The following is a 57,671-nucleotide window of genomic DNA, read 5'->3' on the forward strand; positions in this document are numbered from 1 at the left end:
TCACATTATTGAATAGATTGGCGGACTGGATCGTCGCATGTTCTGCTTCATATCGGCTAATCGTTGACTGCTCTTCTGGTGTAATGACCAGTCGGTAAGCGTAGGATTCTCTGAGCTTGCTTACAGGCACAGAGATTTGTCCATTCTCTATTGTAAAATTGCCTTCAAATTCAGTTGTTGCTTGATCTACTGCGGTATCGACTCCATACCAAGGCGTACTTTCGAATGTAACATGAGCATTACGAGAGAAATAGGGGAGCACTTCAAATCCTTTGACAACGATATTGCGATTGCCACTCCCTCCACCAAACACAACATTCACTTCTTGCTTGGACTCATCTACACTAGCAATACCATCCAGATCCAAAGCGGCTACATTGGCTGGTGTGGTCATCGCCATCTGACCAGACATATCACCATACCATTTATACATCCACCATGCTCCATTAGGTGATCCCGTATCTGTAACCAGATTACTTAACCGTCCTGGTCGGAACCAAAATGCTATATTCGCTGTATCTACATCCGAACGCTCAAATTCAGCAATATATCGCATCATATTTCCTGGAACGGCCTGCTCATCAACAACACCATATTCATTAATACTGATCGGCAAATGAGCAATCCCTAATTCAGTTTCTATAGCACGGTAAGCCTCTATATGGTTAGAAATATATTGTGGTGCTGGACCATCAATATAATTCCCTTCCGGTGCTCCTAATTCATGCCAAGAGATGATATCAGGTAACACATCATTGTCTCTGGCATACGTCAAGAAGTCTCTAAGCCAGCTTTCATTATATTGGGTGATACTAGGACCTATTATGTTGGTGTTTTTATCTTTTTCTTTAATCCGTAGATATGTTTTTTTCCAACCTTCATTAAATGATCCCGCTGCTTGGGTGTTCCATGTTCCATCTGGTTCATTCCATAACTCATAACCGTAAATGTTCTGGGCTCCTGAGTTTAATCTTGCATCAACGATACGATCTACTTTTTCAAACCAATCCTCCCAGCCCACCCACTGATATGGAAAATTAGGATAAATATCAGGCATACGAATGGTCACTGTTGCGCCATTACGTTCAGCAATCGGTGCTACTTCTAACGCATCACCTATAGGTGTCGTTTCTCCATTAGGCAATTGCCCCCCATTTGGAGCCATTTGCGTAAACATTTTTGGCTTCGTAGGACCAATCAATTGATCCGAGGGTCTGCCTTCTTCGGCTAATCCATACAACGAACCTGAAGCAACATGCGTTACAGGTCTATATTGCGTCGCAAGATCGACTGTAAACTGTGCAGGTACCGCAGCCGAAACAGAAGCAGAGGTAGCTGGAAAAGAAGTAAGTAATAGGGCTGCACTTAATAAAACCGCCAATTTTTTCACTCGTTATCACCTTTTCTTGTTGTATTGGTTAGCATAAATGTCTACAGCTACAAAGAAAGCGTTATCAATAGAATCGGTGGCCACCGGAATTACTTTTAAATAAAAGTTATAACTTATATGATAAGGTTATTAGTTTTCTGTTTATGAGTAAACTTAAGAAAACGTAGGAATAGTGGAAATTACCGACTTATTGAATTCAACTATGTAAATCAAAGAGCTCCCCTGTACATCATGAGCATGACGTACGGGAGAGCTCCTTTTAGATTTTATCCTTGATTGTTCGTATTCACAGGAAGCTCTCTATAATACGGACACCCCGGTTCATGAATAATACGCGGATCAACCCAAGTGCCCCAGTACGGAAGCCGGTTCACGTAAGGTTGCATGTTTGGTTGGTTGTTGGGCTGCATGTTTGGTTGTACATTGGGTTGTGTGTTTGGTTGCATGTTTGGCTGTACATTGGGTTGTACATTAGGCATTACGTAAGGCTGATGATTCACATTTGGAGCACTGTTAGAGGCGGGGGCAGTTGAAGTCTGGCAATCTGCCGGCGGGCCAATAATCACTGTTTTTTGAATGGGAGCAAGCGCTTCTTGAACTTTATTCTCATCCAGACAGTACGTATAAGCCAAAAGTTTTGCAGGTGTAAGACGCAAGGTGTCTGAGCCAAATATTGCCTCAGGAATAGGAGCATCAAAGATTGCGAGTAAGTGCGTATGATCAGCAGTAGCCACTTCATAGTGCCACCAGCCTTGAGGAACGTTAGCCACCTGCCCCGGAGTAATCGGGAAATGAAGCAGCTCGTTGGTAAATGGATTAATGAGGGAAACAACTGCCGAACCGCTGATACAGTATACCAACTCGGTAGCATTCTGATGCGTATGTGGTTCAACCACATTGCCAGTGTTGAGGAAAATATCCAGTAAAGAAGTATTGCCTAGTGTGTTTAACTGGTTGATGGAAAGCGAGTTAATATAGTTGTTCTCATCTTTCTTGAATAACGGGTTATTGCTCAAATCGTAAGTAAATTGGGTGGTTGGTAAAGTGTAATCCATGTATGAGGTTGCCAAAATAAAACGCCTGCCCTTCGCTCTCGGTTTAGGTCATAACCTATATGCCAGCTTATGCCCAGCGCCCAGATACGTGAGCCCATTTCCGCCAAGTTATTAACGATTAGCCAATGAGCCCTGACTCAGACATCCCGAGCAGGGCTCTATTTATTTTATTACATGTTCTTTTTCATTTCCCAGACTTCTTCCCAGTGGGTATGGAATATTCATTAAGTCTACATACCTCAGCCAATGCATTCTTGTGACAACATCCGGAGTTCCCTCAATCAGTGCATTTGTCACCAGTAAAGCACGCAGATTCTTCAGTTTTTCCAACTCCGGAGGGAGTTCACGTATACCAGAATATACGATCTCCAGATACTTCAGCTCACTTAATTCACCAATCTCAGGCGGGATACAATTTAATCCCAACTCAGTTTGTGGTTTGGGCCTCCAACCAGGTACAGATTCAAAAGGGCTGCCACAATAAATTCTTAACTCTTGAAGTTGCTTCAGTTTCCCGATCTCTGCCGGAAGACGCTCCAGATCCAGCGTTGTAATGACCAATCTTTCCAATGAATTCAGTTCGAAAAGACTTGCAGGGAGCGAGTACAGATTCTGCTCAAAAATCGTCAGCTCCTTCAAGTGCTTCAACTCCCGAATTCGTTCGGGAAGCTCACTTAAACCGTGTAAGCTGATATCCAGCTTATCGGTCTGATGCCTGATCGCATCGTCCAGAAGATGATCAATTTCCTTATGACGGTCCAATTCAAAGAACAACCCCGGAATCCGCTCCATAAGTTCACTCGCTTCTTTGTATGTAATCCTCATGCCGTACATATGTTCATGGGCAACAGAGAAAAAATAATCATTTCCGTCTTCTGTTATAAAACAAAGATCGTCCGGCAATGCCGGGTAACACCAATCATGAAAACGATTAGCTTCTTCTTTGAGCACTTGACCCGATTCCAGCGTACAGCGATATGTATAATAGGTGCCTTCGGAATAATAGGCTCCGCTTTTCAGCATCATCTCTTCCATCGTAGCACGTTCCACAAGATAGGGTTTCAATCTCTCTAACACACGAAACACTTCCGGTATCTCGTTCTCTTCGTACCTTTGTCTGTCAACCAGCATAAACCGGTCTGTCTTCTCGATCAATTCGTCAATCAACAGTTCATAGGCAGTTCCTTTTGGATCCGTGTGAAAAGCTACGGCTACCATATGTTTCCCCCTCATGGCTCTATATTCATTAATCTTCAATCTGCTGTATCATCTGAAACCACTGTGGCATAGGCTGATATCATCAATCCAGTTATTGGAGGCTTGTTACATGGCATACGGCCCTGGTTCAGTATCATCCCCGCAACCTGCGGGTTATCCTTACCCTTATTATCCGCCACCCCCACCGTATCCTTACCCTTATCCCTATCCATACCCGCCCATCGTTCCTGTTCCACTACCATATCCAATTGGCGGTCCTTGGTGGCATGGTGGATACCCCGGTGGACACCCTGGTCATTTCCCAGGAGGTGGCTATCCCGGTGGACCTCACGGAGGTGGACCTGGCGGTCCGGGTGGTCCAGGTGGACACGGAGGACCTCCAGGCGGCGGATTTCACGGACATCGTTTCTTCCACTGGTAATCCGTAATCATTAGACTTCTTCAAAGTACTGGTTCAGATCAGATAAAGGAGCTGCTTCGGCAGCTTCTTTATTATTGAAAGAATTGTCTAATCGTGTGGGATTTAATACGTGATCTCATCCATCATCTTCAGATTACGGTTCGACATGCTGAGAAGATCCGTAAAGGTAGGTGTAAGGTAATAAACAAAGTCTGGATCGTGCACGTACATAATAATCTGCCCATACGTGCCTTCCGCCGTTGGATCAAAATCGAGCATCAGATACAGTGAACCTCCCGCAATTGTTGCAAAAGGAATCCATGCTTTATGGAACAGGTATGGCTTGATCTCCGGGTCCAGCTGGCTGATCTCTTCGGCAGAATAATATTCTTCCAGCTTCTCATCTACTTCACAGAAGTATTGTTTGGTCTCTCGAATCTCTTCCAATGACATCAGATAAAATGGGGTGCATCGGCCCTTCTCGGCATCACCTGGGTACAGCACATGCAACCCGTAGCCACTGCCGTCTTTGCCTTGGTAAAAGGTACGAAAATCGCCAGGCAGCCGGACGCCATAATCCTTTTCGAATAGATCCAGACTTTCCTCGGATGCACCTTCCCGATGTTGATATTCTTCAAACAATTGCCGAATCTCGTGATCCTGTATTTTCTCATCTAACAAGTGATTCAGCTCGTCCATTAGCACGTTTAACGATACATTCGGCTCCAATCTCACCACACCTCCCTATCTCAGCCCTTCTCTTCTTGTAGATATTGATGATATTCCCAAAACGCTTCTTCCTCTCCGCCACCTTCAATCAGAATCATGACTGCGTAAGATAACAAATTAAGCCATTGTTCCATCAACGCCACCTGTTCGTCCGAGATGAGGTTGTTGCTGCGAAGCATACCCTCAGGTTCAACGGCCCAGGCACGTGCCATATGAGTAATTCCCCATAGACATGCCATGACTTCCCGATCCAGTGAAGGCCGTGCAAGTTCTGGTGCCAGAACCCGCAGTATCTCCATCAACTCATGAAAATTCTCCTCAATTAAATGTCCTCGAAAGGGCCGCAGACTGCCAATAAAACCGTTCTCCATCTTGGGATGACTCAGATCATCATAGGAAAAGGAATGACATTTTAATAACATTACTGCCTCTTCACGTTCCATTCCTTCACCCCTAACTAGGTCAAAATGCTAACTCACCAGCGCAGAGGCTCTTCTCCACGCCACAACACATATCGCTCCAGCTCACGAAGAGTGCCTGTACCGATCCCGTACTCGTCCATCTCTTTGGAACGAAGATCGAGCACATGCAGCATGCCACCATACGTGCCAACTGCAAGTTTGGACTGTTCCGGCGATACGGCGAGAGAATAGATGGTACTTCCTACAAAATGACGCCATACTTCCTCACCCTCGCCATTCACACAATACAGATAACCATATGCATCCCCAAGCACCATGCCTGCCTCTATTTCCACCGCTGCATACACTCGTGCATTCTCATCCATGACCGGCCAATCTTCCTTCGTTTCGTTACCTGCGATTGATTCCAGCGGAACCTGTATCGTGACTCCGTTATAGAAATGACATGCGTTAAACCAGACGGTCTGGTTATTACTGGTGAATGCCGCATAATGAGGGTAGCTCGATTCTGGATAGAGAGAGTATGTTTTGTTCAGCTGGCGGTCCATCACCATATGATTGCTCCCTTGGCTACCAAATGCAATCCATCGACCATCCCGAGATACCGCTGCATGTCCCATGTCTAACTGTGTATCCTCTAGCTCATATTCTTCGATCTCTGCCAGATCGGGATGAAGCAAGGTCACCTGAGCTTGCGTTACAAGATATATCCCGTATCGTGAATGGATGAGTAGTGCTCTGCCTTCATCCATAGGTATAAGTCCTTCAAGTGTCCGTTCGGGATGCTCACAGTCCGCAAGTGATTCAATCCGAGGTAAGGACGACTGTACCCGGGCTTGAATATCTTCCCAACGATATGTCGCTATCTCTTGTCCTTCCAACCTGCGATCTGGCTGACGAATAACACGAATCCCATCCGGTCCTGCAAGCGCATAGTCCAAACCGTCTGATGAGCAACCAGCAAAAGTATACGGAGAAATCAACTGCCACCCCTGCTGATCCATCGTATATATCTGACTATTCTCCGTGAAAATCCCCGTATGACATACAACCGTTTCCTCGTTCAGATAACCTACAACTTTGACAGCCTGCATGGAAGCCTGAAATGCCTCGCTCAATGGCCACGTCGCTGCTGGCAACTCACGTCGGAGCATCTCCAAGTCACCGTGGAGATTGGCCTGTCTCACCATATGGAATACTTCAGTACTCATACCGCTTCTGGAATCTTCCTTCAGCTCGGATTCATCTGGTTGCTCTCCCTCCATGCCTTTCCGTACAAATGCATTGACATCCCTTGCATAACGCCTGCCTTCATTGCGCCATTGTTCCGCGATGTCTTCCTTTAACCAACTCATCTGTTCCCCTCCACTCTGCCTCTATTCATATGCCGTACAATGATGTGCCTGCAAGAACAAACTGATTTCGTTATCCGTCGCCTCCTCTGCACCATTCTTTTCTTCATAGAAAAGGGCAACTTCTCTCCCGGTTGCATAGTTAAATCGTAAATATCCTCCCATCGACACCATGAACATCTTGCACATGTACTCATTCTCCAACACAGCATCCCACTTAAATTCTGTTTTGCATGTATCGGCGAGTTCCTTCATGGAGCTTCCCTGTTCTGTTCCTGAAAAATGGTAAAACGTATGTTTCCGCAACTCATTCCACGGCTCAAAGTAAAGTGGCGTTATTGGTTTATCCTGATGGTAATACCCACAATAGATCCGGTCCAGCGTTTCGCCAAATTCAGTCTCCGTGCATGTCCATAAGGTGATATTCTCATCATGACGCGGTAGCCACAACAGCCCCTCAACTTCCGGATGAACAGCAAGGAAATCTCCATCTACAGAACTGCCGATGGAGATGCACTGCTCAAGTTGCTGCTGACTTATAGGCGAATCGTCCGTATGTATCCAAAAATCATATTCCACAAAAGGCTTCAACACTTCCGGGTCCGGTCTCTGAACATTCATCCAGCCCGTGTATGTACCCTCTCCGTATTGTTCAATCCAGGTCCGGTATGACAAAGGTAGCGAGATGGCGTGCTGTTGTTCAAAGTGATCCAGTTCCTCTGCTGGAACCGGCTTAAGTACACGGGATACAATATACATTTTTCGACATCTCCCATCTCAGTTTGGTTCATTCGTATACAGATCTAAGCCAGTTCTTCCTGTACAATTTCAGTCCATACTCCTTTACGATTCAGAATGCGAATGGCAAAGGCATCATATCCATCACGCTTGACCTGATCAAAATGCATGCGCTCTCCCGTAATCAGTTCATACGTACCATGCTCATTTACATCTTCGCCAAACTCATCATCCCAAGGCACATTGTAGTAGGCCGTCAACTCTACCTCAAAGATATCCTCTCCTTCAACATCCAGATAAGGGCGAAGTGGTCTGTTATGTAGGGCTTCTTCCGAATAGGTCTCACATAACATGGCATCATATCCGTGCTTGGCGGCATCAATGAGCAGGTAGCGTTCACCCGTGACGGTATGCTCCGCATATACAAGAAGCGGTGTCGAATCATGCCAGGTAATCAGATCATCTTCCGTCAAGTCACCATAATAAAAAATATGGAATTTATCATGTCCGTCACTCGATTGAAGTTTGCCTTTCCACTCTACTTCATCGGGTTTAATGTCCTCTTCCTTCCTAATTAATCCTTCCAGATAAGCAGGTCCGTGCTGTACACCATACGCATTCATCATCTCGCCTCCGATTTGTTCATTCGAATGGTAACCACTTTGTGTTCCTCATCCACCGTCAGTTTCACATCAATGTTAAGCTTGTCGCGAAATAACGCCGTAATATTGATATACGGATCGCGGGCAGCTTCGCTACTACCGCCACTATTACGGCTCATTCCCTGATGAATGATGGACTTCACCAATTCGTTATCCGCTTTGCCGGTATTATCGTAGGTGTAGATCACCTGCCCATCCTGATCATACAGATTTAAGACCGTTGTAAAATCATTGGCGTTCTCATACTTTCTTTCAGTCTGCACATAGTTGTGATCCGTATGTTGATAGTTTACAGTACCAGCCAGATACGGATTGTCCCCGCCGGGCTTCACTTCATACTCCCGATAGGCCAGATTAAACAGGTATTGGAGATGACTCATGTCAATCCGGTAATAAAACTGACGGTTCTCCTCTTGTTTATCCATCGCTGCAAAACTGTTAATAAGCGGCCAGGCTTCATAGGACTTCCCATTCACATCAACGGCGAGAGCATAGTCAGATAAGACTGTCTGTTTTTGAAATATGCCATAAGTCTGTAAAATAAAATAAGCTGGAATCATCAACATACCCAGAATGATTGCAAAAATACTAAGTTTAACTCGTAGTTTCATGTCTTCTCTCCCTTGCAGCTTTAATGCGTCATCTTCGCTTTCAGTCTCATCCAGTCTTGTGCTGAAGCTTCGACAGTGTACGCACAACCATATCCCTGTTCTTCGCATTCTTAATATAAGCCGGAATACTATGTGAAGCTGTTTTTAAAGGCATATTCCCAGGTTTCTCACGCAGATCTGCGGAAACATAAGCAATGAGATAATTCAGGTGCTCCCGATTCACAGCCCATATGATTTTTGATCTGAACTCATCCAGGAAGTATAGCTCCAACCCGAATACAGGATCTTTCCCTGCACGAATCTCGGAAAAACACCTTCCGTATGTCGATTTGGCATGTAATTCAACCTGATTAACAGCACCACAATGCGGACATTCCACATGCGTTGATCGGTGAGACGTCTTCTTCTCGTCTGTGACTTCCACGTTAAACCAACGTTCACATACAGCGCAATTCCCCTTGGCTTTATATTGATATACTGGTTCTTCAAAAGCTTGAGCGTAACATTCGTAACACTTCCAACCCAGTTGACCATTCCGTTGATCAATCGAAGCATGCCCACTGCATTTGGGACATTTCACATCAATCCGCTCTCCCCGTCGAAGAACCGAATAGAAACTATACTTATACGCACCTTCATCTTCGAAACGTTTCATCCTGTATCCACCTTTCTTCTGAAACTACGACACACCCCGCGTCAAAATACTCAACATTTACCAATCCATCTCTCTAAAATTATATGAAACTCCGTTCCTCAGCACAACAATTGAAGACAGATTGTTGGAAATGCCTCTAATACGACATACCCAAGTGTGTGCCTCATCACACCCGTTCCTGCCTCTATAACGTAATCTATACCTAAATAACTACTGAAATGAAAGAAAACCTGCTTTTTAGATTGTGAAAAACATCACTTGAGTAAAGGTTGTGCAACTATGTTCTCCTTACTGAATGTATATAAATGGTCAATCGTATTCGTTATATTCACAGCAACTCTCTCTCACTGTAGTTCAACCGATACGGTTAAACCTGTTCACCACGATGAAGTCTCCCTCTCTGCGGTCAGTCAACCCCCGGTGGACCCAATCATTCGCAGAGAAGGTACCACGGTATATATTGAAATGACGGCCCAGGTTACAGATGTTGAAATCTCCGAAGGTGTAATCTACAATGCTTGGACATTTAATGGTACCGTTCCCGGACCCGTCCTACGAGTAACCGAGGGAGATACCTTGGTGTTCACGTTAAAAAATAAAGATTCCAGCCTGTCTCACTCCATGGATTTTCACGCCGTACATGCTGCTCCCAGCAGCAAATTTATTGATGTTATGCCAGGCGAGGAAGGCAAATTCACCTATCCAACCTCCTCCCCCGGTGTATTTATGTATCACTGTGGAACCAAACCGGTTCTTGCCCATATCGCAAACGGGATGTACGGCATGATTATTGTGGAACCCAAGGCAGGATACCCTTCCGATCACTTGGTTGATCGTGAGTATACCCTTGTTCAGAGTGAATGGTACAAAGAACATGATTATGAAGCTTTTTTGAACGGGGAACCGGATTATGTCGTATTTAACGGTAATGATTATGGATTAGTAAAACATCCCCTGTTAGCCAAAGTAGGAGATACGGTGCGGATCTATGTCAGTAATGCCGGCCCCAATGAAGTCTCATCCTTCCACGTTGTGGGTACCATTATGGACCGTGTGTATACCGATGGGAATCCACGCAACATTCAGTATGGAATACAGACGGTTATGCTTCCCGCAAGTGGTGGCGCTGTCGTAGAGTTCACCGTGACCGAAGAAGGTGATTATGCGATTGTAACGCATCAGTTCAACCATGTAGCCAAAGGCGCTGCCGCTGTTCTGCGTGTGACCAAGGATGGTACGGATCATGGTGGAACTGCCATGTCTCACTGACACATGACAATAGATAACGGTTATATCCATTCCGAACAATTTCGAGGTGATGAAACGATGATTTGTGAGCACGAAGCGAAGGATGCCTGTTTCTCCAAAGTATCTCTGTTCCAGCATCTAGATCCATCCGAAGCTGCATTACTGACCTCCCTTTTGCATACCCGCAAATATAACAAAGGTGAAGTTGTCGTCCAGGAGGGCGAACGCTCAGATACGCTTTACGTGGTTCATCAGGGATGTGTGAAGTTATCCAAATACAATGAAAGTGGCAAGGAACATATTATGCGGTTTCTGTTTCCCGGAGACTTCTTCGGACAAGATTCTCTGTTACACCAAAAACCACATGCTGCAAACGCTGAAGTTCTGGAGCCTTCGGCCATCTGCTCCATCAACAAACATGACTTTGACCAGTTACTTGAACATGATCCAAAGCTTGCTTATCATTTCCTGCTTGCCATTTCCAATCTTCTCCGTGAAACCGATGAATGGAACAGCTCGCTTAGTGCGATGACAACGGAACAGAAGATTGCCAAGCTGCTTTTGTTCTTCCATACGCGGAATCATGCAAAACATGAGATCCGCTTGCCTGTTTTCAAAAAAGATATGGCTCTATTGCTTGGTATCACACCAGAGACGCTTAGTCGTAAACTCGCCATGATGCAAACTCAGGGACTTCTTCAGGTTACAGGGAACTGCATTCTTATTCTTCAATTGGAACAGCTTAGGGAAAGAATGGAACCGCCTGTCCGAAGCCAATGAATTAGGTAAGAAAACTTGCGAATGCTGAGGAAGCTGTTTTGGCAAAAAAAGAGTATCCGATCAGAAACCACTCTGTTCGGATACTTTTTTATATAAATTCAACTCAGCGATCGGAAGCTTATTCTGTCATAGTCGCTACAGATCCAACAACAGCGACACAAGCAATCCCATGGATGCAATCAAACCCACTACAGGTCCACCTTCTTCAAATGCCTCCGGCATCATCGTTGAGCAGATCATCGCAATGATTCCACCACCTGCAAATGCACCAATCGCTGCACCCATCTCCTCTGGAAGCTGTTCCAGAAACAGATATCCACCCAGTGCTGCAAGCGCGGAGATCAACAGTACACTCAGCCACATTAATATGATTTTGCCACGACTGTACTTGCCCTGTAGTCCAACCGTACTGGACAGACCTTCAGGAATGTTACTGACAAAGATCGATACTACCAGAACCACACTGACACCGTTTCCGGCCAGCAAGCTGGCTCCAAGCATGATAGATTCCGGGATAGCATCCATTACCGTGCCTGCAAAGATCCCAAGCCCGCTTTGATTCGAGTCTCCCGACTTTGCCGAACGTTTACGCCCCGCTCCTCCCTTTGCAGAAACGAGCAGGTCAAACAGGGTATACACGACGGCACCCGCCGTAAATCCAATAGCTGTAGGTATAATTCCTCCATCATTCAGCGCATCTCCGAGAAGTTCAAAGGTCGCTGCACCAATTAATGTTCCTGTCCCAAAAGCCATAATCCAACCAATGACTCGTTTGGGAATCTTCAGAAACAATGCTGCGAGTGCGCCAATGACTACCGCTGAGGCAGAGATGCCGCCCCACATGAATGCAGTCCACATCCGGGCCGACCCCTCTCTTGTTCAATCATATTCTATCATTCCATTAACCCTGGTTGAGCAATCAAAAACAGTGATGTGGCTTTACGGTGATCTATATCACCTGATGTGTTCAAAAATCACGCTATGATACAATGATGTCGTCGTTCAGAACTATGAACACAGAGAGGAGAGATTCTCATGAGTAGGGTAAACAAAGATACAACAGCGGAGTTTCTACAACAGTTCCCCATCTTCCAGGACCTTAGCCCCGAGGAATTAAAGCAAGTCGAAGATATCGCCATTTCCAGAAGCATTCAGAAGAAATCAGTTATTTTCAGCGAAGGAAGCGAAAAAGAAGCTGTTTTTTTCATCCGTACCGGCATAGTAAAGGCCTATAAAACCGATGAGAACGGGCATGAACAGATTGTCTCTTTCCTCAAAACAGGAGATATGTTCCCACACACCGGCTTTTTTAACGCGCACCCTTACCCGGCTACGGCAGAAGCCATTACCCCTACCGAACTACTAGCCATACCTGTCCGACTTTTCGAACGATTAATGCTGAGCACACCTTCCATTGCGATCAAAATTATGCGTGTACTCGGTGACAAAATAAGAGAATTACAGGATAAATTGCAGGTGCTTTCTGGTCAGGATGTACGCAATCGTGTGCTTTCCTTCCTTCTTATGCTCGCAGAGCAGCACGGACAAATGCATGGAGACCAGATTATCATCAACCTGCCCATGACACACCAGGAGTTTGCCAACTCCATTGGAACTACAAGGGAAACAGCGAATCGGCTTTTAAACCAGCTTACAAAAGAGAATTTGCTCGAAGTGGATCGCAGCCGGATCATTATTCATGATTTGCAAGCTTTGAAACAACAAAGGGATGCGTGACCACCCTGCACCCAGATACACTGTTTTCTCCCACGCTATTACATTAAACCGTGTGTCCACAAAGAGACCTTAACGCTCGTAATCGATGTTAAGGTCTCTTTCGCATGCACAATTAGCATTATACGTATCAGGATATTGTTAGCTTTGGCTTGCCCATGGCACTCTTTCCACACAGGATTCTGACTTAAATAAGGCGAGTCTATGACATTAAAAAAGGTGTGAGCAGGCTCACACAGCCCCCTCCTCACGTTTTCTATAATCAAATTGTACCACCACACTATCCCTATTTGGAGGAATGACACATGAACACATACACAGCAACCATTAATGCCACGGAGTATCCACCGCATTTGAAACATAAAGTTATTTTCGAAACGTTTGATCAGTTGCAACCACAGGAATCCATGCTGCTCATTAATGATCACGATCCTAAGCCACTTCGATTCCAATTTCAGTCCACACATCCCGATGGCTTCAACTGGGAGTATATTAAGCAAGGCCCTACAACCTTCCAGGTCAAAATCAGCAAATTATAGATTGGAGCTGAACCGCTATGGCGCACGTTGAAATCATTGACGATACTACACTTCGCATCACGCTGCGGCTGGAAGACGCCACAACCATGGTTCAAATGGCACAGCGCGAGCAAGCGGAATATGCGCAAGAGATTATCACCATTTACGAAAAAATGCCTGTATTCGAATATACTCATTTCTGTTTTTACGCCTATGACAGCGCAAGACTTTTTGAGCGTGTGCTCGGGATGGACCCGAAAGCCTATCTGTCTTTCTCCCTCGATGCGCCGGAGTCATTCTTTTATGCGCTGCACGGTGGTATGGCCGCCCTGTATGAATCCTCTCTACAGTTGGTACAGCAGGCGGATGCAGCTGGTGCAGGATCGGATGTGACCGTACATGTTCCCATCTGATGTTCATATTGTTGAATTGGATGTGCGTCCTCATCTGAGTAAAAAGCTGGAGCCGTTTCAGCTAATCATGGACACGGTCAGAGGCCTTCAACATGAAGATGTGTTTGTACTACATGCTCCATTCAAACCAACACCTCTGCTCGGTATTCTCAAGCTGAAGGGGTATTCCAGTACATCTGAACGTAGAAGTTCAGATCACTGGGTTACCACGTTTGTGCACAAAAAAAATAAAACCGGTGCAAAAGCATTATCTGCAATGGTTTTATCTGGATCGGAATTTCGCTCTGAGCCCGATTCCGACGAAGAATCAGCTTCATGCAAAGGACATCCGGAGGAGCAAGCTGTTGCGTTTGGAAACCTTAAATCTCTACAGGCGCCCACCGTTATACTGGACAATCGAGGATTGGAACCGCCACAACCCATGATGCGAACACTTGCCGCACTGGAACGTTGCAAACCTGGGGAAGTTGTACTGATTCATAATGACCGTGTGCCAGTCTTCTTGATTGAAGAGTTAAATAATCTCGGTTGCCCCTTCACGGTTGAGGATCAAGCCGATGGTACGGCCAAAGTGAGAATTGAAAAAGGGTAAGGAGGCAAAAGCCATGTCCAGGTTGCCGTTTCTTTTTATTATCACGGGCATCTTTGGATTTGTAATGTATCACGCATTCTCCCTGCTCTCGCTGACAGGCTGGCTTGGTGATGAACTCAGAGGACCCGAAGGCTGGTTTCATGCCCATCTGTTTGTGCTCGGGTGGGCAACCATGCTGGCTATGGGTGCCGTTTATCAGTTGATACATGTTATTTTGCAATCCAATATCTACAGTCTGTTTCTCGGTTATTGTCATTATTTCTTGTTCAGTATCGGAATTGTGGGCATGTTATATGGCTTCATTCGTACAGATGTCACCTGGATTGCCGGTTCTGCTACACTCGCGCTCTCTGGCATTCTGTTGTTCGGATGGAATATGGCCGTCACCCTTTTCCGAGCTTCACAATGGAACCCTGTGACGATTAGCGCCGCCTGCGCCTGTCTTTATCTTGTGTTAACCGGGTTGTCCGGCATGCTGATGGGGTTGAATTTTGCCTTTGGTGATTGGAACGGTCTACATGAACGCTTATTCGGCGCACATATCTGGATGGGTACACTCGGCTGGTTTGGCATGTTGATTACCGGATTCAGTTACAAAATGCTTCCGATGTTCTACCTGTCCCATAATTACTCCATTCGATTGCAGAAAGTGGTCCTGGTTCTGTGGAATGCAGCTGTAATCACAGGCGTTGTCGCATTTCTGACTGGGTTCAAGGGAGGATTGCTCTGGCTTGCGCTCTTACTTCTAACCGCCGCCCTTCTCTTCTATGTGTATCACTTGGAGCAAATTCAGGAGAAACGGCACAAAAGTAACCCAGGTCCGGGTATCCGCTGGTCTGTGTATGTAAGTCGTGCGTTTGCTGTATATGCTGTTGCCCTATTGATCTATTCCTCGCAAGGGACTGAACTGTTGCTCCATCCACGTGTTGTTCTATTGTCTGGATGGGTGTATCTCGGGGGGTGGGTGTCTCTCACCATACTTGGCTATGCCTCCAAAATCGTGCCTTTTCTATGGTGGACCCACAAATATGGCAAGCAGGCAGGCCGACCCGGAACTCCGCTGATGGCAGGTATGCTGAGTGAACGGTATGTCAATTGGGGTATGCTCGCCATGGTCGCTGGAAGCCTTTTGCTTGTCAGTGGAATTCTGATTAATCTGGCTGAGGTCATGATGGTTGGAGGGACGATCTTCTCTCTTGTCTCCATCGTTTATATAACAAATATTGCTCTGGTATTCAGACGTTAACATAAATAAGGTGGACTGGAGAGTGAACATGATGGAACAAACCACGCATTTGCTAGAATGTCTCAAGGAAGTATATGATCCTGAATTAGGTGTTAATATCGTTGACCTGGGTCTCGTATATGAAGTAAGGGAAGAACCTGAACGGGTACATGTACGGATGACGCTGACGACACCAGGTTGTCCGTTGCATGATACGATTGTTGGTGCGGTGAAATGGGTTTTGCAGGAGAATACAAATAAGACCGATATTGATGTACAAGTGGTGTGGGAGCCACAATGGTCTCCACAGCTGATGTCGAATGAAGCCAAAGAAATGTTGGGATACTTCTAGGCAAAGTGACTATAGACCGGATGAATGAACAAATTGCTGTCGGAATACGAAAAAGCGTACTTAAGATCTGATACTCTCAGACCCAGGTATGCTTTTTGTTTTGCGATGGGAATACACACTTGATCTACACCCCGGAGATTGCTAGAAGAACGAATGTTGGAGACGAGTATTCTTGAATAAAAATAAATAAGGAAACTCCAGAATAGAGTTTCCCTTATATTAGTGCCGATCAGTGAATCATTATATCGATTCCTTGATATTAGATGTTAGATGTCCTTTGCATAGGATGCTGCTGGCACTTTGTTTAACACCACGAACAAACGAACTTCCTGATCTCCTGAATTATGGAATGCGAACTCCACCTCACCGCCGCAATGGATCACATCCTCTTGTTTCACCGCTTGTTCTTTTCCATCCAGAATAAGTGTGCCTGTGCCTTCGACTACCAGTAAAATAACGTCCGTGCCCGGATGTTTATGAACGGGAAGCTGCTGCCCTGGCAGAAAATGAAGGACAAAGGTCACCCCACAACCCTGTTGGAATAAAACACGTTTCGTAAACCGGTCCTCACTGAATGTTTTGACTTCTTGCAATGACGTGATACTCATCATAATCGTCCTCCTCGATAATATCATCTGTTGATGCATTCATCTTAACGCTAGAAAGCCCGCGTTTCCTTGATCTGAATCAAGAGAATGCGGGCAATGAACAAATCATGGTCGGTCCTTATGACCGTTTGTTTCTAAGATGGTTACACCATCATTTTGCGCAGAGAAGCGATATATCTCGAACGTATAATGATGAAATAAAACGTCTGTGCAAGTACAAAGGCACCAAATACAGTCAACACCGGCATCGTATAATTGGTAATACCGAATTCAATAAGAAATGGCTTAACCACGACCAAAGTTTCAATGATAGCTACCCCGATCGGTAAAAAGAACAAGATGGCAATCTGAACGGTGGATGATCGTTTCATCTCCTGGAAACTGAGACCCATTTTCGATAGAGAATGCACCATCTTTCCATCCGCTTCAAGATCGGTATGCAGTCTGAAATACAAAAAGCTTGCGGAAGAGATGGAGAAGATTAATCCGATAAATATGCCCAGAAAGGTAAAGAGTGCTGTACCTTGTCTGTATCTCTCAAAATCTCCATATCGAGTGCTCAGGTATCCGGAGTAATTATCATCCGAAGCATTATCGCTTCGAATGGTATCTGCGGAAGACAGAATCTGATCGCTAACCATGGCTTCCGAGGAGTGCCGGTCAGGTACAGCATGACCCCAGGCAGGAATCTGATACAGAACTTTGCCAGATAACCTGTATCCTTTGATCTGTTGTGTGATCTCTTCAAACTTCTCATCCGGGAGGACAACCACAGCTGTTGAATAGATCAAGGTTGCAAACCGTGTCTCAACATCCGTAGCTGTAACTGTTGCTTGCATTGAGCCAGCTTCCAGATTCAAGGTCAATGTGTCTCCTTCCGCATAATTGCGAAATCTGTTGCGATCGATCTGAGCCTGATCCTTCACATTACGGGAATCTACAAACAATGCTGAGTCTGAATCCAATTGGAATATCTTTTTTCCCAGGATTGTATTGAATCGGTTGTAATGACTGAGCGGCATGACCGAGACAGCACTCAGATCCGCATCAGACCAGAAGTACTCCAAATACACTTGCTGATAATCCAAGCCTGCGGCTTGAAGTCTCGAATCAACGGCGCTCATATCCAATTGATCCGAGGGTGTGTATACATTGTATTGGACTGCAAAATCATTATTGATAAACTGCTCCCGATTCTCCTGATCCAGTGACAAAATCACCACTGCACTCATCGAAGCAATTGCAATCACCACGGTCACCATAAAGAGCATGCGAGCATTATCCTTCATTTTGTAACTCATCTCTGAGATCCATAACAGACGTGTACCACGCCATACCGTTTTACGATTACGCTTCAATAAACGGATGATGAGCACGGAAAGTTGTGAATAGAAAAAATACGTCCCGGCTATCCCTGTTACTGCTGCAAGCATGATTGTTCCGCCATTTAACCCGCTACGGAGTACCACAAAACCTACTGTAAGTAATGCCACTCCCAGAAGTGAGAAGAACCACGAAGCTTTGGGCTCTTTTTTAGGTTTGCTTGTACCCGTCAAGAGCTCTAACGTCCGCTTGTTCCCGATAAAGAGTAATGTGAAGAGTGAAATGCAGAAGAATAATATCAAAAAGGCTCCTACTGTAATCAGAATGGCTTTGATCGGAAAATAAAAGGGCAGATCATCCATGCCAATAAAACGAGTGGTTAACATCAGAAACAGCTTCGACAACAACATGCCCCCGCCTATACCAACAATAATGGACAAACAGCCGATCAACATGTTTTCCAAAATGACCAATTTCCGAATCTGTGCGGGCTCTGCACCAAGTATGGTCAGAATACCAAACTCTTTGTTCCGTGATTTGAGAAAAGCACTGATAGAATACATGACAAAGAAAAATGCAAACACATATACAATGATCGAAGCCACCTGCATCCCCGTAGCAGTTGTGTCACCCATCGGCAACTCTTTCACATACGGATGATAGATGAACACCGCATAAGCGAAGAAAATCATGACCATAAACACACTGCTAAGAAAAAAAGCAATATACGCTCGCCCATTCCGGCGAATATTGTTAAACGCGAACTGAGGAAAGCTCATGTGAATTCCCTCCCCAGAAGGATAAAGTATCAATGATCCGCTGGAAGAACGTCTGTCGATTATCTCCACGGTGTACCTCGGCTGCCAGTTTCCCGTCCTTGATGAATACAATTCGGTTGCAATAACTTGCCGCAAGCGGGTCATGTGTGACCAACATAATGGTCGTTTTCTCCTCCTGATTAATCTGTTCAAGGGACTCCATGACGGCCTGAGATGAAGTGGAATCCAATGCGCCGGTGGGTTCATCCGCCAGTACAATCGAAGGCATATTAATCATGGATCTTGCAATGGCTGTGCGCTGTCGCTGTCCGCCCGAAATTTCGTAGACTCGTTTATCCAAAATGTGATCAATGCCAAGCCTGGTTGTAATACGATGAAGTCTGCTCTCCATCTCCTTCAGTTTGACCTTGTCCAGTGTCAATGGGAGTACAATATTCTCAGCAACCGTCAGCGTGTCCAACAGATTGAAATCCTGAAAGACAAATCCGAGTTCCCGACGCCGGAACATGGCAAGTTCCTTCTTTTTCATATCAAAAGGATTCATGCCATTAATCAGAACCTTGCCTGAGCTGGGTTCATCAATGGTGGAAACCATGTTTAACAATGTAGTTTTGCCACTGCCAGACGGACCCATAATGCCCACAAACTCACCTTGCTTGATTGTCAGATGAATATCACTAAGGGCTTGAGTTTGCACTTTACCCTGATATACTTTGCACAGTGCCGATACTTTTAACATTTCCATGTGTATTCCCCTCCGAATCTTTCATTCTATATACGTTATTTCTATTCTTATCCTAACGGACCTCCCGTAACGGTGCTATCGAATTACCTTAAACTTCCCTTACAGCGCGTTTAAGGTTCTGTTCCCCTGCCTCCTCTATCACACTCCTATGCATTAAAAAAAGCACCTCGCCCATGGGCAAAGCGCTCTTCACTTCGGATATTTCGATTGAACCCAGCTGAATCTGACCAATGTTCCCTCATTCGGCTCCGAAAACAACTCCACACGATTATCCAGTCGGGCACTGATCTCACGAACCAGATATAATCCCATTCCCGTAGATTCGTGGTATTGTCTACCCCGTTCGCCTGTAAAATAGGGATTGAACACACGATGAATGTCCTCGGACGAGATGCCGATTCCCTCATCCTGAATATCCAGGATTGTATGCTCTTCCTGCTTATAGCCTGTAATGATCACTTTTTTGCCTGATTTGCTATCGGAATAGTTCACGGCATTGGTCAGGATCTGGGTGAACATGAACCGCAGCCACTTAGAGTCACTGTAGATCTGAAGATCTTCCTCTATACGGATATCCGGCGTAATGCCTCTGCGTATAAACAAGCGTCGGTTCTCTGCAATGCTGCTTCGAAGCACCTCATGCAGGGACAGCAGCTCCACACGAAAATCCCCTTCAAACTGTTCAAGCCGGGATGAATGCAAGACCATTTCAAGTCCTTTGCGCATTTTATCCAGCTCATCTTGAATGCTACCAGCCGTCTCATCTTCCACATCTTCTAAGGTCAGTTGAATAATAGACAACGGTGTCTTCATCTGATGAACCCAGCGATTCATGAATACCACCTGCTGCTCCTTGCTAGTACGTAACTGACCTATCTCGTTCTGCCGATTACGCTCCATTTCATGTAACAATTCCTGGACTGCCTCCGCCACAACCGAATTTCCAAGCGTTTGAAAGGGCTCGTTTACCCGTTTACGTGGTTGTTCAAGGAGATGATAATATGCTCGTAGCTGGAAGTAACGTATGATCAGATAGACCATCAGCACCACGGTACTGATCAGCATGCCATATAGGACAATTTTCATCGGGCGATCTTCACCAGAGAGCCAATACACACACGGAACCAGCAACATCTGCAGCACATAAAATCCAACTAACATCTGGTGGTCTTTCAGGAAAAGTCTCATTTCCCTTTCCCCTGTGAGGACGAATCCAGATCCAACACACGATAACCCGCTCCGCGAACCGTCTCCAAAATCTCTTCCGCACCCAGTTCCTTCAACTTTCGGCGAACACGTGTAATATAGACATTCAACGTATTATCATCAATAAAATGCTGATCTTCCCACATCTGTTCAAGCAATTTTTCCCGACTCACAACCCGCCCTGCCTTCGCCATCAGCGCTTCCACCAGTATGGCTTCCTTCTGTGTCAGCTCTGTTAAGCGTTCGTCATATTCCAATACGAATCTCTCAGGATAGAGGATCATGGGACCGTTCTTCACCTTTGCTTCCTGCTGCACAACAGCGTAAGAACCATAGGCTCTGCGCAGCTGACTGCGGACTTTGGCAAGAACGACTTCATATTGAAAAGGTTTTGTAATATAATCATCCGCCCCATGTTCCAACGCCATAATCTGATCCATACCACTATCCCGAGCGGATATGAATAAAATGGGACATATGGAATGTGTGCGTATCTGTCTGCACCAATAGTAGCCATCGTATTGAGGCAAATTCACATCCATCAGCACCAGATCCGGTTCCATCTTCACAAATTCATCCAATACATGACGGAAATCATCTGTGACCTGTACCTGAAATCCATTTCGGGTCAGATAAGCCGCCAGCAATCCTGCTAGCTTGGCATCATCTTCAACCAACAATATCGACTGCATCGTTAACCCTCTTTCCGTTTCCTGACGTCAATGTATCACATCTAGTTACCCATTCTAGTCGGAAACGGCTTGGAAATAAAGGGTCAGACTACGAGACGCCCCCTCTTCTCTGCCAACCCAATAATAGCTTCCACCCCTGAGTTAAACTCAAGAAAGTCCTGCTCAACCCCATCGCTGAATATAACACCATCCTCTGGCATCTGGGATACAATGTGCAATGGTTGCTTTGAATGAATCTGTCCAAACACCAGATTGGCAGCTGTCGTCCGGCTCGGAAACGGTTCACGTACTGAAAAATATAAGTACGGCGCATCCCAGTTAAAATGATTCAGTTCCCTCCTGCTTCCATGAATGGATGCCGATGCTGTAGCAACCTCAGCTTCAGAATTCATGTTCTGCCATGCCGCTGACCCTACAATTCCGGTGGCTCCGGCCAGCACACTTTTGAACCAGCCTGTTGATCCCATACCTGTGGATACAATGATACCACTGGAGGATTGTTGTTCTGCGGATGAACCCAAACGCACTTCATAACGTGCCGATACATGTGTCTTCCGGCCAATGAACAGATCATTCACACCATATAGATACTGTCCATCATTGAGTTCCACTTTGGCGAGAGTGACTTCTTTCAAGGTTCGTTGCTTTCGAATGACATCAGGAACAATGAAGCTGAGATCCTCCACAGTAAAAGGTAATAATACCCCATCCCACCGCATCGGGTCCGGGTTCACACCAATGAGCGGCTGCTCGGTTACGTATTTGAGGGTGTTGGCTACAAGCCCATCCTGTCCAACCACGACCACAATATCTTGCTCTCCAAAGATAAAATTGGGCACATGTTCCCGATCAATGGTCTGTACACGACCCAATTGTCCCAGTTGCTGCTGCGCCAGCTGTACGGATAACCGATAACGACGGTCTTCCTCCATATAATCACTGAAATCTGCTCCCAGACGTTCAATATAGAACTGTGCTTGCTGTACCGTGTTATATCGAACCACCAGCTCTTCCAGCCTGGTCCGGCGTTTCACCAGAATCAGTTTATGTTCGCTCATTCGATCATCTGCCGCAGGCTGCTGACGTACAGATTTCCCTGCCTGCTCTGCTTGCTCTCTTCTTCCTAATCTCATCTCGCTCGACCTCCCTGATCTCTGCCCGGCGCGGGAGACATTAATCCCTGCAACAGATCCGGCGAGATATTAAGCTGTCCGATCTTGCCTGCATTTTCAGCCAGTTCCTGGAACGCGAGTGCGATCAGCTTATCGGAATTCATGCCCATGTTTGCCATCGCTTGCAGTACATTTGGCTGTACATTTTGCAACGAATTCATCACGGCAGCAATCTCATACGCTTTGGCATCCGCTTCCGCATTGTGATTGGCAATGGTTAACTCAATCAGTTGCTGCTTACGTTCCTCCATCGCTGTATTGAACTGAAGCTGCTCCTGCTCCATCTCATTTTGTTTCTGTTTTACCGAGCGTTCTGCCTGCAACTGGGTCTCCCTAATTTGCTGTTTCTTTGTCTCCACGGCAATTTCGGTGTTCAGTTCGTTCTCTTTCACTCTGCGTTCTTGTTCAATCGATGCATTGCGACGCACATAGAGCGCTTCATCTGCTTGACGCAAAATCTCTTCACGCGCTTGTGCTTCCAATGCACGCATCGTCTCTTTATTAGGCAGAATGGCCAGAATGGATAGACTCATCAGCTCAACGCCCAGTTTCTCCAACTCTTCACTTTGCACAACTTCACGTTTCATGCTGCTTGCCAGCCGTTCACTGGATTGAATGGCTTCTTTCAACGGCATTTGCTCCAGATGTTTCTTGGTTAGTACTTTCGCTGTGGTGATTACCCGTTGGTCCAGCTTGCCGGGGTCGTCGGAAATATACCGATTTTTGCGCAAATTGTACGTGTAATTCAGACTCTGGGTTATTTTCAAATAATCCACTATGCGATAACTTAGCTGCCCCTGCACAGTAACGGTCTGATAGTCCGCTGTAATCTCTTCGAACATGAATGGTACATCCACCGAGGACACGGGTAGAACCACTACCGATGTGGTCGGCTCATAATAATAAAAGGACAATCCGACACCTTGACGTTGTACCTCACCATTTTTCACTTTCATGACATACTCACTGGGTTGAAATTTCGCAAATCGGAATCCAAACATGGCTCATTCCCCATTTCTTAATATTGTCGTTTTGATATTATCGAAATGATAACAAATGAATTCGATATTGTCAATACGACATTAACAAAATGTTTATATGCCTATTTAAAGAAAGCGGGTCCGTTCTATATAAGTTGAACTAAAGATTATTTACACTGACACTCCGATGACAGAATAACCTTCTAATCGCTGTTATCCCCAGATTTTTTCGATTCCCTTTTCTAAAGGGAAAATCCGGTGATAAAGGCGAACGCTTCGCTTTTTCAGTTTTTTCTGTCCTCTCCGTTATCGTGTAAATCAATAGTTAAACTTATATAATCTCTTTTCACAAAAAAATAAAGAGATCGAATCATTTGATTCGATCTCTTTACCTGCTACGTTATTTTCTATTAATGCATGCTGATGATGCACCAGGCATCCTTCATAATAAAAACGGACTTTTTGAACTATCTCTAATACAGTTGTTCCATCAGTCTGGCGACTGCAACAGCCCCTTGTACACGGTTCGCCGTTTCTTTCGGAGCAAACGTGCCATCAGGCATGCCTTTTAGCAGTCCAAGTTGTTGCATCGAAGCTACAGCTTCTTTTGCATACCCGGCGATCTCGGCGTTGTCTACAAATAAAGTATTTCCTTGTGCAGCATTGTTCGCATCCTGATCACGTTGCACAACCTGCAGTGCTCTGTTCAGCATAACGGACATATCTTCTCGCGAAATACGTTCATTCGCTCCAAAGCTTCCATCCGCCCGGCCTTGAATAATGTTCATTTCAATGCCAAGTCGTACTGAATCGGCATACCACTGCCCTTCCTTCACATCAGTTGGGATTGAGATAGATGGATCGGGCTGGCGTACATCACCAATACCTTTAATAATCATTTGCAAAAATTGTGCTCTGGTCAGTTCACCTTGTGGGTTAAAACGTGTTGCACTCATCCCCGTAATAATTCCCTTCCCGTAGAGGTTCTGCACTTCTTGGAGAGCCCAATTGTGATTTTGCAGATCATGTAATGGCACTTCAACTTCTGCAATGACATAACTGCCCGATTCCAGCGGTTTAAACGCCATCGTCTTTGTCTTGTCATCGTACTTGGAATACGTAACAGGTTTCATTTCACCACTTGGAGATACGGAATGTACAACCATAACTACATCATTCTTTTTAGGTTGCTCCACATTGGATAGAGCAACCTCAACCGCTCTGTTTGTCCATTGCAATGGCTTATTGTTCATTAACAAACTTACATCAACAATCGCATGATTACCGATCGCTGCTTTTTGCGATGTGGACAGTGTATCTGTCGATCCTTTTGCCACTACGATGTCGAACGTTCCCGCAGTCTCCGCAATGGTTAGCGGGAGTGATTTTAGAGGAACACGAACGGTAGTTTGTCCTACGACTACATCCAGGGATTTCACTTCCTCGGAACGAATCCATGCTGCCAGTTGACTTGCAGCCAATTGGAATGTGACTGTCTTGGCTGTGTCGGGTACATCTGCAAGCAGTTTCAACGTACGATTTCCTGCATCCATGGATTGCAGTGCCTGAGTTAATTGAGATGCATCTGGACGAATCGAATACTTGTCATCCCCGGTTGCTGTTCCTTTTACCGTTATCGAACCCTTCGCTGGTGAAGTAACCGAATCAACCGGTGGGTTCACTACAGGGTTTCCTGGCGTTGGAGCTGTTCCCGGGTTGGACGGTTGTGATGGTTCACTTGGTTGAGATGGCTGCCCAGGGCCAGGTGTTACATCTTGACGTACAAGCTTACTCACAGCATCTTGTAACGCACGATCCGCATTGCTTACATCTTGCGTTGAAGATTCAACATCCAGAATGAATGCCTTCGCTTCAGAAAGTGCCTTACTAAATACATTCCAGCTTGAAGTCGTGTATTCGGTTTGCTTTAATTTCTCAGCGGTATCTACCGTAGCTTGCAGTACAGATTTGTCCGCCGGGAATGTACCGTAGGCTTCAAAATCCATAAATCCTACCCATGTGGGACCTGTTTTAATCGTTACCAGAATGTAACGTCCCTCCGTGCCTTCTGGAAGTACATGGCTAGGTGCGGTCGATACAACAACATCACTTGTGGTGTCCACTACTTTCACAAAATTTTTGTTATCGTTGGACACTTCGATCGTATATTTGATGCCGCCACTCCACATCGACATTTCGATTTTGCGGAGGTTAGCAACCTGACCCAAATCCACTTGCCACCAGCTATCCTTACTCTGGTCTGTTCCCCATGAAGTGTTTGGATTGTTGTCAATTGCACCTTCAGGAGAGTTGGCTTGATTGCCTCCTGTCCCTGCACTGCTCGAAGCCGTTGCCGTTTTGCCCGTTGTTAAAGCCTCCAGAGAGACCAGACTAGTAAAGGCTTGTTTCAACGTATTCAGTGCTGAATTCACCTCAGACTGAACAACAGCATTGTTATCTCGGACCTGAATCGCTGCCTGCAAAGACTGTTCCAATATAGACCAGCTCCGGCGTGTATAGGAAGATTTAGTCTGCTGCTGCATTTGTTGAATGTACTGGTGCAGTTGTGTTTTGTCCACATTGGATAGACCATCAATGGCATCATGCAAACGTTTAACCGCTGTATTCGCATCCGTCTGTGTCGCTCTAGGATCATTCAAGACCTGCTCAGCGCCTTCCAGCGCTTTGGTCAATACCGCCCAAGTGGCCGCAGACCAGTCAGCCTGCTGATACGTACGGGCTTCCGCTATTTTGGCTCGAAGCTCGTCAAGCTGCGGGGCGATAACCTGCATCTGCTGCATCACACGTTCTAGTGCTGTTGTCGCTGCATCTGTATCTGCTTGAGTTACCCCGCCCGGCGTGTATGCCTGTTGGTATACATCATTCGCTGCCGAGATTGCCGGAGCCAGAGTCACCCAGCTTTCCGGAGTAAAATCAGTCTGTACCAATGATTTGGCTCGTGTAAGTGCCGCATCCAGTTGCTGGCGGTTTGCGGGCAGAAGACTCAATCCACGTTTGTACACATCAAGGGACCATAACGCTCTGCCTTCATACGAATGCCCGCCGTTGGCCGGAAATTCATCGTAATCAAACATCGCTTGGTTCTCCCATGCATTCCCTTCGGATGCAATCCAGCCTACACCGGCCGGAATCCACGCCGGCTCCCAGTAGAAGAAACCTGCACCATGATTATTCGGCACGTTCGCAATCATGTCCATAATGCCCGCGATGGCATCATATTGACCTTGAACGGTTGCGGGGAAGTCTGCTCCCCCTACATGAAGCGCTTCGTCCGATCCGATGATATTGCCATGAGCATCCCCGTTTTTATAGGAAAATGGATACGACGTTTCAGCGATAATGACATCTTTGCCAAACTCGGCTGACACTTCATTCATCGTTTTCTGTACATCCGCAAACGTCCCATGCCAGAACGGGTAATACGACAGTCCGATAATGTCATAGTCCAGTCCGCCATCACTTAACTCTTTAAAGTACCATTTGAACGTATCCACCTTGCCACCTTCAGCCAGATGGATCATAATCTTCACCTTATCCGCGTTATCGGTCATCTCTCCTTCTACTGCACGTACAGCATCTATTCCGCTTTTCAGCAAGGCAACATTTTCGTTGAAATCCACGTCACTGCTCAAGCCGTTCAGAAGACCACTGTTGATTTCGTTACCGATCTGCACCATATCAGGCATAGCGTCTTCGGCTTTCATCTCACTTACAACTTCATACGTATAATCATATACAGCTTGTTTCAATTGATCGAAAGTATAACTTTCCCAAGCTTTAGGACGAAGTTGCTGTCCCGGATGAGCCCACTCGTCAGAATAATGGAAATCAAGCAGCACTTTCATACCTTTTGCTTTCACCCGTGCGGCTAGCTCAATGACATCTTTCTTATCGTTGTATCCCCCTGATTTCTGTGGATCATTCCACAGACGAAGACGCACATAATTGACACCGCGATCCTTGAGAATATCAAGCAAATCACGCTCTGTACCGTTGCTGTCCACGTATTTTCCGCCTTTGTCCTCAATGGCCGTTAACGTGGAAATATCGACACCTCTAACATAGTCTTCACGATATCCCTCAACGATCACCTTAGCTTTAAGCTGAGGCTCTGGAGGCGCACCATATACCGCACCTGTCACGGTAAAGCTGCCCGCATGTGCGTACTCTGAAGGGTCAATACTGTCCCATTCCACTGGCACCATTCCTGATTTTCCATTCTGGTACCATGCTTTTACCTGATTAGGCAGAATTGGCGCACTTCTTGTCACCGTTCTCACTTCGATCTCATCATATCCTTTAATATTGGCTGGTTCAGTGCCTTCTGATTCTCCCCACACTTTGAACTCCAATATTTCCGGCCAGACTCCTTCACCCTTGTAAAAGGAGATGTTCAGTCTGATGTATCGCACATCATTCTGCTCAAACGTCAGATCAGCGATCTGTTTAGGATCGGCATTTTCACTTTGATCAACAACTTTGGTCCATGCCTGCTGGTCAGCAGATGTTTCTACCATATATTTCACAACCGTGTTTTCTCTCCACGTTATTTCCGCTCCGGACAGATTGTAGGCCTCACCCAGATCAATCATGACCCACTGTGGTTGTTCCGTTGTCACTCCAGCCTTAGCAGCCCAATGCGTGTCACTTTTACCATCAACCAAGTGCTCCTTCTTACTCCCCCACTCCAAATATTCTGTGCTTACCGTAACCTGCTTGTTAAGTGCCACGTTGACTTTTGCATCTTCTGCAGCCGCTGGACGAACCATCAGTCCCAGATCACAGAATAGCATCAGTAACACCAGACACCCGCTTATGTACCTTTTGTTCACTCTTGATCTCCCCCTTTTTGTGTTTGATTGTGCATGGATCAATGAATGTTATGAATCCTCCTCATTGTAAGCGCTTAATAGTGATAGGCGACACGGCATAATCCAAAGGAAACAGCAGTTATTTTAACAATATGATCCTGTGACAGTTACATTTGAGCTATATTAATCACACTATTTTGCAAGAGAAACAAAAAAATCTGTCCGTCTACCGTAAGGCAGAACAGAACAGATTTTCAGGTATATGATCATTGTTACACTTATTTAGAAAGTTTCAATTCAAGCTGTACCTGGATATCATTTTCAGTTGAGAGCACAACGGAGTGTGGATTTTCCATTCCAAAATCTTCAAAGGTTACCATCGATGTCGCCGACAACAATACTTCGTTATTCTCATAAGCAGCTTTTGCGTCAAAAGTTACTTCTTTTTCAATACCTTTAACGGTAATGGTACCGTTCATTTTGATATCAACCGTCTGACCAACAGGCCATTCCGCAGGTACCCCTTCAAATGACGTCGCTGTAAATGTTGCCTGTGGATATGTCGCAATGTCGAAGAAATCGGCTTGCTTCACGTGTCCATCACGCTGTCCATTCCCGGAATCAATGCCATCCATCTCAATCTGTCCTTCTGCCTTCATCTGAGCAGCATCGTCTACATTAATTGTCCAATTCCCTGTTACCTGCTCATCCACAAAATTAACCGTCTCCTGTGAAGTGGTTACGGAGAAGTATACTTTGGAACCTTCGCTGATGTTCCAGTCTCCGTTCAGTTGCTCTGCTCCTGCAGTTTCATTGGCTACAGCCGTTCCTGTGCTATCTACAGTTGTTGTGGAAGTTGCTGCGCTGGCAGGAAGCACCTGTTCAATCTCCACGTTGTTCCCCAAGTAGCTATTCGCGAGATAGTAACCACCGCCACCAATTACGGCAACCGCCGCTACACCTGTAATAAGCCATGCTTTTGCTTTCTTGTTCATCTGTATGTTTCCTCCAGTATATTATTGTTTAGGTTGCTTGTTGGAGTGAATCATATCAATTGAATGTGTCAGGAAGAAGTCAAGATAAGACAAGTCCCATATTTTTTTCAAATCCGTAATACAGGATTGGCTTTACGCTCTTGCTCATGTAAAATCAGTACAAGTTTACTCAGCGAAAGGAGAACGCTTTTCTTGAAATCCATACTTATCGTCGAGGATGAGCAAGCTATTGCACGAGTACTGGCTGCTTATCTGAGAAAAGCAGAATTTGAAGTTCATCATGCAGCAGATGGACCGACTGCACTTACCCTTTTTGATACCGTAACGCCTTCCCTTGTATTACTTGATGTAATGCTGCCAGGAATGGACGGATGGGATCTGCTGCGGATTATTCGTGAAAAAAGTGCTTGTCCCGTGATCATGCTAACCGCACTGGATGACATTTCAGACCGTCTCAACGGATTAAATGCCGGTGCTGACGATTATATGAGCAAACCTTTTGTACCGGAAGAAGTGGTCGCCAGAGTGAATGCGGTGTTGCGCCGTAATCCACATTGGACATCAGGTGGCGAAGAGAAGCGTTCCTTTGGAAATCTCGTCATTGATCTTGCTGCCAAGCAGGTTCTGCTGAACGGTGCAGAGGTTGCACTCACACCTCGTGACCTGTCATTACTGTTCTTCCTGTCCGATTATCCGAATCGTACGTTTACCAGGGATCACCTTATTGAACAGGTATGGGGGATGGATTATGATGGCAGTGACCGTGCTGTGGATCTATCGATTAAACGACTACGTCAAGCCCTCTCCCACTGGTCGCCAGAGACGGGAGAAATTCGGACGTTGCGAGGAATGGGGTATCAATTTTGGATCGCCAACTGAAGCAGAAGAAACCCAAACGAACGATATCCATTCTGTCACACTGGACACTGCGATATTTTCTCATTTTGTGCATTGGTTTCACGATTATTGCGGCAGGGGCACTCTACTGGATTCGAACAACTTCCATTGAGAAAAGCCTTAAAACCGCAGAACTTCTTGGTCTGGAGATTGCAGATCGAGTGACCAGTGAAAATAATGTGCTCCGGGTTCCACCCGATCTTGACAGACTGGTAACCAAGCGAGAGAAACTATTTAATACAGATCATTACTTTTGTGTCATGATCTTGGACAATAACAATCAATTGATCTTTTCCCAGCCTAAAATGGAGCAAAAAGATGTGCATTATCGACTGTCAGACGACTATCTTGAACCGCGAAACAACAAATATGCAGGTGTAACGGTCAACATATCCGAGGGCGATCAAACCTTGGGTAAAGTGTGGGTGATGCAGTCCAAACAATCCATTACATTTGGTCCAGAGACCATATGGCTCGTGGCTCTAATCCTCGGTGGACTAATTCTCTGTGGATGGTTTACAATCTATCTCCTGTCCAATAAGTTATCCAGACCGATTCGTCAGGTCGCATATGCCGCTGAGCAGATTCGAGGTGGCAATTATGATGTGAGCCTTGACTTGAATACACGAGAACGTGAGATCAATGAACTTGTAAATTCATTCCGAGATATGGCGACTCGTCTCCGACAACTCGAAGAATGGCGTACACTTTCGCTGGCAGGGGTCAGTCATGAACTCAAGACACCGGTAACTTCCATCAAGGGGCTCGTTATGGCAGTACGTGACGATGTCGTGAGTCCACAGGAAGGGAAAGAATTTTTGGATATCGCTTTGAAGGAGTCTGAACGTATGGAGCGTATGGTCGCAGATTTGCTTGACTATAACGCCATGGCTGCAGGAAGTGTTGCCGTTCGCAAGGAACGGACGGATCTGAAGCTGTTGGTCGGTGAGATCATCTATCAGTGGAAGATTGCCTATGAGGACAAAATGCCAGAGGTTCATCTGCACTCCCCTCCAGTCAACTTCTTTACCATGGGGGATGCCCTGCGCATTCAGCAGATCATTGTTAATCTGCTCAATAACGCACTTCATGCCACAGCTCCTGAACAAAAGGCTGTCTTCGATATTTATCTACACGCAGAAGAACAGATGCTGTACGTTGATGTCAAAGACAACGGCACAGGTATCGCGGCTGAAGACCAACCCAAGATCTTCGAACGCTTCTATCGTGGAGAGCTCAAGAAACGTCGTAACCGCGGCTTGGGGCTAGGATTAACATATAGCCGGCTACTTGCTCAGGAACAAGGCGGTGAGCTGACACTTGTCTCCAGCAGCCCGGAAGGCAGCATGTTCAGATTAAGTCTGCCACGCTGGACTGCAACACAAGAAGCCATGAATACAGAAAAAGCATACGGAGCAGCCGTTAAAGTGTAACGCAACATGCTAACATGACAAATAGCCCAGGATTCCATTCAGGAGACTGGGCTATTTCAACGTTGTTCCTTGTTGCTTTATCCAAACTATCCAAAATGGAAGCAGTCAACACTCTAAGACACGTGGCCTGTATTCATCGTAAGCATCCGAGATCAGTTGCTTATGAAGTGTACTACTGGCAATGATCGCTTTTCGCTTTGCTTTCAAAACGATCTGCTCTATATCCGCATAACTGCACCCTGCCAAGCGTTCACATATGTAATCTTCCAGCCGGGTCTCCTGTTCAAATGATCCCACCAACTTGCTGATATACAATCTGCGACTTGAATCATCAGGCATTCCATAGGTCATCTTCGTATCAAAACGCCGCCATATGGCATGATCCAGTTGGGTTTCCAGATTCGTCGCAGCGACCAGAATGCTGTCCCCATCGAATTCGTCCAGACATTGCAACAACGTATTGACGACACGCGCCATCTCCTTCACTTCATCATTGCTCTCACGCGTACGGCCTATGGCATCAAATTCATCCAGAAATAACACACAGGGATTCATTCGTGCATATTCGAATAACTTGCGTACATTACTCCCCGTCTCCCCAAGATGGCTATGAATGATTGCATCTAATCTCACGAGTACCAGTGGCAGATCCAGGCGCTCCGCCAGATGTGATGCCGTCAATGTTTTTCCCGTACCGGGTGGCCCGAACATGACCATTTTGTTGGGGATTGATACATCATGTTCTCTGAATTTCTCTTTCATGCCCAGAATAGTGATGAATTCATTAATGATCCGTTCATTTTCAGCGGAAAATACAATATGCTGGGCTTTGCGCCTACACTCTTTTGGCGTGTAAAAAGCAGCCATATCGATCCCTTTTGCTCGAGGAATCCGATTCATATGATTTAATTTGCTCATGTATACACATGCTCCTTCATTTATGGTTTCGTGTAAATGCTTAATTCAATTTATATAGAATCAATTAAGATTTTAATCGTAATTATTACTATTAAATAATAGCACAATACTGCCTTTTTGCAAATATAACCACAGCATGTACACTATTTTGCCACAGAAGGAAGTCATTTGGTTGCAAGCTTCAATAAAATTTGCTATTCTAAATATGCATCGTTGTGTATAACGCAAAAAAGCCCTCCAAATTTCGCGAGAGCAAAAATTTTCCAGATTCACAAGCGGCAACTTGTTGTATCTGGTTTCTTTATACCAACGAATGTAATCCAAATAAAGTGAGGTTAACAATCATGGCAAAAGACGTATTATGTGAAGTTAATTCCTGTCGTCACTGGGCTCAAGAAAACAAATGTAACGCTTCTTCGATCTACATCGTGAGCCACAGTTCCAAAGAAGCAAGTCAGTCTGCTGAAACAGACTGTAAGACTTTTGAAGTAAAATAAGTAATTTCATATGATGCAAGTAAAGGAGCCCTTACCGGTTCCTTTTTTCTTTGTCTATTGTAACAAGAATGATAATTATTATCAAGCCCTAATCTGTAAAAATGCTTCTCACCTCTTCAATGCACATTGGACAGATGACCTACGTACACTACGTAAGAAGTCAGTCTGCCCATGAACGATTAGAACCAAGAGGTGAATAATAATGCCTGTTAAAAGTGGCTCACAGTATCGCGAACGAATTGATGCCCAGTCCGTCCCTTGCTGGTACAAAGGTAACCTTATTAATGGAAAACGCTCTGAACATGTAGCATTTGCTGGTTTAATGGAAACTCAGATGTACATGTATGATCTGCAATCCGATCCTCAATTTGCGGAAAAGATGACGTATGCCTCCCCGGCAGACGGCAAACCTGTGGGCATATCCTTCCTGCCTCCAACGAGTGCCGATGACCTCCGTAAACGACGGGAAGGAATGAATATCTGGGCAAATGTCCATCATGGCTTTCTTGGTCGCTCACCCGATTACATGAATACAGCCATAATGTCCTTTTACACAGGTGCCGATCTCCTGAACGAATTATCTCCCCAATATGCAGAAAATCTCAAGAATTATTATGCCTACTGCCGTGATCATGATATTACGCTATCCCATGCCTTCATTCAGCCATATGCCAGCAAAATCTCAGGGCAATTGGATGCTACAGAGGATGCTATTGCCGCAAAGGTCGTAGATCGCACCGAGGAAGGCCTCATTATTAGCGGAGCATTTATGATGGCTACACAAGCTGCCACTTCGGATGAGATTTTTGTCTATCCGTCACCTTCTCCTGCCCCATTTGATGACGAAAATCCATTTGCATTCTCTTTTGCTGTCCCCAATGATCTGCCAGGAATCAGTCTGGTATGCAGGGATACTTACGCAGGCGAATCTCACACCAACTATCCTCTGAGTTCCAGATATGAAGAAATGGACAATATCGTCATCTTTGACCGGGTGCTCGTTCCGCATGAACGAATATTTTTTGCAGGAAGTGAGGAAATGTCCTCACGTCTCTTCAGTGGTAGCAACTTTCATATTCACGCAGGTCATCAGGTATTGTGTCGTTATATCGCCAAGACGGAATTTGTTCTCGGTACAATCCAGCTTCTCACGGATACGCTGGATCTGAATACGGAAGCACATGTTATAGAGAAAACTGCACGTGTGTTCGCAGGTCTTGAATCGTTAAAAGCATTGGCTTTGGCCGCGGAGGCAGGTGCTATACCAGACGGACGAGGATTTGTATTACCTGCACCCAAACCATTGATGGCAGCCAATCTCCTTTTCCCGAAACTTTATCCTGAGATGATTGAAATTCTGCAACTCTTGGGTTCGAGCGGGGTGATTATGATCCCTCAGGAAGAAGAGTTTCAATCCGATATCGCTCCTTCACTGAATATATATCTGAAAGGGAACGATATGGCTTCTTACGAACGCAACGCTCTGTTTCGCCTGATCTGGGAGCTTGGGGCTGGATCATTCGGGGGCAGACAGACCCAATTCGAACGATTCTTTTTTGGCAATGTGCTTACGGTATCCAATCGATTGTACTCCGTCTACAACAAAAATCAGACCAATCGTCAGCTCGTTCGTGATTTTCTATCCAACAACATTAAATAAGAGAACTACCGATTTTTTTTATACCAGATGGTCATAGACCGTCATCAGTTCAGAGGCTGGTCTGCTTGCATCCATATCCCGCAATGCAGGCTGGTCTCCGTAACCGATATGGAAGACCCCTAATACCTTCTCTTCACTTGTCAAACCCATCAAATTCATAAACACAGGATGTTGTTGATAATCATTGATCTTCCAGACAGCGTTCAAGCCCTGTTCCGCAGCAAGAATACTAAAACGTTTGCTCCAGGCTTTGGCCGGCAGAAGATCATCCTCACGGGCATTTCTAGGCGCCACGACAACCAGGTGGGTAGGAATTGCTTCCGTGTATTGATATGTAGCCCAATCGCCGTAGCGATCAGCCAGATGGGGTGGATAGCTCTGTCTGACCGCTTCCAGATATAGCTGTCGCCCTTCGCCTGCAAACAACATAAACCTCCAAGGTTCTGAACTCATCACATATAATGAAGGATCTGCTTCATCAAGCAACTTTCGTATAACCGACTGGGGTACTGGCAACGGACTGAATTCGCAAGTTCCTGCACGTCTCTTGCCGCTGCTTATATCTTGACTTAGACCGGTAGACATGGCAACTTCCCCTCCTCTATCTGCATGATATATCGTTATCCTTCAATCGCCTTCACATCAACCATGTTTTCTTCGGTTCAACGGCTTCCGTTTTCCAGCGATCTACCTCTTCGTGTATGCGCGCCTTATCACGCGTCGTAAATTGTTCTGACTCCACCACTTCTGCTTGCGGCATGCTATCACGTATCAAGCGAATGTAGTCCATGGAATGGATTAGAGACTGGCGTCCAGGGATGTATCTAATTTTGCGTCCTTCCAACAAGCAGTATATCTCGATCATACCCGGTAATTTTCCGAAGGCTTCCCAGCAAAATACACTGACCATATGCTGAAACGCCTCAACTACGTTTGGATCATGGACAACCATATATTTCTGAATAAGCAGCGAATCCCAGCCTTCTGGCTGCCAGGCCGCCTGAAATATCATCGACAAATGCATGGATAATGAAGGTAACTCCGTTCTCCACTGTTCAAAAAGAATGGCTGGATGCTTCAAATCATCGTTCATTGCAATGGCGAGTGACAATTCATCCGTAATCTTGTTCTTCACATCCCAGTAATGGAGAACAGATTCGAAACCATCCGTCTTTCTGGGCCACCACTTCTCAAGTAAATACTGTACGGGTACCTCTTTGCGAACATCGGGGTCGAGACTGTAAAAGGCATTGACCGCATGGCTCACCGCATATTGTACACGGTGCCTCCATTGCAGTGGAAGACGCTGCTCAGACACTGGTTCAGGGCGGATGAATCGGTGTGGGCTGCGCAGCATTTCTTCCAATCTGTAATCTTCAAGCAGACGTTCAGGAAGGTCATTCCTTCCGACTGGCATCGCTGCCTGAACATTATGTCTTAACATGATCTTTAGGATACCTGTAATCCGGCAGCAGCGAAGCGTTTGCCAAAGTCACGGCATGTTTCTTTCTCCTGCTCAAGCGGACTGTATTCAATTTTCAACATCTCTGGAGATACCTCCGCCCCACGCTCTTGCAGCTTGGCAGCCGCGAGATCAACTGCACCGCAGAACTGCTCATATGATGTGTCACCACTACCAAACACTGCAGCTCTCTTACCACTCAGGTCAAGCTCATCCAGCTCCTCATAGAAATCAAGGAATTCATCTGGCAACTCCCCGTCTCCCCAGGTGTACACACCGATCATGAATCCGTCATAGTCCAATACATCAGATGCATTACAATCCGTTACGGATTTCAGGTCAGCCTCGTGGCCTCCCTGTGTAATTCCTTCCACGATCAGTTCTGCAATTTCTTCTGTATTTCCTGTCATGCTCGCATAAGCCACTAACAATTTAGCCATCTATTTTTCCCTCACTTTAATTTGATCATGTTATATTCTCTCTATGAAGAAAGAATGAATTTTGGATTAACAAAATCATATGTGATAATGATTATCATTGTCAAATTAAATTTTTGGTTATCTTTGTTTTTCAGTATATGGCGCACCTCGGATTTCAACACAGCTAAAATACTTCATCCTTTAAGGTCAGATGTAATAGCTTCCTCCAATGATCCCGTCCCCCAACTGGCGTACAAGCCCTTTTTTGTTGTACAATAGTATCCAAATGACTTTTGAAGGATGGATAAATCATTATGTACGTAGCTAAGAATTGGAAGGACTATGAAGTAATCGATACAGGAGGCGGCGAGAAACTGGAGCGTTGGGGAGATGTGATTTTACGCAGACCCGATCCACAGATTATCTGGCCCCTTGAGCAAGAAACCAATGAATGGCGTCAGGTGCATGGTCACTATCATCGCAGCTCTTCCGGTGGCGGTAACTGGGATATGAAAAAGCCCATTCCCGAGCGCTGGACGATCGGTTACGAAAACCTCAAGTTCCATATTAAACCTACCAGCTTTAAGCACACCGGCCTGTTCCCTGAACAAGCTGCCAACTGGAGCTGGATGATGGATAAAATCTCTAATGCAGGACGCCCTATTTCTGTCTTGAACCTGTTTGCCTATACAGGCGGAGCAACGGTAGCCGCTGCTTACGCAGGCGCTTCTGTTGTGCATGTGGATGCTGCTAAAGGCATGGTTCAATGGGCCAAGGAAAATGTTCAATTATCCGGACTGGCTGATCGCCCTGTTCGTTTTATTACAGATGATGTTTTCAAATTCGTACAACGGGAACAACGTCGCGGAAATCGTTACGACGCCATTATTATGGACCCTCCTTCTTATGGCCGTGGCCCTAATGGAGAGACATGGAAACTGGAAGAGAACCTATATCCTTTCTTGAAGTCATGTATGACGATCTTGTCGGATAATCCATTATTCATGCTGGTTAACTCCTACACTACAGGCATTTCCTCTACGGTTCTGCGCAACATGTTGACCATGACCATGTCTGCTCAGTACGGTGGTGACATTACTGCAGGTGAAATTGGTCTGCCAATCACACGTAGTGGTCTGGATCTGCCTTGTGGTATTCTGGGCCGTTGGGAGTCTTAATCATGTCAGAACATCGGCATGATCACGATGCAATTCCGATTCTGTTCGAAGACAACCATCTGTTAGGTATTACGAAGCCGGTCAATGTACCTACCCAGGAAGATGCATCAGGTGATCCGGATTTGCTTACATTGCTGAAGCAGGATCTGAAAGAACGATACAACAAACCTGGCAATGTTTATCTCGGGTTAGTACACCGACTTGATCGTCCTGTTGGAGGGGCAATGATTTTTGCCAAGACTTCCAAAGCGGCTTCGAGATTGTCCGAGACTGTGCGGGGACGCCATTTCCGTAAAATATATGCGGCTGTTGTACATGGCAAGTTGCCTGCACAGCAGGGGACGTTAAAACACACCCTGCTGAAAGATGCACGTACAAATACCGTTACTGTTGTACCTAAAGGTACGGTTGGCGGTAAGGATGCCGTTCTGGATTACCGTGTTATCGGTGAGACAGACCCTTACAGCCTCGTCCATATCGAACTGCACACCGGCAGATCTCATCAGATTCGGGTGCAAATGAAAGAAATCGGCTGCCCTCTGTACGGGGATCAGAAGTACGGCGCAAGCGTGAATAAACCCGGGCAACAGATTGCTCTATGGTCTGCGATTGCTGCTTTTCCTCATCCAGTTACTAAGGAAGAAGTTATTCTGCAATCTTTGCCTGCAAGAGAATTCCCATGGGCAGAATGGCCAGCTGCCGTGTACCAAAAAGCTTTTGGACAACCCCAATAAATACGAGTTCAATAAGACTGGTTTTCAGTACCGAGAAGATGGGATCAAAAGCGGTTTTATCGAACAACCTCTATAAGTGCACAGGATCAGGTTACATCTGTCCATATCACGTGTCGTTCAGATTCTGTATCTGAACGACACGTTTTTTCATATTTTCAGCTTTATACCTAAAATACAGAGAGGAGACATCATGATGACCCCGTTTACCAAACAAGTCATTGAGATCATCGCGGCGATTCCCGAAGGTAAAGTGATGACTTACGGTCAGATTGCAGCCCATGCCGGTAGTCCAAGAGCCGCGAGACAAGTCGTACGAATCCTGCACTCGATGAGCCGCAAGGAACGTCTGCCCTGGCACCGTGTCGTCAATGCAAAAGGCGAAATCTCCATACCGGACGAACACTCGCGCATGATGCAGGAAACAGAACTGATTAGCGAAGGTGTGGAGTTTCAACTGAACGGAACCATTAATCTCAAACAGTTCGGTCATGAGCCCGATCCTGTATTTCTTATCGATCCAACGATCCAGCCCGAATAATAAAAGTGCTCTCCTCCTATCGCACACACCAAAAAAAGAGAACTCAGGCAGTTAGGGTTACCCCTTCGACTGCTAGAGTTCTCTTTTTGGTTTTATCTGATATTCGTTATGCTGTAGCCGTCGCTTTTTCCTTTTCTACAGTAACAGGTTCAACAGCCGGTTTTGTTTTCCGAATAAAGAACGCCATGATCAAAGCAACCACGGTCATTCCGGTAGCCACGATGAATGCATAGTTAACACCGTAAATCGTTGCATCTGCTGTAGCAGCTATCATCGCTGTTTTATCATTCGGATTAACCTGACCCGCAGCAACTGCATCCGCCAGATGTGTTTTGAGCTTACTACTCATGATGGTAACCAGAATGGCTGTACCGATCGCACCGGCAACTGTACGCAATGTATTGGACATTGCTGTACCATGTGCGTTCAGACGTTGAGGCAGTTGATTCAGACCTGCTGTCTGAATCGGCATCATCAGCATCGACATACCGAACATACGAGCCGTGTAGATAAACATCATGTAGCCGTAGGTAGTATCGATTGCCAGACGACTCAGTCCAAAAGTTGTAATTGCCGTAATGGCAAGACCTGCAACCGAAAGCCAGCGTGCGCCCACTTTATCAAATATGCGACCTGTAATTGGGGACATAATCCCCATCAATATCGCACCAGGCATCATCAGAAGTCCTGATTCAATCGGTGAGAATCCACGAATGTTTTGCAGAAAAATAGGAAGCAGGATCATACCTGCAAACATTGCCATTGTCACAAGCATATTGATAATCGTTGTTAATGTATACATATTGTACTTGAAAATACGGAACTCAAGGAGCGGATGATCTGTTGTCAGTTGACGAATAACGAACAGTATCAGGGATATCGCACCTACGACGAGACATCCAATGACAATTGCACTGCCCCATCCATCGGTACCCGCATCACTGAATCCGTAGAGCAAACTACCAAAACCAAGTGTAGATAAAATAACGCCTGGATAATCCAGTTTAGGTCTGGATTGACGTGTTACGTTTTTGACAAAAGCAATACCAATTGCCGTTGCAATAATAGAGAATGGCAAGATGATGTAGAACAACAATCTCCAGGAATAATGCTCAACTACATAACCTGAAAGTGTAGGCCCAATCGCAGGAGCCAGAATCATCGCGATCCCCATGGTTCCCATGGCCTGACCACGTTTCTCGATTGGGAAGATGGTCAGGAATACAACGGTCATCAGAGGCATCAGGATTCCTGCACCTGCCGCTTGAATAACACGACCTACCATCAGAATGGTGAAGGTTGGACTAAGACCACAGACTAACGTACCTAAGGTAAATAGAGTCATGGCTGTAATGAAAATTTGACGTGTTGAAAATTTGGCAATCAGATATGCCGTAACCGGAATCAGTACACCGTTGACGAGCATATAACCCGTAGTTAACCATTGGGCTTTGTTTGCATTGATCGCGAGGTCTTCCATAATTTTAGGAAGCGCTACGTTCATCAGGGTTTGGTTCAGGAATGCCACAAAGGCACCAATTAACAATGCCGCTACAATCGGGCCTTTCTTGATGTTGTCCATCGCTGAGGATGGAGCTGCAGCAGTAGTCGTACTCATATGTTGTTCATCTCTCTTCCTTCTAACTTTTCAATCATTTGACTATGAATTCTAAGTAGGTGCTCAAGGTCTTCCTTCGATATATCCAGAATGGGTGACACTCTTTCCATCCACAAATGGTGCGTTTCCTGTTGGGCCTGTTCCCCTTTGTCCGTAATCTGAAGCTTGACGGATCGGCGGTCAGCATCCGAACGTGTGCGAACGATATACTCGCCCTTGACCAGTCGCTCCACAACAGCGCTCATGGAACTGCTGCCCATATGGCATAGCTCAGCCACTTCATTGATGCCAATGGAAGGACGCTCCCTCAGGATGGATAACACCATAAACTGGATCGAAGTCAGCTCGATCTCCTTGTTTTCATTCCAAAATGCTCGAAAAAGCATTTGATTCACTTGGCGGAACGAATTAATAATATAGAATACTTCATACGTATCAGTCATTGTTTCACCCTTTTACTTTTGGAATATAATATTTCGTACACGAAATATCAGGGGAACAATTATTTATTATAACAAAAATATTTACATAGTCAACTCTTTACATATGAATTCACAAAAATAATATCAGGACATACTAACTGTGTTACATCCATGTCTTTACTCAACTAACCTGGACACAGTGTGTATCATATGTAATTTGTAAATAAAATAACCATAGGGCTCCTGCATGAAACGAGCAGGCACTCCTATGGTTATTCAGAAGAATCAGCATGGTATCATACCGAAGTAGATAAGGCAGGCTCTTTGGTCTTCGGTGTTGTCATTTTGCCTAAGAGATATACCAGCAATTGTTGATTGTGCATCGAAATGTTACTGAGAACAGAGTTCATGAATTCATTACGGATGGTGATTCCCCGCTCTGTCTCCATTCTTCCTTTTTCTGACAGAGATACCCACACAATGCGTCGATCCTGATTATCCCGATTCCTGCGAATCAGATCATTCTTCTCCATCCGATCAAGCAGCATGGTTACAGCAGCTGGCGTAGTCGCCAGATAAGGAATCAGATCCGAAGGTTTCATCTTCTGATGATCTTCAAGTACCTCCAAAACAGCCAGCTGAGCCTCCGTTAATGAGGGTGCCAGCTCTTGATCCATATGCAATTTATAATCTTTGGTTAACCTGGACCAGCACTTGGCAAAATCGGAATTATACATCTTCCATCGCTCCTCTCTGCAACCGGTTATCACTTCACCTGCTTAAGTTTTCGCGCTCCAAAGCCGCATTCCTGCTGCCTTTTTTCAATTTCCTAGCGATCGACCGTAATCGACGAAGGATGTTAAACTTCGCATGAATGACCTCTTCTAATCCGCCTTCGAACAACAAAAAAAGACTCCTCGCATGACAGGATTAGCTGTTCTGCGAAAAGTCTCGTTTGTTTGTTTTTATGAAGATGATGCTGGTTGATTCTCATTGAAGTCCCTCAGAAGTTCAACGATCTCGTCCTGTTTATCCACAGGAACGATCAGTTTGCCAATATGTTTGCGCTCAGTAATCGGAACACCTTCCGAAGAGATCGGATGCACTTGGCCTTCCTTGGTCATTACAGTGATCTTACGTTGCTCTTTGCAATAAAACGCTCCAACAATACGGCTGCCATTCGGTTTCACACGTTTGCCTTCCTTGAACTCGAATGTGGCAAGCCCCTTGCCTCCACGGCTCTGGATAGCATAATCCAGGAGTAATGAACGTTTACCATATCCCAAATCGGACAACACGGCAACTTCACCTTCATCTCCTTCTACCCATAGGGCAGATACAACTTCATCTGTATCTCTTAACTGAATACCACGAACACCACCGGATACACGTCCCATTGGATTAACCTCATCCTCTCGGAAACGAATCGCCATGGCTTCTTTTGTAATCAACATAATATCTTGACCACCTGTACTTAGATGTACAGATAACACTTCATCGTCCTTGCCCACTTTACAAGCCGCAACTGCACCGGAACGCTTGGTAACGTAATCCTTCAGTTCTGTTCGTTTCACCTGTCCTCTTCGCGTAACGAAAACCAGACTGTGGTTTGGCTCTTCAAAGGATTTCACAGCAAGCACACTTGCAATACGGTCATCTTTCGCAAGGGGAATGACATTCACAATGGCTGTGCCTGGATCTTTCCACTTGAATTCAGGTACCTGGTGAACAGGTAACAGGAAGTACTGCCCTTTCCTCGTAAAGACAAGCAAGTTCTCAAGCGTATTTACTTCCAGAACCTGAGCGATATAATCGCCATCTTTTACTCCACTTCCGCTCCGTTCACCACCTGAACGTGTAAAGGACTGCATGCCTGTACGTTTCACGTATCCCTCTTTGGATAATGTAACAAATACATCTTCCGCATTGACAAGCACTTCGAGATTAACCTTGAGTTCTTCCACTTCACCCTGGATCGCGGAACGACGGTCTATGCCGTATTTCTCACGAATCTCCATCAATTCTTTGCGGATGACTCCGATGAGCTTGCGGTCACTATCCAGAATGGATTGTAGTTGTGCAATCTTCTTCATCAGTTCACCGAGTTCCTTCTCCAGAGAATTGATCTCCAGATTAGTCAAACGGTACAATTGCAAAGTAAGGATGGAATCCGCTTGGCGTTCCGTGAATCCAAACATCCACATCAGGTTATTTTGAGCATCTTGACGGTTCTTCGACGCTTTGATGGCCGCAATGACCTCATCAAGGATGTTAAGTGCTTTTACCAAGCCCTCGAGCACATGCGCACGGTCTTGCGCCTTCTCCAGCTCAAACCGGGTACGGAATGTTACAACTTCCCGCTGATGGGCAATGTAAGCCTCGAGGATCGATTTCAATCCTAATTGGTGAGGTGCTTTATTCACAATCGCCACCATATTGAAATTATAGGTGACCTGCAGGTCGGTTTTCTTCAGCAAATAAGCCAAAATACCTTGTGCGTCCGCTTCTTTTTTCAGCTCAACCACGATTCGCAGACCTTCACGTCCACTCTCATCACGCACTTCGGCAATACCTTCAACCTTCTTCTCAAGTCGGATGTTCTCCATCGCTGTAACCAGACGAGACTTCACGACCTGATAAGGGATTTCGGTAATGACGATTTGCTGTTTGCCACCGCGCATGTTTTCAATCTCGGTTTTGGACCGGATATAGATCCGTCCTTTACCTGTGCGATAGGCATCCAGAATGCCGTCACCGCCCATTATCAATCCGCCTGTTGGAAAGTCAGGACCCTTCATAAACATCATGATCTCGTCCAGCTCAATCGACGGTTTCTCCATCACAGCGATGGAAGCATCAATGACCTCACGCAGATTATGTGTAGGAATCTCGGTTGCAAAGCCCGAGGAAATACCGCTGACGCCATTAACCAGCAAGTTCGGATAACGGGATGGCAATACAACCGGTTCTTTGGCCGTATTATCAAAATTATCCTTAAACAGCACCGTCCGTTTCTCGATATCGCGAAGCATCTCCATTGCGATGGGCGACAAACGGGCCTCCGTATACCGCATCGCCGCTGCCGGGTCATCATCCTGTGATCCCCAGTTACCATGACCGTCCACGAGCATATGGCCCATTTTCCAAGGCTGAGCCATCCGCACCATACCCTCATAGATGGAGGAGTCACCATGTGGATGATAATTACCCATTACGTCCCCAACGGTTTTGGCAGACTTGCGGTAAGTCTTGTCAGGCGTATTACCTGAATCGTACATGGCGTACAGAATACGCCGTTGTACTGGCTTCAACCCATCCCGGACATCCGGAATGGCTCGATCCTGAATAATATATTTGGAGTAGCGACCGAAACGGTCCCCAACGACCTCTTCGAGAAAGGCCGGCATAAATTGTTCTGATGGACTCATTCCAAGCACCTTCTATTCTTCGTACTCTGTAAAGTCGACGTTCTCTACAATCCAACGTTTCCGCGGATCAACCTTATCACCCATGAGCGTAGATACACGACGTTCTGCTTTTGCTGCATCAACAATCTGTACCTTCAGCATCGCACGAGTTTCCGGATTCATTGTTGTCTCCCACAGTTGATCCGGATTCATCTCACCAAGACCTTTATAACGTTGAAGCTCAACATTATTACCGAATTCCTTCATATAATTCGCCAGTTCTTCATCCGTCCATGCATATCGAACAGTCGCGAGCTTACCAGACTTACGAGTAAGTTTGTACAATGGCGGCTGAGCAATATATACTTTGCCTGCATCAATTAAAGGCTTCATATAACGATAAAAGAAGGTCAACAACAGCACCTGAATATGTGCGCCGTCCGTATCCGCATCGGTCATAATGATAATTTTGGAATAATTGCTGTCTTCAACTGCAAATTCGGTTCCTATGCCCGCACCGATCGCTGCTGTAATCGCACGATATTCTTCATTTTTGAGAATGTCGGCCAGCTTTGATTTTTCCGGATTGAGCGGTTTTCCCTTGAGGGGCAAAATAGCCTGAATCTTCGAGTCGCGTCCCTGTTTGGCAGAACCACCTGCGGAATCCCCTTCGACAATAAATAACTCATTGCGGGTAAAATCCTTTGATTGCGCCGGCGTCAGTTTGCCGTTCAGGTTGGAACTTTCACTGCGTTTCTTGCCTGTGCGCATATCATCACGTGCTTTGCGAGCTGCTTCTCTGGCTCTGGAGGCTTGAACCGCTTTGCGAATTAACGTTTGAGCTACCTGCGGGTTTTCTTCCAGGAACCTTTGAATATTTTCGGACACGACCGAATCCACTGCACTTCGAGCGGAAGCGCTGCCGAGCTGATCCTTTGTCTGCCCCACGAACTCAACATCTGACATTTTGACACTGATGACAGCCATCATACCTTCACGCAGGTCATTACCTTCGAGGTTTTTGTCTTTTTCCTTAATCATGCTGGTACGCCGTGCGTAATCATTCATTACACGGGTATACGCAGCCCTGAATCCGGTCTCATGAGTACCGCCACCCCGAGTAGGGATCGAGTTCACGAACGAAGCCAGTGTTTCCGTATAACCCGCGTTATACTGGATTGCCACTTCGACTTCAATGTCATCCTTCTCCGCATAGAAGTGAATAACATCATGCAACACATCTTTATTTTCGTTCAGAAAAGCAACAAACTGGCTTGCTCCGCCTTCATACATGTATTCATCCTGATTGCCGGAACGTTCGTCCTTGAGCACAATTCTCAGACCTGAATTCAGAAAAGCAATCTCCTGAAGGCGTTCTGCCAATGTATCATAATTAAATTGAATGCCGTTCTGGAACACCCGAATATCCGGTTTAAATGTAACTTTTGTACCTGTCCGATTGGTATTGCCCAACACTTCGAGACCGGAGACCGGTTCACCGACATGTTCAATCCCTTTTTTGTCCTTCCAATACTCGAATCGCTGACGATGAATCTTGCCATCACGGAAAATCTCGACTTCAAGCCACTCGGACAATGCGTTTGTAACTGACGCACCTACACCGTGCAAACCGCCTGATTTTTTGTATCCTGATCCACCGAACTTTCCGCCTGCGTGCAAAATCGTAAACACGACCTGGGGAGTAGGAATCCCTGTTTTATGTATACCTGTCGGAATTCCCCTTCCGTTATCCTGAACCGTAATAGAACCGTCCTTATGCAGCGTGATATCGATTTTGGAGCAGAATTTGGCGAGGTGTTCGTCGACAGCGTTGTCGACAATTTCCCATACCAAATGATGTAGACCCGAAGTGCTGGTGCTGCCGATGTACATCCCCGGCCGTTTCCGTACCGCTACCAACCCTTCAAGTACTTGAATGTCGTCCGCGTCGTAGCCTGAAGACCCCTGTCCTCCGCCTGTCGAACCTGCCGACATATCGATTTGCTCGACCATTCATGCTCCCCCTTCTTAACTTGCAACTAAAAAAATGCCTAAAATGCAAACAGATGTTTTCTTATCCTTGTCCATTTTAATTCAAGATATCCCGTTTCGTAAAGACAAGGAATGACACAATGAGTGAAGCAATGCCCCAAACACTAAGCACAATAAGGGAAAAACCTAAATTCATACCCTCGATTGGAGGTAATCCGCCAGACAAATAATTCGGAAGTTCGAGGTTAACCATGAACAAATACTTCGCGGTCTGCCAAGATGCTGCCATACTGGTCAAGATTGTTCCTGCAATCAAAGCGGCCATCATGATAACGATACTTGCAGCAGTACTGCGCACAAGCACAGATACCATAAATGCAAGCATAGCCACAATTACACTCACAAACCAGATCAGTCCTGCCTGCATTAGCATATACAGCCACTGGTCTACAGCATGCACTGCCGACATATCGACATCTGTTCCCACAACTTTGAATCCTGTGAAGATTGGCATGTTAAAGCCTTTATAACCAAAGACCGCACCCGATATGACATAACATATAATGTAGGCTGATACCACTATGATCGAAACAAACATAATCAGCGTAATTAATTTACTCAGAAGCACTTTCCAGCGTCTAACCGGACGCGTTAAAAGCATTTTAATCGTACCTGTCGTACGTTCACCGGAAACAAGATCTGAAGCAATAGCCATGATTAACAGTGGAATAAACAATCCAACTGCGTTGTTCATAAACTCCCGCGTAAAGGTAACACCACCCGGTTCTTTGGGATTGATGTCATTTTCAAGATAATACTGCATCTGCTGGATATATACTGTTCTATATTTTTTGTACTCTTCAGGTACCCGATCACTGCCGAGCGAGTTCTGATTGTCTGTGATGGCCTGTTGAAGTTCAAGACGCCAATCGCCGCCAAACTTGTCGCGATTATTCTCCGCAGATTTCATCTGGGCATACGTAAACATCGGTACGAGGACCGCAAGTACAATAAATATAATATAAAGCCGTTTTTTCTTCACCATCTTAATCGTTTCATTACGGATCAGAGGCATGATATTACTCAATGGATTCACCTTCTGTCATTTTTAAGAATAGTTGTTCGAGCGTAGGCTGAATCCGCTGTACCCCTTCAACCTGAATACCTGCTTGAACCATCTGCTGCACCAGATCAGGAATTCGATCTTCATGCATCTCGGCAACCACGGCGTTGGGACCAAGGCCCGCAACAATGGTATCATCCATCACATCCGCAGGTCGACTTACCAGAGCAATACCTGCATCCAGTAACATCTTTTTGCCTTGCTCCAGTGGTGAAACGTGCCATATGGCCAACTTCGAATGATCTTCAATCAGTTCGCTTACACCTCCAACAGCAAGCACACGTCCAGCACTGATAATGGCTACTCTGTCACAGAGAAGCTGGATCTCACTTAACAAGTGACTGCTGACAAATACAGCCATACCTTCGCTGGCAAGTTGCTTAATAAAGACACGAAGTTCCTTAATACCTTTTGGATCAAGGCCATTTGTCGGTTCATCCAGAATGAGCAGACGCGGTCGCCCGAGCAGCGCTTGTGCAATACCAAGCCGTTGACGCATGCCCAATGAGTATGTTCTGACTTTATCGTGAATCCGCTGATCCAGACGCACAATATCCACAACTTCCTGAATGCGCTCGTTGTCCACACCTGGTTGCATGCGGGCAAAATGCTCCAGGTTCTCCCATCCTGTCAGATATGTATATACCTCCGGATTTTCAACAATGGAGCCTACATACTTCAAAGCACGCTCAGGGTCCCGATTCACATCATAACCACAGACTTTAATTTTCCCTTGTGTCGGTTTGATCAGATCCACCAGCATCCGTATCGTTGTTGTTTTGCCGGCACCGTTGGGACCGAGAAATCCAAAGATTTCACCAGGTTTTACGTCAAATGTAACGTCCTTAATGATCCACTTGCGTCCGATCCGCTTCTTCAGATGCTGTACAGACAAGACGGAATCATACTGCTGCTCTGCCATTTAATTTCCGCTCCCTTCTGCCGGTGTATCTGCCTGGAATTCCTGTGCAATCCGAACTGCAATTTGCTCATAACCTTGTCCATTGGGATGGAAATGATCTGAAGAGAGATACTCCCCCAGATGATTTTCAAATAAATCGAATGTAGGGACCAGTGTCATCTTGTCCTCATTGTTCAAAATAGCCAGTGCAGCATCGTTCCATGCTGCAACCACTGCATTACCCGGCTTCTCCAGTTCCTTCACATCGCCAAATGGATTGTACAACCCTATGTACGCAATCTGTGCATCGGGATTAATTTCTTTGACTTTCTTCAATATCTCTTGAAGGCGCTTCGACGTTTCCGGCAAAGCCGCTGCCAGCTGCTCTGCTGTTGGCGGATCTTCCCCCTGTAGAACTTGTCCTCCCTGAAACAAATCATTTGCGCCAATCGAGAGCAAAATAAAATTGGACTGCTGCAGGACGTAACGCACACCTTGCTCATCAAGTTTTGTCATTAAAGCATCTGTTCTCAAACCGTTTACACCCAGATTATTAAGAACCTGAACGTCATATCCTTTATCTTTAAGCAGGTTTCCTGCACGTCTCACAAAACCGAGTCCTTCATCATCCCCCGTGCCTCTTGCCAAGGAATCGCCGATGACGGCCATCCGAATCTTGCCATCTTCCACGACAGCCGGTTCCCCCTCGATATCCTTAGATGGAGCAGTTGCCTCCTGGCCTGTCGTTAATGCGGAATCTCCCTCGGGGAAAATCACGTCTTTTATGGCGTATCCAAATCCAAATAACAACAACAAAGTTGCCAAGATGGAAACTGTACTGACAGTTCTCCAGATCCATGGTGCTGAATCAAGGCTTTTTTTCTTTTTCATCATCACATCTCCGCTCATGTACACCAGTCCGGGTGCTTTATAATTTATAATGACTTTACATTAAGGCGTGTCTGAAAATCCGCTTCCTTCGGAGTTTTCAGACACGCCTTAATGATGCTATTCCTAAATAACATAAATGTTCTGTCGTTAATTTGCAAATTTTGGCGCTATATTCGCAAAATTCATTTTCCTTATGTCATTTTACGGAAAAAAGGTTATACCATACACAGATTTGAACTGTGTGCTGGCATAACCTTGTGGAAAAGAAATTCATATTTTCTTCATTATAAACCGATTACTTACCGATAAACTCTTGTGCCCAGTATCCGTTGTAGAAACCTACACCGATATGCGTAAAGTTTTTGCTCAAGATATTAGCGCGGTGACCTTCACTATTCATCCAAGCTGTAACAACTTCCTGTGGTGTTTTTTGTCCTTTGGCAATGTTCTCACCTGCATAGCTGTAAGTTACTCCGAATTGTTTCATCATATCAAACGGAGAACCATACGTAGGTGACTGGTGATCAAAATAGTTATTGTTACTCATATCTTTTACTTTAGCAACAGCTACTTTGTCCAGAAGTGCATCTGAAGACAGAGCGTTCAGACCTGCTTTAGCACGCTCAGCGTTCACAAGTTTTACAACTTGAGTAGCAAAGTCGGATTGTGTGCTTTCGCTACCATTATTACTTGTATTGCTACCTGTGTTACCCGTGTTTGAAGGATCTTTAGCCGGTGTAGTTGCCGGTTTTTCTTCTTGAGCTGGTTGTGCTGGCTTAGTCGTTTGATCAGGCTTAGTTGTAGGCTCAGCAGGTTTTGTTGTTGGTTGAGTTGGTTTTGTTGTCGGCTCAGCAGGTTTCGTCGTTTGATCAGGCTGCGTAGCAGGCTTCTCTACAATTTGCCCCTCGGATACGGTGTATCCATTTTGTTTAAGCCATTTCTCAATATAAGCTTTCAAGCTGTCTGTACTTGTAATTTTGTACGTTGTGACAGTCTTATATGTTGAATCTGCAGCAGACGCGGAAGCAGGAAGCATTACCCCTACGGCCAGTACGGCTGTCAGACTACCCGTTACGACAGTTTTCATCCATTTCTTTTTCAAATTCATTCATCTCCTTAAGATTAGTTATTACAACTTTGTAATTAATACTCTAGCAGTATATCAATTCAAAAGGAGATTGTGAACCTATAAAATATGGAAAAGTAACTTTTTTGTCATTTTTTAGCCATGAAAAAAAAGACATTCGAACTAAAAATGCTAGTCGAATGTCGCTTCACCATCTATTTATCATTCACCACACCAGAATGTGCAGATCAGGATATCATGAGAATTTCCATGCAATAGAAGAAACTTTATTTATACTATAGAAGAACTTTACTGAACCGATAGCCTCTCTTCTGAAAACCAATGTGCTCATAAAAAGAGTACGTTGTTGAAGTCACTTCACGGTTTGCACCCGTGACAAACAGTTGTTTACCACCTTGCTGTCTGCCCCAATCTTCGGCACGAGCCATCAGACGACGGCCAATCCCACCACCACGATGTTCTTGACCTACAATCAGGGAAGTAATCTGTGCGGCAGGTTCTGGATAGGCATGACTTTGCACACATTGCAAGCCAATCACACCAATAATTTGTTCATCCACTTCGGCAACAAGCATGCATGCGTTTGGATTGGTTTCCAAACATTCAATACGTTCTTTCATGACATTGGTTGTTGTCGGATAGCTGACCTCTCGCATCAGTCCCGTTACCGCTTCAGCATCTCGCAGCTCACACTCTCGGATCATCAGTACAGGGGCCTCAACATTATTGGACATGATTTACCTCCACTTTCAGCATATTAGCGGCTTGCACCGCTGTTTTACGAGCTTCTTCCACATCTTGGCCAGCACTTAGGGCTACAGCCATTCGGCGTCCTACTTTGGTCTCAGGTTTGCCAAATACACGAATCTGAGTACGAGGAAGAGCCAGTGCTTCTTCTATCCCGCCTACAGTAAAGTCAGATGTTTCATCATTAGCCTTCAGCGTTGCTGAAGCTCCCGGTGTCAACAGATGTACACCTGTGACCGGAAAACCAAGAATTGCACGTACATGCAGCGCAAACTCGGAACTGTCTTGCGTCACCATTGTAACCATTCCTGTGTCATGTGGACGAGGAGATACCTCGCTGAACACAACACCATCTGGAGTCAGGAATAATTCCACTCCAAACAGTCCATAACCGCCAAGTTCATCCGTGACGGATTTGGCAATATGACAAGCCTGCTCCCATTGTTCAGGAGTCATTGCATGAGGTTGCCAGGATTCGACATAATCCCCATCCTTCTGAATGTGGCCGATCGGAGGACAGAATACGGTGCCTGATACAGACCTAACGGTAAGTAATGTAATCTCACTGTCAAATTGCACAAAGCTCTCCACGATAACACGAACGGATTTGCCACGAGCCCCCGAAAGAGCAATGTTCCAGCAATCCTCCACGTCGCCCGGTGTACGGCATACACTCTGCCCTTTGCCGGAAGAACTCATCAATGGTTTAATGACACAAGGTGTGCCAAGCTCACGTACGGCTTCCTGAAGTTGTTCCAGGTTGTCCGCAAAAAGGTAGTCAGCTGTCGGAAGTTTCAGTTGTTCGGCTGCAAGCCGACGGATGCCTTCGCGATCCATCGTTAGACGTGCAGCTCGGGCAGTAGGTACTACACAAAATCCCTCTTCCTCAAGCTCCAGTAAAGCTTCTGTTGCAATAGCTTCAATCTCAGGTACGATGTAATGAGGTTTTTCTTTACGGATCAATTGTTTCAAAGCTTCGGCATCCAGCATGTCGATGCAGTAAGACCGGTGCGCGACCTGCATTGCAGGTGCGTTCTCGTAACGATCAACAGCGATCGTCTCTACTCCCAGTCGTTGGGCCTCAATAACGACCTCTTTTCCCAATTCTCCACTGCCTAGTAGCAGCATTTTTTTGGCTTGAGCCGTAAAAGGAGCACCCCACATGTTCTTTCCAATCCTCCCAAAGAGAAATCTTCTATATCTGTCTCTCTATTTTCGGGGTTTTGGTTAAAGATTGCAAGAGTACTCCCTATTTTTCTTGTGAATTTTACAAGATTTTTTGTGTTTTTTCGATCAAATTTTACAATTACCGCTCACAGATTCGATACTCCTTCCATTCCTCCCAAAATTAAGGAAATGTTAAAAGAGCAGACTTCAATATTCCAACGAATCGAAATACGCAAACAAATCCCAAGTTTAAAGACTTGGGATTTGTCGATTTTTTTCTCTGAAGATTTCATTATGGGAAGAAACATAAGCCATCTGGGGTGCGTCTGGCGTCATATATAGTTTCGCACTATTAACTGCCACGATCGCATCATTGAAAGCTCCTGCAATGAGCCTAACTTTGCTATTGTGCGTCGCACAGTCTCCTGCTGCAAAAACACCCGGCAGACTCGTCTGTGCATGGTGACTCATTAGAACCATTCCATCGTCCATTTCTAAGCCACAACTGGCAAGATCACTTAAATTGCTTTTATATCCATGACTAATGACGACTTCATCCACTTCTAACACCACATTGTCCTGACTTTTCATATGTGTAATCTCAACCTGCTGGATTCGCTTGCCATTATTATGAAGTTGCGTGATGCTGTATGGTGTTCTCACATCCGTTATGTTGTTCATCTCACTTACATTTCGTTCCATCGCGCGGAACTCATTATTCCGGTGGATTACAACTACACTGCGAGCAAGTTGAGCAAGTTCAATTGCCCAGTCTACAGCACTGTTGCCTCCACCCGAAATGAGTACACGCTTCCCAGCGAAATGTTCTGGATTTTGTACGGTGTAATGAAGGTTCTCTTGCTCATATTCAATCGGCTCCTGAAGCTCCAGCTTCTGAATCTCTGCGATACCGCGGCCTACTGCAACAATGATCGTGCGCGTATAGTGTATCTCCCCTTTAGCGGTATACATACTCAATATTCCGTTATCCAGCTGGGAGAAACTTTCTACCTGGCAATTCAATACAACCGTTGGATTAAACGTATTGGCCTGCTGAACAAGCCACTCGATCAACTTCGAACATTTCATAGGCGGTAAACCGCCTACATCCCAAATTGTTTTTTCCGAATAGGTATGCAGAAATCCACCAAGCTGGTCTTTACCTTCAATGATTTTAACTTTCATATCACGCATCCCTGCATAAAAAGCTGCATACATGCCAGCAGGGCCGCCTCCAATGATGGTTACATCATAGATATCTTCTTCATTCATTTTAAACACACCTTGTTTATTTAGTTATGAATTCGAGATACAAGTAACATTCCCAGTTTGCTTTATTTGTTTTTTGCTTCAAAAGCAGCAACAATATCATCAATGACATATTCATCGGCAAGTGGAGACATTCCCAGATTGAACCATTCCTTGCCACCCACCATGTAGACGTGGTCCTGCTTGACTGCTTTCAGATTTTTCCATAACGATGAAGATAACATATCTTCAAATTTCTTTTTAATTTCCGGATTAGTCTCATCATCCAGCTGAACGATCAGATGATCTGCGTCGTATTCAGGCAATACTTCCAAGGATACGGACATGGCAGTTTGATCTTTCGGGAAATTAGGAAGTGGATTCATTCCCAATCGTTTGTGGACAAAGTTTCCTCGGTCAAGGTTCTCCCCATGAAGTACGATTTCTTTTTCCATCACTCTAATGTAGAGAACAGTCTCCTCACCAATCAGCTTATTCAATTTGGCAGCAGCTACCTTCTCCTTATCCACCAAATCCTGAATCACCTTTTCTGCCTGTTCTTCTTTGTCCAAAATTTTGGCCATATCCCGCAGTTCATCGCGCCAATCATCACGCTGTGGCAAAAGTACGGTAGGTGCTATCAGAGCAAGCTGATCATAGTCCTTTTTGGACCACCAGTCAGGAGCGATAATTAAATCCGGAGCTGCCTCCATCAGGGCTTCAAAGTTAGGCGTTCTTCCTATTCCCATTTTCATCGTGTTTGCAAATGGCTCTTGCAAGTAAGAAGGAAAATCCTCATGGTAGTTCTGTACAGCAATGGGTACGATGCCAAGTGAATATAAAAATTCTGGATATACAACGGACAATCCAACTATTTTTTGTGGGTTCACCGGAATTTCAACTTCTCCCATTTCCGTGTTCACTTTTTTCATCTGACTAGCCTCTGTTGTTGAAGAATTGGCGGTACCCGCTTCTTGTCCCTCGCTCGAGGATGCTTCTTTGCCTGCTGCCCCACAAGCCGAAATAACGAGCATCAACATCATTGTGCATATTACGGTTAACCATCTAAATCTCATTCTCTATGTACCCCCTATAGGTCATTAATATATGACAATGTCTAATCAATAATAATTATCATTATCATTTGATATAGGAGTAAGTATATTAAAATATGTTCAGGTATGATATTGACTATTCAGACTTTTTGCTATGGACGATCTTGCCATAACTTTAATATTTCATCCAACATAAGCTCATGGGTAAACGCGGTGTAGTCCAGCAGAACGCTCGACAAGAGGATATCCATTCTGCCCTTCTGTACCGCTAACAACGCAAGCCATTCTTCAGACTTCCGCACAGCAGACCATTTCTGCCTCGATGTCTCATCCTCACCCACAATCAGTAATATTCTTTCCACGTTGAGAACAGATAACTCCTTAATGGTCACTGTGCCCCGTTCCCAATAAGTCTCAGCTCCTTCGGGAGCTTCCATTTGCATATCAACGTAAAAAACGGAAGCAATGCTCCTTGGGCCTAACATCTGCAACGCTTCACCATGAACTTTGAGTACAACCAGTTTGTCTTTTCGTATGAAATCTGCAAGCTGATCCTTAATGATCTTTACCTTCTCTTCATATCTTTGAAGCCATACCTCTGCAATATCCGACCTGTCCAAAAAACTTGCAACATATCTCAAATGTTCTCTCCAATCGCCTTTTCCCCACGGGAGGTCACACACTGGAGCAATGGATTGTAGCTGACTTTGCAGAGACTCAGACTCCGTCCCAATCGTAATAATATAATCAGGTTTAACTAATCGAAGCTGTTCCAGCCAGGTGGTCTCACTCTCTGCGAGTGGCATAACTTTGTCCGTTTCATATTTACGTCTATAATAGTATGTCCACGGATGACTTGCCGGCGCGGCACATGGAATGATCTGCAAAGCAAGCAGTATACCAATGCTCAAAGAATGAAGTGCAGCAATTTTTTGTTTGCTATTACGTATAAACGCTGCTGGTGGAATGCCAGAGATTTGTTTGAATTTACGCCGGAAATACGTCTCATCCTGATAACCCACGTACGATGCCACATCCTTGAGTCGATAACTGTGATCATTTCTCATTAAGATCTGGGCTTGTTTGATTCGATATAGCGTTAAATAGTCCACTGGACTGTAACCATACCTTTTCTTGAATAAACGCATGAAGTGTCGAGGGCTCATTCGTGCCACATTTGCTAATTCCTCAATGGTTAATCTCTTTGAATAATTCTGCTCCATGTAGCCTTTGACATGTTCAATTGGTGAAGCCAGATCCGTCTTTTCGGCACAGGCCACGTCATAAAACATGGTATACAAAAGTTCCTGAAAACGAATCTGACCATAGTACCTTTGCAAACCATCCTTCTTCAACGTGTGGTGGTAAATCATCTGACAGATCACGCCAACAGCAACGGGCGAAGATGAGCTGACCCCGCCATTCACTTCATTACGTAAAAGTTGCTTCATCATATCAAGGGCTGTTCCACCCTCCTGCTCCAGTGCGTACATGACATCAAAACTCATGTGATACACGCCTCGTTCATCCAACGAATGCACATTTGCCTCAACCAGTTGCCCCGGGAAGCCTACATACAGTCCGCCCGCCTTCAATTCGATGAAACTGCCATCGATCTTTAACCACCCTTGTCCACTGGCTACAAATAATAACATGTATGTTTCAATGAAGTGTTTCCTCAGAAGCCACTCCGTCGCAGGGTCACTCGTATAGTTCACGTGAAGGAGCCTAAAATTCATATGATCCAGGTGATCCAAATGCTTTGAATTTATTTCGTTGTTGTCCATCTGCATTGATCTCCCTCCAGCCATGAACGATTGTATTGATTTCATTCTTCAAAAATATAACATACCACACTAATGAATAAAAAAAACACTCCGGCTATCCTCTAACCTGTCTTCAATGAATAAGATACACTTATTATTGAAAGATCAGGCTAAAGAACGCCAGAGTGTTATAAGTTCAGATGTGTTCAGACGCTTCACAGGCGTCCGAAGGTTTCATCACAAAAATCTGTATTGAGCTTCTATTAATCCATTATACACGCCTTGTTTTTGGATAAGTTGCTCATGGTTACCCTCTTCTTTAATTTCACCATGATCCAGGACGATAATGTTATCTGCATTCCGGATGGTTGAGAGACGGTGAGCGACCATAAAGGACGTTCTTCCCTGCAACAGCACCTTCAACGCTTCCTGGATTTTAAGCTCTGTCTCCGTATCAATGCTGGCTGTAGCTTCATCCAGAATCAGTATGCGTGGATCAGCAAGTAGCGCACGGGCAAAGGATAACAATTGTCGCTGTCCCATGGATAATACGTTCCCGCGTTCCTCTACTTCGGTATCATATCCGCCAGGCAGCTTCATGATGAACTCATGTGCATTGACTGCTTTGGCTGCGTCCTCCACCTCTTCATTCGTTGCATCCAGTCGTCCAAATCGGATATTGTCACGAATCGTACCCGAGAAGATGAAGGTATCCTGTAATACAATGCTGATCTGGCTGCGTAAACTCTCTACCGTTACATCCCGCACATCCTGTCCGTCAATGGTGAGACGTCCGCCAGATATATCATAGAAACGACTGATCAGATTGATGATCGTACTTTTACCTGAGCCCGTATGACCAACAAGTGCAATCGATTGTCCCGCAGCAGCCGAGAAGCTGATTCCTTTCAGCGCCTGTCTGCCCTTCTCGTATTCGAACACAACATTTTCGAATGCGATATCTCCTTTAATAGAAGGAAGTGGCTTGGCACCTGGTTTATCCGCAATACTTGGTTTTTCATCCATGAATTCGAAGATACGCTCCGATGATGCCATCGCAACCAGCAACTGATTGTACATCTGTC

The 57,671-nt window shown here is 45.4% G+C and carries 55 protein-coding genes (2 of these 55 running past the window's edge); 16 read left to right on the plus strand and 39 right to left on the minus strand.

Annotated elements, in window-relative coordinates; genetic code table 11:
• From V6669_RS18455 to V6669_RS18465, 3 genes are all read right to left on the minus strand, one after another.
• Positions 1-1,390: the 5' portion of a CBM35 domain-containing protein gene (locus tag V6669_RS18455; protein WP_338587452.1), read on the minus strand. Its footprint begins 725 nt before the window's first position; only the first 1,390 of its 2,115 coding nucleotides appear in the window; it begins with the start codon at positions 1,388-1,390; the stop codon falls past the left edge of the window.
• 266 nt (positions 1,391-1,656) lie between these two features.
• Complete coding sequence (locus tag V6669_RS18460) at positions 1,657-2,460, minus strand: cupin domain-containing protein (RefSeq protein ID WP_338587454.1); 804 nt, start codon at positions 2,458-2,460, stop codon at positions 1,657-1,659.
• Positions 2,461-2,607: 147 nt separating this feature from the next.
• A complete protein-coding gene (locus V6669_RS18465) occupies positions 2,608-3,663 on the minus strand; it encodes a leucine-rich repeat domain-containing protein (RefSeq protein ID WP_338587455.1) in 1,056 nt (351 codons plus the stop codon).
• Positions 3,664-3,772: 109 nt separating this feature from the next.
• Between V6669_RS18465 and V6669_RS18470 the strand changes: the two genes are divergently transcribed.
• On the plus strand, positions 3,773-4,084 hold the full coding sequence (locus V6669_RS18470) for a hypothetical protein (protein ID WP_338587456.1): 312 nt from the start codon (positions 3,773-3,775) through the stop codon (positions 4,082-4,084).
• Positions 4,085-4,186: 102 nt separating this feature from the next.
• On the opposite strand, the gene V6669_RS18475 is transcribed toward V6669_RS18470, so the two are convergent.
• Genes V6669_RS18475 through V6669_RS18505 form a run of 7 tightly spaced genes read right to left on the minus strand, consistent with a single transcriptional unit; the run spans position 4,187 to position 9,232 of the window.
• Positions 4,187-4,792, minus strand: a complete 606-nt coding sequence (locus V6669_RS18475; protein WP_338587457.1) for an SMI1/KNR4 family protein — start codon at positions 4,790-4,792, stop codon at positions 4,187-4,189.
• 20 nt (positions 4,793-4,812) lie between these two features.
• Complete coding sequence (locus V6669_RS18480) at positions 4,813-5,235, minus strand: hypothetical protein (protein WP_338587458.1); 423 nt, start codon at positions 5,233-5,235, stop codon at positions 4,813-4,815.
• 32 nt (positions 5,236-5,267) lie between these two features.
• On the minus strand, positions 5,268-6,569 hold the full coding sequence (locus V6669_RS18485) for a hypothetical protein (RefSeq protein WP_338587459.1): 1,302 nt from the start codon (positions 6,567-6,569) through the stop codon (positions 5,268-5,270).
• A gap of 21 nt (positions 6,570-6,590) precedes the next feature.
• Positions 6,591-7,325, minus strand: a complete 735-nt coding sequence (locus V6669_RS18490; RefSeq protein WP_338587460.1) for an SMI1/KNR4 family protein — start codon at positions 7,323-7,325, stop codon at positions 6,591-6,593.
• Between the two features lie 44 nt (positions 7,326-7,369).
• Positions 7,370-7,930 (minus strand): hypothetical protein, encoded by a 561-nt coding sequence (locus V6669_RS18495; protein ID WP_338587462.1) that lies wholly within the window; start codon positions 7,928-7,930, stop codon positions 7,370-7,372.
• Entirely contained in the window at positions 7,927-8,577 is a 651-nt protein-coding gene (locus V6669_RS18500; protein WP_249912292.1) for a hypothetical protein, read from the minus strand. The genes V6669_RS18495 and V6669_RS18500 overlap by 4 nt, the downstream gene beginning before the upstream one ends.
• 46 nt (positions 8,578-8,623) lie before the next feature.
• Positions 8,624-9,232 (minus strand): hypothetical protein, encoded by a 609-nt coding sequence (locus tag V6669_RS18505; protein ID WP_338587464.1) that lies wholly within the window; start codon positions 9,230-9,232, stop codon positions 8,624-8,626.
• Positions 9,233-9,511: 279 nt separating this feature from the next.
• On the opposite strand from V6669_RS18505, the gene V6669_RS18510 reads away from it, so the two are divergent.
• Together V6669_RS18510 and V6669_RS18515 are read left to right on the plus strand one after the other, a co-directional pair.
• A complete protein-coding gene (locus V6669_RS18510; protein WP_338587466.1) occupies positions 9,512-10,501 on the plus strand; it encodes a multicopper oxidase domain-containing protein in 990 nt (329 codons plus the stop codon).
• 57 nt (positions 10,502-10,558) lie between these two features.
• Positions 10,559-11,260, plus strand: a complete 702-nt coding sequence (locus tag V6669_RS18515) for a Crp/Fnr family transcriptional regulator (protein ID WP_338587467.1) — start codon at positions 10,559-10,561, stop codon at positions 11,258-11,260.
• 135 nt (positions 11,261-11,395) lie between these two features.
• Here V6669_RS18515 and V6669_RS18520 read toward each other — a convergent pair whose 3' ends face one another.
• Positions 11,396-12,118, minus strand: a complete 723-nt coding sequence (locus tag V6669_RS18520; protein WP_133385286.1) for a ZIP family metal transporter — start codon at positions 12,116-12,118, stop codon at positions 11,396-11,398.
• Between the two features lie 177 nt (positions 12,119-12,295).
• Between V6669_RS18520 and V6669_RS18525 the strand changes: the two genes are divergently transcribed.
• The 6 genes from V6669_RS18525 (at position 12,296) to V6669_RS18550 (ending at position 16,094) form a co-directional block, all read left to right on the plus strand.
• Positions 12,296-12,997: a Crp/Fnr family transcriptional regulator gene (locus V6669_RS18525; RefSeq protein ID WP_338587469.1), complete on the plus strand. Its 702-nt coding sequence runs from the start codon at positions 12,296-12,298 to the stop codon at positions 12,995-12,997.
• 302 nt (positions 12,998-13,299) lie between these two features.
• The gene (locus V6669_RS18530; protein ID WP_338587471.1) at positions 13,300-13,533 is read left to right on the plus strand and encodes a DUF2249 domain-containing protein; all 234 of its coding nucleotides are present in this window, start codon (positions 13,300-13,302) and stop codon (positions 13,531-13,533) included.
• A 17-nt stretch (positions 13,534-13,550) separates the two neighbouring features.
• Entirely contained in the window at positions 13,551-13,925 is a 375-nt protein-coding gene (locus V6669_RS18535; protein WP_338587472.1) for a hypothetical protein, read from the plus strand.
• Positions 13,912-14,517, plus strand: coding sequence for a DUF2249 domain-containing protein (locus V6669_RS18540; RefSeq protein WP_338587474.1), 606 nt, complete (start codon positions 13,912-13,914; stop codon positions 14,515-14,517). Before V6669_RS18535 ends, V6669_RS18540 begins: the two co-directional genes overlap by 14 nt.
• 13 nt (positions 14,518-14,530) lie before the next feature.
• On the plus strand, positions 14,531-15,763 hold the full coding sequence (locus tag V6669_RS18545; protein ID WP_338587476.1) for a hypothetical protein: 1,233 nt from the start codon (positions 14,531-14,533) through the stop codon (positions 15,761-15,763).
• A gap of 28 nt (positions 15,764-15,791) precedes the next feature.
• Positions 15,792-16,094 carry a metal-sulfur cluster assembly factor gene (locus V6669_RS18550; protein ID WP_197997654.1) on the plus strand — a complete coding sequence of 101 codons (303 nt, stop codon included), beginning with the start codon at positions 15,792-15,794 and terminating at the stop codon, positions 16,092-16,094.
• A gap of 266 nt (positions 16,095-16,360) precedes the next feature.
• Here the strand turns inward: V6669_RS18550 and V6669_RS18555 are convergent, their stop codons facing one another.
• The 9 genes from V6669_RS18555 to V6669_RS18595 all read right to left on the minus strand — a co-directional run bounded on the left by V6669_RS18555 (position 16,361) and on the right by V6669_RS18595 (position 29,426).
• Complete coding sequence (locus V6669_RS18555; protein WP_338587479.1) at positions 16,361-16,705, minus strand: cupin domain-containing protein; 345 nt, start codon at positions 16,703-16,705, stop codon at positions 16,361-16,363.
• Positions 16,706-16,845: 140 nt separating this feature from the next.
• Positions 16,846-18,804 (minus strand): ABC transporter permease, encoded by a 1,959-nt coding sequence (locus tag V6669_RS18560; protein ID WP_338587481.1) that lies wholly within the window; start codon positions 18,802-18,804, stop codon positions 16,846-16,848.
• Positions 18,779-19,549: an ABC transporter ATP-binding protein gene (locus V6669_RS18565; RefSeq protein ID WP_338587483.1), complete on the minus strand. Its 771-nt coding sequence runs from the start codon at positions 19,547-19,549 to the stop codon at positions 18,779-18,781. Before V6669_RS18565 ends, V6669_RS18560 begins: the two co-directional genes overlap by 26 nt.
• Positions 19,550-19,738: 189 nt before the next feature.
• Positions 19,739-20,737, minus strand: a complete 999-nt coding sequence (locus tag V6669_RS18570; protein WP_338587485.1) for a sensor histidine kinase — start codon at positions 20,735-20,737, stop codon at positions 19,739-19,741.
• The gene (locus V6669_RS18575) at positions 20,734-21,447 is read right to left on the minus strand and encodes a response regulator transcription factor (RefSeq protein ID WP_338587487.1); all 714 of its coding nucleotides are present in this window, start codon (positions 21,445-21,447) and stop codon (positions 20,734-20,736) included. Before V6669_RS18575 ends, V6669_RS18570 begins: the two co-directional genes overlap by 4 nt.
• Positions 21,448-21,530: 83 nt before the next feature.
• A complete protein-coding gene (locus V6669_RS18580) occupies positions 21,531-22,505 on the minus strand; it encodes a sugar kinase (protein ID WP_338594991.1) in 975 nt (324 codons plus the stop codon).
• Positions 22,506-22,576: 71 nt separating this feature from the next.
• Entirely contained in the window at positions 22,577-23,620 is a 1,044-nt protein-coding gene (locus tag V6669_RS18585; RefSeq protein WP_062835104.1) for an SPFH domain-containing protein, read from the minus strand.
• 452 nt (positions 23,621-24,072) lie between these two features.
• A complete protein-coding gene (locus V6669_RS18590) occupies positions 24,073-28,452 on the minus strand; it encodes a glycosyl hydrolase 53 family protein (RefSeq protein ID WP_338587491.1) in 4,380 nt (1,459 codons plus the stop codon).
• Between the two features lie 257 nt (positions 28,453-28,709).
• Positions 28,710-29,426: a YceI family protein gene (locus V6669_RS18595; RefSeq protein WP_338587493.1), complete on the minus strand. Its 717-nt coding sequence runs from the start codon at positions 29,424-29,426 to the stop codon at positions 28,710-28,712.
• Between the two features lie 192 nt (positions 29,427-29,618).
• On the opposite strand from V6669_RS18595, the gene V6669_RS18600 reads away from it, so the two are divergent.
• Positions 29,619-30,305, plus strand: a complete 687-nt coding sequence (locus tag V6669_RS18600; protein WP_036613325.1) for a response regulator transcription factor — start codon at positions 29,619-29,621, stop codon at positions 30,303-30,305.
• A complete protein-coding gene (locus tag V6669_RS18605; protein ID WP_338587497.1) occupies positions 30,290-31,756 on the plus strand; it encodes a HAMP domain-containing sensor histidine kinase in 1,467 nt (488 codons plus the stop codon). Before V6669_RS18600 ends, V6669_RS18605 begins: the two co-directional genes overlap by 16 nt.
• Positions 31,757-31,861: 105 nt before the next feature.
• Here V6669_RS18605 and V6669_RS18610 read toward each other — a convergent pair whose 3' ends face one another.
• Entirely contained in the window at positions 31,862-32,674 is an 813-nt protein-coding gene (locus V6669_RS18610) for an ATP-binding protein (RefSeq protein ID WP_338587499.1), read from the minus strand.
• A gap of 344 nt (positions 32,675-33,018) precedes the next feature.
• On the opposite strand from V6669_RS18610, the gene V6669_RS18615 reads away from it, so the two are divergent.
• Complete coding sequence (locus V6669_RS18615; protein ID WP_074095586.1) at positions 33,019-33,171, plus strand: DUF1540 domain-containing protein; 153 nt, start codon at positions 33,019-33,021, stop codon at positions 33,169-33,171.
• Positions 33,172-33,373: 202 nt separating this feature from the next.
• Complete coding sequence (locus V6669_RS18620) at positions 33,374-34,831, plus strand: 4-hydroxyphenylacetate 3-hydroxylase N-terminal domain-containing protein (RefSeq protein WP_338587503.1); 1,458 nt, start codon at positions 33,374-33,376, stop codon at positions 34,829-34,831.
• Positions 34,832-34,849: 18 nt separating this feature from the next.
• On the opposite strand, the gene V6669_RS18625 is transcribed toward V6669_RS18620, so the two are convergent.
• The 3 genes from V6669_RS18625 to V6669_RS18635 are packed head-to-tail and all read right to left on the minus strand — an operon-like array spanning position 34,850 to position 36,733.
• Entirely contained in the window at positions 34,850-35,416 is a 567-nt protein-coding gene (locus V6669_RS18625) for a nitroreductase family protein (protein ID WP_076317523.1), read from the minus strand.
• Positions 35,417-35,468: 52 nt separating this feature from the next.
• Positions 35,469-36,275 (minus strand): hypothetical protein, encoded by an 807-nt coding sequence (locus V6669_RS18630; RefSeq protein WP_338587507.1) that lies wholly within the window; start codon positions 36,273-36,275, stop codon positions 35,469-35,471.
• A gap of 5 nt (positions 36,276-36,280) precedes the next feature.
• Positions 36,281-36,733, minus strand: coding sequence for a flavodoxin (locus V6669_RS18635; protein ID WP_017687802.1), 453 nt, complete (start codon positions 36,731-36,733; stop codon positions 36,281-36,283).
• 293 nt (positions 36,734-37,026) lie between these two features.
• On the opposite strand from V6669_RS18635, the gene V6669_RS18640 reads away from it, so the two are divergent.
• The 3 genes from V6669_RS18640 (at position 37,027) to V6669_RS18650 (ending at position 39,162) form a co-directional block, all read left to right on the plus strand.
• Positions 37,027-37,890 carry a class I SAM-dependent methyltransferase gene (locus V6669_RS18640; protein ID WP_017687801.1) on the plus strand — a complete coding sequence of 288 codons (864 nt, stop codon included), beginning with the start codon at positions 37,027-37,029 and terminating at the stop codon, positions 37,888-37,890.
• A 2-nt stretch (positions 37,891-37,892) separates the two neighbouring features.
• Positions 37,893-38,624 (plus strand): RNA pseudouridine synthase, encoded by a 732-nt coding sequence (locus V6669_RS18645; protein WP_338587510.1) that lies wholly within the window; start codon positions 37,893-37,895, stop codon positions 38,622-38,624.
• A gap of 193 nt (positions 38,625-38,817) precedes the next feature.
• Entirely contained in the window at positions 38,818-39,162 is a 345-nt protein-coding gene (locus V6669_RS18650) for an MGMT family protein (RefSeq protein WP_338594993.1), read from the plus strand.
• A 106-nt stretch (positions 39,163-39,268) separates the two neighbouring features.
• Here V6669_RS18650 and V6669_RS18655 read toward each other — a convergent pair whose 3' ends face one another.
• From V6669_RS18655 to V6669_RS18725, 15 genes are all read right to left on the minus strand, one after another.
• Positions 39,269-40,780 carry a DHA2 family efflux MFS transporter permease subunit gene (locus V6669_RS18655; RefSeq protein WP_338587512.1) on the minus strand — a complete coding sequence of 504 codons (1,512 nt, stop codon included), beginning with the start codon at positions 40,778-40,780 and terminating at the stop codon, positions 39,269-39,271.
• Complete coding sequence (locus V6669_RS18660) at positions 40,777-41,223, minus strand: MarR family transcriptional regulator (RefSeq protein WP_036613308.1); 447 nt, start codon at positions 41,221-41,223, stop codon at positions 40,777-40,779. Before V6669_RS18660 ends, V6669_RS18655 begins: the two co-directional genes overlap by 4 nt.
• Positions 41,224-41,498: 275 nt before the next feature.
• On the minus strand, positions 41,499-41,939 hold the full coding sequence (locus tag V6669_RS18665) for a MarR family winged helix-turn-helix transcriptional regulator (RefSeq protein ID WP_124116267.1): 441 nt from the start codon (positions 41,937-41,939) through the stop codon (positions 41,499-41,501).
• Between the two features lie 228 nt (positions 41,940-42,167).
• Positions 42,168-44,630 (minus strand): DNA gyrase subunit A, encoded by a 2,463-nt coding sequence (gene gyrA / locus V6669_RS18670; RefSeq protein WP_249912271.1) that lies wholly within the window; start codon positions 44,628-44,630, stop codon positions 42,168-42,170.
• 12 nt (positions 44,631-44,642) lie between these two features.
• Positions 44,643-46,622, minus strand: a complete 1,980-nt coding sequence (gene parE / locus V6669_RS18675) for a DNA topoisomerase IV subunit B (protein WP_249912270.1) — start codon at positions 46,620-46,622, stop codon at positions 44,643-44,645.
• A gap of 76 nt (positions 46,623-46,698) precedes the next feature.
• Entirely contained in the window at positions 46,699-47,688 is a 990-nt protein-coding gene (locus V6669_RS18680; protein ID WP_036613298.1) for an ABC transporter permease, read from the minus strand.
• Positions 47,681-48,646, minus strand: coding sequence for an ABC transporter ATP-binding protein (locus tag V6669_RS18685; protein ID WP_338587515.1), 966 nt, complete (start codon positions 48,644-48,646; stop codon positions 47,681-47,683). Before V6669_RS18685 ends, V6669_RS18680 begins: the two co-directional genes overlap by 8 nt.
• Entirely contained in the window at positions 48,647-49,519 is an 873-nt protein-coding gene (locus V6669_RS18690) for a GDSL-type esterase/lipase family protein (protein ID WP_338587516.1), read from the minus strand.
• A gap of 292 nt (positions 49,520-49,811) precedes the next feature.
• Complete coding sequence (locus tag V6669_RS18695; protein WP_338587517.1) at positions 49,812-50,618, minus strand: CAP domain-containing protein; 807 nt, start codon at positions 50,616-50,618, stop codon at positions 49,812-49,814.
• A gap of 260 nt (positions 50,619-50,878) precedes the next feature.
• The gene (locus V6669_RS18700; protein ID WP_017687788.1) at positions 50,879-51,337 is read right to left on the minus strand and encodes a GNAT family N-acetyltransferase; all 459 of its coding nucleotides are present in this window, start codon (positions 51,335-51,337) and stop codon (positions 50,879-50,881) included.
• Positions 51,327-52,514 carry a formate-dependent phosphoribosylglycinamide formyltransferase gene (gene purT / locus V6669_RS18705; protein WP_062835127.1) on the minus strand — a complete coding sequence of 396 codons (1,188 nt, stop codon included), beginning with the start codon at positions 52,512-52,514 and terminating at the stop codon, positions 51,327-51,329. The genes V6669_RS18700 and purT overlap by 11 nt, the downstream gene beginning before the upstream one ends.
• Before the next feature lie 252 nt (positions 52,515-52,766).
• Entirely contained in the window at positions 52,767-53,789 is a 1,023-nt protein-coding gene (locus tag V6669_RS18710; protein ID WP_338587518.1) for an NAD(P)/FAD-dependent oxidoreductase, read from the minus strand.
• Between the two features lie 62 nt (positions 53,790-53,851).
• Complete coding sequence (locus V6669_RS18715) at positions 53,852-54,841, minus strand: ABC transporter substrate-binding protein (protein ID WP_338587519.1); 990 nt, start codon at positions 54,839-54,841, stop codon at positions 53,852-53,854.
• A 131-nt stretch (positions 54,842-54,972) separates the two neighbouring features.
• A complete protein-coding gene (locus tag V6669_RS18720) occupies positions 54,973-56,613 on the minus strand; it encodes an AraC family transcriptional regulator (RefSeq protein ID WP_338587520.1) in 1,641 nt (546 codons plus the stop codon).
• Between the two features lie 210 nt (positions 56,614-56,823).
• A protein-coding gene (locus V6669_RS18725) for an ABC transporter ATP-binding protein (RefSeq protein WP_338587521.1) crosses the window boundary here: on the minus strand, positions 56,824-57,671 show its final stretch. 1,003 nt of this gene lie beyond the right edge of the window; the window shows 848 of its 1,851 coding nt (coding positions 1,004-1,851); its start codon lies beyond the right edge, outside the window; its stop codon occupies positions 56,824-56,826.

Origin of the sequence: Paenibacillus sp. Y5S-9, from assembly GCF_036894235.1 — a bacterium.
Taxonomy (GTDB): Bacteria; Bacillota; Bacilli; order Paenibacillales; family Paenibacillaceae; genus Paenibacillus.

Bases quoted from the DNA above. Each gene is read 5' to 3' on its own strand.
- V6669_RS18465 (WP_338587455.1), bottom strand. From the start codon at position 3,663: ATGGTAGCCGTAGCTTTTCACACGGATCCAAAAGGAACTGCCTATGAA.
- V6669_RS18470 (WP_338587456.1), top strand. From the start codon at position 3,773: ATGGCATACGGCCCTGGTTCAGTATCATCCCCGCAACCTGCGGGTTAT.
- V6669_RS18480 (WP_338587458.1), bottom strand. From the start codon at position 5,235: ATGGAACGTGAAGAGGCAGTAATGTTATTAAAATGTCATTCCTTTTCC.
- V6669_RS18485 (WP_338587459.1), bottom strand. From the start codon at position 6,569: ATGAGTTGGTTAAAGGAAGACATCGCGGAACAATGGCGCAATGAAGGC.
- V6669_RS18490 (WP_338587460.1), bottom strand. From the start codon at position 7,325: ATGTATATTGTATCCCGTGTACTTAAGCCGGTTCCAGCAGAGGAACTG.
- V6669_RS18495 (WP_338587462.1), bottom strand. From the start codon at position 7,930: ATGATGAATGCGTATGGTGTACAGCACGGACCTGCTTATCTGGAAGGA.
- V6669_RS18500 (WP_249912292.1), bottom strand. From the start codon at position 8,577: ATGAAACTACGAGTTAAACTTAGTATTTTTGCAATCATTCTGGGTATG.
- V6669_RS18505 (WP_338587464.1), bottom strand. From the start codon at position 9,232: ATGAAACGTTTCGAAGATGAAGGTGCGTATAAGTATAGTTTCTATTCG.
- V6669_RS18510 (WP_338587466.1), top strand. From the start codon at position 9,512: ATGTTCTCCTTACTGAATGTATATAAATGGTCAATCGTATTCGTTATA.
- V6669_RS18515 (WP_338587467.1), top strand. From the start codon at position 10,559: ATGATTTGTGAGCACGAAGCGAAGGATGCCTGTTTCTCCAAAGTATCT.
- V6669_RS18520 (WP_133385286.1), bottom strand. From the start codon at position 12,118: ATGTGGACTGCATTCATGTGGGGCGGCATCTCTGCCTCAGCGGTAGTC.
- V6669_RS18525 (WP_338587469.1), top strand. From the start codon at position 12,296: ATGAGTAGGGTAAACAAAGATACAACAGCGGAGTTTCTACAACAGTTC.
- V6669_RS18530 (WP_338587471.1), top strand. From the start codon at position 13,300: ATGAACACATACACAGCAACCATTAATGCCACGGAGTATCCACCGCAT.
- V6669_RS18535 (WP_338587472.1), top strand. From the start codon at position 13,551: ATGGCGCACGTTGAAATCATTGACGATACTACACTTCGCATCACGCTG.
- V6669_RS18540 (WP_338587474.1), top strand. From the start codon at position 13,912: ATGTTCCCATCTGATGTTCATATTGTTGAATTGGATGTGCGTCCTCAT.
- V6669_RS18545 (WP_338587476.1), top strand. From the start codon at position 14,531: ATGTCCAGGTTGCCGTTTCTTTTTATTATCACGGGCATCTTTGGATTT.
- V6669_RS18550 (WP_197997654.1), top strand. From the start codon at position 15,792: ATGATGGAACAAACCACGCATTTGCTAGAATGTCTCAAGGAAGTATAT.
- V6669_RS18555 (WP_338587479.1), bottom strand. From the start codon at position 16,705: ATGATGAGTATCACGTCATTGCAAGAAGTCAAAACATTCAGTGAGGAC.
- V6669_RS18560 (WP_338587481.1), bottom strand. From the start codon at position 18,804: ATGAGCTTTCCTCAGTTCGCGTTTAACAATATTCGCCGGAATGGGCGA.
- V6669_RS18565 (WP_338587483.1), bottom strand. From the start codon at position 19,549: ATGGAAATGTTAAAAGTATCGGCACTGTGCAAAGTATATCAGGGTAAA.
- V6669_RS18570 (WP_338587485.1), bottom strand. From the start codon at position 20,737: ATGAGACTTTTCCTGAAAGACCACCAGATGTTAGTTGGATTTTATGTG.
- V6669_RS18575 (WP_338587487.1), bottom strand. From the start codon at position 21,447: ATGCAGTCGATATTGTTGGTTGAAGATGATGCCAAGCTAGCAGGATTG.
- V6669_RS18580 (WP_338594991.1), bottom strand. From the start codon at position 22,505: ATGAGCGAACATAAACTGATTCTGGTGAAACGCCGGACCAGGCTGGAA.
- V6669_RS18585 (WP_062835104.1), bottom strand. From the start codon at position 23,620: ATGTTTGGATTCCGATTTGCGAAATTTCAACCCAGTGAGTATGTCATG.
- V6669_RS18595 (WP_338587493.1), bottom strand. From the start codon at position 29,426: ATGAACAAGAAAGCAAAAGCATGGCTTATTACAGGTGTAGCGGCGGTT.
- V6669_RS18610 (WP_338587499.1), bottom strand. From the start codon at position 32,674: ATGAGCAAATTAAATCATATGAATCGGATTCCTCGAGCAAAAGGGATC.
- V6669_RS18615 (WP_074095586.1), top strand. From the start codon at position 33,019: ATGGCAAAAGACGTATTATGTGAAGTTAATTCCTGTCGTCACTGGGCT.
- V6669_RS18620 (WP_338587503.1), top strand. From the start codon at position 33,374: ATGCCTGTTAAAAGTGGCTCACAGTATCGCGAACGAATTGATGCCCAG.
- V6669_RS18625 (WP_076317523.1), bottom strand. From the start codon at position 35,416: ATGTCTACCGGTCTAAGTCAAGATATAAGCAGCGGCAAGAGACGTGCA.
- V6669_RS18630 (WP_338587507.1), bottom strand. From the start codon at position 36,275: ATGTTAAGACATAATGTTCAGGCAGCGATGCCAGTCGGAAGGAATGAC.
- V6669_RS18635 (WP_017687802.1), bottom strand. From the start codon at position 36,733: ATGGCTAAATTGTTAGTGGCTTATGCGAGCATGACAGGAAATACAGAA.
- V6669_RS18640 (WP_017687801.1), top strand. From the start codon at position 37,027: ATGTACGTAGCTAAGAATTGGAAGGACTATGAAGTAATCGATACAGGA.
- V6669_RS18645 (WP_338587510.1), top strand. From the start codon at position 37,893: ATGTCAGAACATCGGCATGATCACGATGCAATTCCGATTCTGTTCGAA.
- V6669_RS18650 (WP_338594993.1), top strand. From the start codon at position 38,818: ATGACCCCGTTTACCAAACAAGTCATTGAGATCATCGCGGCGATTCCC.
- V6669_RS18655 (WP_338587512.1), bottom strand. From the start codon at position 40,780: ATGAGTACGACTACTGCTGCAGCTCCATCCTCAGCGATGGACAACATC.
- V6669_RS18660 (WP_036613308.1), bottom strand. From the start codon at position 41,223: ATGACTGATACGTATGAAGTATTCTATATTATTAATTCGTTCCGCCAA.
- V6669_RS18665 (WP_124116267.1), bottom strand. From the start codon at position 41,939: ATGTATAATTCCGATTTTGCCAAGTGCTGGTCCAGGTTAACCAAAGAT.
- gyrA (WP_249912271.1), bottom strand. From the start codon at position 44,630: ATGAGTCCATCAGAACAATTTATGCCGGCCTTTCTCGAAGAGGTCGTT.
- parE (WP_249912270.1), bottom strand. From the start codon at position 46,622: ATGGTCGAGCAAATCGATATGTCGGCAGGTTCGACAGGCGGAGGACAG.
- V6669_RS18685 (WP_338587515.1), bottom strand. From the start codon at position 48,646: ATGGCAGAGCAGCAGTATGATTCCGTCTTGTCTGTACAGCATCTGAAG.
- V6669_RS18690 (WP_338587516.1), bottom strand. From the start codon at position 49,519: ATGATGAAAAAGAAAAAAAGCCTTGATTCAGCACCATGGATCTGGAGA.
- V6669_RS18700 (WP_017687788.1), bottom strand. From the start codon at position 51,337: ATGTCCAATAATGTTGAGGCCCCTGTACTGATGATCCGAGAGTGTGAG.
- purT (WP_062835127.1), bottom strand. From the start codon at position 52,514: ATGTGGGGTGCTCCTTTTACGGCTCAAGCCAAAAAAATGCTGCTACTA.
- V6669_RS18710 (WP_338587518.1), bottom strand. From the start codon at position 53,789: ATGAATGAAGAAGATATCTATGATGTAACCATCATTGGAGGCGGCCCT.
- V6669_RS18715 (WP_338587519.1), bottom strand. From the start codon at position 54,841: ATGAGATTTAGATGGTTAACCGTAATATGCACAATGATGTTGATGCTC.
- V6669_RS18720 (WP_338587520.1), bottom strand. From the start codon at position 56,613: ATGCAGATGGACAACAACGAAATAAATTCAAAGCATTTGGATCACCTG.